This is a genomic window from Aliivibrio sifiae, assembly GCF_002954705.1.
Classification (GTDB): Bacteria; Pseudomonadota; Gammaproteobacteria; order Enterobacterales; family Vibrionaceae; genus Aliivibrio; species Aliivibrio sifiae_A.
In genome coordinates this window covers 888,693-936,656 of the sequence record NZ_MSCO01000001.1, presented here as the reverse complement: position 1 = coordinate 936,656, position 47,964 = coordinate 888,693, and the positions used below count along the sequence as shown (strand labels likewise).

General features: G+C 38.7%; 49 protein-coding genes, 1 tRNA gene, 1 pseudogene and 1 riboswitch. Of the genes and pseudogenes, 22 read left to right on the top strand and 29 right to left on the bottom strand.

Annotated features, from left to right (window positions below; translation table 11 throughout):
* Positions 1-393 precede the first annotated feature (393 nt).
* The 4 genes from BTO22_RS04260 to BTO22_RS04245 are packed head-to-tail and all read right to left on the bottom strand — an operon-like array spanning position 394 to position 4,283.
* Positions 394-1,056, bottom strand: a complete 663-nt coding sequence (locus BTO22_RS04260) for a potassium channel family protein (RefSeq protein WP_105054418.1) — start codon at positions 1,054-1,056, stop codon at positions 394-396.
* Positions 1,057-1,058: 2 nt separating this feature from the next.
* Entirely contained in the window at positions 1,059-2,120 is a 1,062-nt protein-coding gene (locus BTO22_RS04255; protein ID WP_105054417.1) for an AI-2E family transporter, read from the bottom strand.
* A gap of 26 nt (positions 2,121-2,146) precedes the next feature.
* Positions 2,147-3,166, bottom strand: coding sequence for a DUF2955 domain-containing protein (locus BTO22_RS04250; protein WP_105054416.1), 1,020 nt, complete (start codon positions 3,164-3,166; stop codon positions 2,147-2,149).
* A complete protein-coding gene (locus BTO22_RS04245) occupies positions 3,156-4,283 on the bottom strand; it encodes an HlyD family secretion protein (protein WP_105054415.1) in 1,128 nt (375 codons plus the stop codon). The genes BTO22_RS04250 and BTO22_RS04245 overlap by 11 nt, the downstream gene beginning before the upstream one ends.
* Positions 4,284-4,555: 272 nt before the next feature.
* Between BTO22_RS04245 and BTO22_RS04240 the strand changes: the two genes are divergently transcribed.
* Together BTO22_RS04240 and BTO22_RS04235 are read left to right on the top strand one after the other, a co-directional pair.
* Positions 4,556-5,563, top strand: a complete 1,008-nt coding sequence (locus tag BTO22_RS04240; RefSeq protein WP_105054414.1) for a helix-turn-helix domain-containing protein — start codon at positions 4,556-4,558, stop codon at positions 5,561-5,563.
* A 112-nt stretch (positions 5,564-5,675) separates the two neighbouring features.
* A complete protein-coding gene (locus BTO22_RS04235) occupies positions 5,676-6,131 on the top strand; it encodes a hypothetical protein (RefSeq protein ID WP_061001958.1) in 456 nt (151 codons plus the stop codon).
* A 256-nt stretch (positions 6,132-6,387) separates the two neighbouring features.
* On the opposite strand, the gene nadA is transcribed toward BTO22_RS04235, so the two are convergent.
* The 16 genes from nadA to aspS form a co-directional block, all read right to left on the bottom strand.
* On the bottom strand, positions 6,388-7,437 hold the full coding sequence (gene nadA / locus BTO22_RS04230; RefSeq protein WP_060990585.1) for a quinolinate synthase NadA: 1,050 nt from the start codon (positions 7,435-7,437) through the stop codon (positions 6,388-6,390).
* 111 nt (positions 7,438-7,548) lie between these two features.
* Complete coding sequence (gene ybgF, locus BTO22_RS04225) at positions 7,549-8,316, bottom strand: tol-pal system protein YbgF (RefSeq protein ID WP_105054413.1); 768 nt, start codon at positions 8,314-8,316, stop codon at positions 7,549-7,551.
* A 25-nt stretch (positions 8,317-8,341) separates the two neighbouring features.
* The gene (pal, locus tag BTO22_RS04220; RefSeq protein ID WP_105054412.1) at positions 8,342-8,905 is read right to left on the bottom strand and encodes a peptidoglycan-associated lipoprotein Pal; all 564 of its coding nucleotides are present in this window, start codon (positions 8,903-8,905) and stop codon (positions 8,342-8,344) included.
* Between the two features lie 32 nt (positions 8,906-8,937).
* Positions 8,938-10,290 (bottom strand): Tol-Pal system beta propeller repeat protein TolB, encoded by a 1,353-nt coding sequence (gene tolB, locus BTO22_RS04215; protein WP_105054411.1) that lies wholly within the window; start codon positions 10,288-10,290, stop codon positions 8,938-8,940.
* Between the two features lie 10 nt (positions 10,291-10,300).
* Positions 10,301-11,311 (bottom strand): cell envelope integrity protein TolA, encoded by a 1,011-nt coding sequence (tolA, locus tag BTO22_RS04210; RefSeq protein WP_105054410.1) that lies wholly within the window; start codon positions 11,309-11,311, stop codon positions 10,301-10,303.
* A 15-nt stretch (positions 11,312-11,326) separates the two neighbouring features.
* Entirely contained in the window at positions 11,327-11,773 is a 447-nt protein-coding gene (tolR, locus tag BTO22_RS04205) for a protein TolR (RefSeq protein ID WP_060990580.1), read from the bottom strand.
* Positions 11,773-12,459, bottom strand: a complete 687-nt coding sequence (tolQ, locus tag BTO22_RS04200; protein WP_105054409.1) for a protein TolQ — start codon at positions 12,457-12,459, stop codon at positions 11,773-11,775. The genes tolR and tolQ overlap by 1 nt, the downstream gene beginning before the upstream one ends.
* The gene (gene ybgC / locus BTO22_RS04195) at positions 12,449-12,859 is read right to left on the bottom strand and encodes a tol-pal system-associated acyl-CoA thioesterase (RefSeq protein ID WP_105054408.1); all 411 of its coding nucleotides are present in this window, start codon (positions 12,857-12,859) and stop codon (positions 12,449-12,451) included. Before ybgC ends, tolQ begins: the two co-directional genes overlap by 11 nt.
* 180 nt (positions 12,860-13,039) lie before the next feature.
* The gene (locus BTO22_RS04190) at positions 13,040-13,342 is read right to left on the bottom strand and encodes a cyd operon YbgE family protein (protein ID WP_105054407.1); all 303 of its coding nucleotides are present in this window, start codon (positions 13,340-13,342) and stop codon (positions 13,040-13,042) included.
* Positions 13,335-13,442, bottom strand: coding sequence for a cytochrome bd-I oxidase subunit CydX (gene cydX, locus BTO22_RS04185; protein ID WP_012550467.1), 108 nt, complete (start codon positions 13,440-13,442; stop codon positions 13,335-13,337). The genes BTO22_RS04190 and cydX overlap by 8 nt, the downstream gene beginning before the upstream one ends.
* A 12-nt stretch (positions 13,443-13,454) precedes the next feature.
* Positions 13,455-14,591 (bottom strand): cytochrome d ubiquinol oxidase subunit II, encoded by a 1,137-nt coding sequence (cydB, locus tag BTO22_RS04180; RefSeq protein WP_105054406.1) that lies wholly within the window; start codon positions 14,589-14,591, stop codon positions 13,455-13,457.
* Between the two features lie 17 nt (positions 14,592-14,608).
* Positions 14,609-16,195: a cytochrome ubiquinol oxidase subunit I gene (gene cydA / locus BTO22_RS04175; RefSeq protein ID WP_181044610.1), complete on the bottom strand. Its 1,587-nt coding sequence runs from the start codon at positions 16,193-16,195 to the stop codon at positions 14,609-14,611.
* A 376-nt stretch (positions 16,196-16,571) separates the two neighbouring features.
* Entirely contained in the window at positions 16,572-17,585 is a 1,014-nt protein-coding gene (ruvB, locus tag BTO22_RS04170) for a Holliday junction branch migration DNA helicase RuvB (RefSeq protein WP_105054404.1), read from the bottom strand.
* Between the two features lie 73 nt (positions 17,586-17,658).
* The gene (ruvA, locus tag BTO22_RS04165) at positions 17,659-18,282 is read right to left on the bottom strand and encodes a Holliday junction branch migration protein RuvA (RefSeq protein ID WP_105054403.1); all 624 of its coding nucleotides are present in this window, start codon (positions 18,280-18,282) and stop codon (positions 17,659-17,661) included.
* Positions 18,283-18,381: 99 nt separating this feature from the next.
* Positions 18,382-18,903 carry a crossover junction endodeoxyribonuclease RuvC gene (gene ruvC, locus BTO22_RS04160; RefSeq protein ID WP_105054402.1) on the bottom strand — a complete coding sequence of 174 codons (522 nt, stop codon included), beginning with the start codon at positions 18,901-18,903 and terminating at the stop codon, positions 18,382-18,384.
* A gap of 151 nt (positions 18,904-19,054) precedes the next feature.
* Positions 19,055-20,830, bottom strand: coding sequence for an aspartate--tRNA ligase (gene aspS, locus BTO22_RS04155; protein ID WP_105054401.1), 1,776 nt, complete (start codon positions 20,828-20,830; stop codon positions 19,055-19,057).
* A 370-nt stretch (positions 20,831-21,200) separates the two neighbouring features.
* Here aspS and cmoA point away from each other — a divergent pair, with 370 nt between their 5' ends.
* The 5 genes from cmoA (at position 21,201) to BTO22_RS04130 (ending at position 26,384) form a co-directional block, all read left to right on the top strand.
* Positions 21,201-21,929 (top strand): carboxy-S-adenosyl-L-methionine synthase CmoA, encoded by a 729-nt coding sequence (gene cmoA, locus BTO22_RS04150; RefSeq protein ID WP_105054400.1) that lies wholly within the window; start codon positions 21,201-21,203, stop codon positions 21,927-21,929.
* Positions 21,930-21,979: 50 nt separating this feature from the next.
* On the top strand, positions 21,980-22,954 hold the full coding sequence (gene cmoB / locus BTO22_RS04145) for a tRNA 5-methoxyuridine(34)/uridine 5-oxyacetic acid(34) synthase CmoB (RefSeq protein ID WP_105054399.1): 975 nt from the start codon (positions 21,980-21,982) through the stop codon (positions 22,952-22,954).
* A 79-nt stretch (positions 22,955-23,033) separates the two neighbouring features.
* Complete coding sequence (locus tag BTO22_RS04140; protein WP_105054398.1) at positions 23,034-23,804, top strand: putative ATP-dependent zinc protease; 771 nt, start codon at positions 23,034-23,036, stop codon at positions 23,802-23,804.
* Positions 23,805-23,906: 102 nt separating this feature from the next.
* Positions 23,907-25,415 (top strand): inactive transglutaminase family protein, encoded by a 1,509-nt coding sequence (locus BTO22_RS04135; protein WP_105054397.1) that lies wholly within the window; start codon positions 23,907-23,909, stop codon positions 25,413-25,415.
* A gap of 3 nt (positions 25,416-25,418) precedes the next feature.
* Complete coding sequence (locus tag BTO22_RS04130) at positions 25,419-26,384, top strand: alpha-L-glutamate ligase-like protein (protein ID WP_105054396.1); 966 nt, start codon at positions 25,419-25,421, stop codon at positions 26,382-26,384.
* A 127-nt stretch (positions 26,385-26,511) separates the two neighbouring features.
* On the opposite strand, the gene moaE is transcribed toward BTO22_RS04130, so the two are convergent.
* The 4 genes from moaE to moaA form a co-directional block, all read right to left on the bottom strand.
* On the bottom strand, positions 26,512-26,958 hold the full coding sequence (moaE, locus tag BTO22_RS04125) for a molybdopterin synthase catalytic subunit MoaE (RefSeq protein ID WP_105054395.1): 447 nt from the start codon (positions 26,956-26,958) through the stop codon (positions 26,512-26,514).
* Between the two features lies 1 nt (position 26,959).
* Entirely contained in the window at positions 26,960-27,205 is a 246-nt protein-coding gene (gene moaD / locus BTO22_RS04120; protein WP_105054394.1) for a molybdopterin synthase sulfur carrier subunit, read from the bottom strand.
* Positions 27,202-27,681 (bottom strand): cyclic pyranopterin monophosphate synthase MoaC, encoded by a 480-nt coding sequence (gene moaC, locus BTO22_RS04115; protein WP_045101688.1) that lies wholly within the window; start codon positions 27,679-27,681, stop codon positions 27,202-27,204. The genes moaD and moaC overlap by 4 nt, the downstream gene beginning before the upstream one ends.
* 12 nt (positions 27,682-27,693) lie before the next feature.
* On the bottom strand, positions 27,694-28,683 hold the full coding sequence (moaA, locus tag BTO22_RS04110) for a GTP 3',8-cyclase MoaA (RefSeq protein WP_105054393.1): 990 nt from the start codon (positions 28,681-28,683) through the stop codon (positions 27,694-27,696).
* Positions 28,672-28,819, bottom strand: a riboswitch (molybdenum cofactor riboswitch). (Overlaps the previous gene by 12 nt.)
* Positions 28,820-29,059: 240 nt before the next feature.
* Here moaA and yvcK point away from each other — a divergent pair.
* The gene (yvcK, locus tag BTO22_RS04105; RefSeq protein ID WP_105054392.1) at positions 29,060-29,938 is read left to right on the top strand and encodes a uridine diphosphate-N-acetylglucosamine-binding protein YvcK; all 879 of its coding nucleotides are present in this window, start codon (positions 29,060-29,062) and stop codon (positions 29,936-29,938) included.
* Here the strand turns inward: yvcK and BTO22_RS04100 are convergent.
* The 3 genes from BTO22_RS04100 to uvrB all read right to left on the bottom strand — a co-directional run bounded on the left by BTO22_RS04100 (position 29,927) and on the right by uvrB (position 34,030).
* The gene (locus BTO22_RS04100) at positions 29,927-30,262 is read right to left on the bottom strand and encodes an Hpt domain-containing protein (protein WP_105054391.1); all 336 of its coding nucleotides are present in this window, start codon (positions 30,260-30,262) and stop codon (positions 29,927-29,929) included. The two genes, yvcK and BTO22_RS04100, sit on opposite strands and share 12 nt — an antisense overlap.
* A gap of 14 nt (positions 30,263-30,276) precedes the next feature.
* Positions 30,277-31,695 (bottom strand): quorum-sensing sigma-54 dependent transcriptional regulator LuxO, encoded by a 1,419-nt coding sequence (gene luxO, locus BTO22_RS04095; RefSeq protein WP_258132437.1) that lies wholly within the window; start codon positions 31,693-31,695, stop codon positions 30,277-30,279.
* A 304-nt stretch (positions 31,696-31,999) separates the two neighbouring features.
* A complete protein-coding gene (uvrB, locus tag BTO22_RS04090) occupies positions 32,000-34,030 on the bottom strand; it encodes an excinuclease ABC subunit UvrB (RefSeq protein WP_105054389.1) in 2,031 nt (676 codons plus the stop codon).
* Between the two features lie 477 nt (positions 34,031-34,507).
* On the opposite strand from uvrB, the gene BTO22_RS04085 reads away from it, so the two are divergent.
* From BTO22_RS04085 to BTO22_RS04040, 10 genes and pseudogenes are all read left to right on the top strand, one after another.
* Positions 34,508-34,583 (top strand) — tRNA-Asn (locus tag BTO22_RS04085).
* Between the two features lie 132 nt (positions 34,584-34,715).
* Positions 34,716-35,297: an electron transport complex subunit RsxA gene (gene rsxA, locus BTO22_RS04080; RefSeq protein WP_065591551.1), complete on the top strand. Its 582-nt coding sequence runs from the start codon at positions 34,716-34,718 to the stop codon at positions 35,295-35,297.
* A 2-nt stretch (positions 35,298-35,299) separates the two neighbouring features.
* Positions 35,300-35,881, top strand: coding sequence for an electron transport complex subunit RsxB (gene rsxB, locus BTO22_RS04075; RefSeq protein ID WP_105054388.1), 582 nt, complete (start codon positions 35,300-35,302; stop codon positions 35,879-35,881).
* Positions 35,882-35,884: 3 nt separating this feature from the next.
* Positions 35,885-37,870, top strand: a pseudogene (rsxC, locus tag BTO22_RS04070) (electron transport complex subunit RsxC); the annotation flags it as partial.
* Between the two features lie 11 nt (positions 37,871-37,881).
* A complete protein-coding gene (gene rsxD, locus BTO22_RS04065) occupies positions 37,882-38,937 on the top strand; it encodes an electron transport complex subunit RsxD (protein WP_105054386.1) in 1,056 nt (351 codons plus the stop codon).
* Positions 38,938-38,941: 4 nt separating this feature from the next.
* Complete coding sequence (rsxG, locus tag BTO22_RS04060; protein WP_105054385.1) at positions 38,942-39,574, top strand: electron transport complex subunit RsxG; 633 nt, start codon at positions 38,942-38,944, stop codon at positions 39,572-39,574.
* The gene (locus BTO22_RS04055) at positions 39,574-40,260 is read left to right on the top strand and encodes an electron transport complex subunit E (protein ID WP_105054384.1); all 687 of its coding nucleotides are present in this window, start codon (positions 39,574-39,576) and stop codon (positions 40,258-40,260) included. The genes rsxG and BTO22_RS04055 overlap by 1 nt, the downstream gene beginning before the upstream one ends.
* 19 nt (positions 40,261-40,279) lie before the next feature.
* Complete coding sequence (nth, locus tag BTO22_RS04050) at positions 40,280-40,915, top strand: endonuclease III (protein ID WP_105054383.1); 636 nt, start codon at positions 40,280-40,282, stop codon at positions 40,913-40,915.
* Between the two features lie 40 nt (positions 40,916-40,955).
* Positions 40,956-41,372 (top strand): lactoylglutathione lyase, encoded by a 417-nt coding sequence (gloA, locus tag BTO22_RS04045; protein ID WP_105054382.1) that lies wholly within the window; start codon positions 40,956-40,958, stop codon positions 41,370-41,372.
* A 140-nt stretch (positions 41,373-41,512) separates the two neighbouring features.
* Complete coding sequence (locus BTO22_RS04040; RefSeq protein WP_105055553.1) at positions 41,513-41,947, top strand: DUF2753 domain-containing protein; 435 nt, start codon at positions 41,513-41,515, stop codon at positions 41,945-41,947.
* A gap of 35 nt (positions 41,948-41,982) precedes the next feature.
* Here BTO22_RS04040 and motY read toward each other — a convergent pair whose 3' ends face one another.
* Positions 41,983-42,861, bottom strand: coding sequence for a flagellar protein MotY (gene motY, locus BTO22_RS04035; RefSeq protein ID WP_105054381.1), 879 nt, complete (start codon positions 42,859-42,861; stop codon positions 41,983-41,985).
* A gap of 200 nt (positions 42,862-43,061) precedes the next feature.
* Between motY and rnt the strand changes: the two genes are divergently transcribed.
* The 3 genes from rnt to BTO22_RS04020 all read left to right on the top strand — a co-directional run bounded on the left by rnt (position 43,062) and on the right by BTO22_RS04020 (position 46,617).
* Positions 43,062-43,730 carry a ribonuclease T gene (gene rnt, locus BTO22_RS04030; protein ID WP_060990548.1) on the top strand — a complete coding sequence of 223 codons (669 nt, stop codon included), beginning with the start codon at positions 43,062-43,064 and terminating at the stop codon, positions 43,728-43,730.
* 47 nt (positions 43,731-43,777) lie between these two features.
* Positions 43,778-45,106: a Na+/H+ antiporter family protein gene (locus BTO22_RS04025; protein ID WP_105054379.1), complete on the top strand. Its 1,329-nt coding sequence runs from the start codon at positions 43,778-43,780 to the stop codon at positions 45,104-45,106.
* Between the two features lie 197 nt (positions 45,107-45,303).
* A complete protein-coding gene (locus BTO22_RS04020; RefSeq protein ID WP_105054378.1) occupies positions 45,304-46,617 on the top strand; it encodes a response regulator in 1,314 nt (437 codons plus the stop codon).
* A 122-nt stretch (positions 46,618-46,739) separates the two neighbouring features.
* On the opposite strand, the gene grxD is transcribed toward BTO22_RS04020, so the two are convergent.
* A complete protein-coding gene (gene grxD, locus BTO22_RS04015) occupies positions 46,740-47,075 on the bottom strand; it encodes a Grx4 family monothiol glutaredoxin (RefSeq protein WP_060990545.1) in 336 nt (111 codons plus the stop codon).
* Between the two features lie 237 nt (positions 47,076-47,312).
* Between grxD and sodB the strand changes: the two genes are divergently transcribed.
* On the top strand, positions 47,313-47,897 hold the full coding sequence (sodB, locus tag BTO22_RS04010) for a superoxide dismutase [Fe] (RefSeq protein WP_060990544.1): 585 nt from the start codon (positions 47,313-47,315) through the stop codon (positions 47,895-47,897).
* The last annotated feature ends 67 nt before the right edge of the window (positions 47,898-47,964 follow it).

Genomic DNA, 47,964 nt, shown 5'->3' with positions numbered 1-47,964 from the left:
AGGCCTATTTGGTCGCCATTTTTATTACATGTCTTTTCATATTAACTAACTAGAACTTTCGTCATTGGCGCTAAATGGTAATTATTATTTCCATTATCAACATATTATCCTCTCCATCAAATGACTTCTACCTTGGTTCGGATGCCACTTACGTTGGATACTAAAATGACAATTAATGATTTCAAACACTCTGATTTCTATCACATATTAAAAGTGGCTAAAGAGCTAAGTATTTCTATCTCACAGTTCGTAATAAGATCATGCCTAAATATCTTTAAAGGAGTAGTTTGGGCAAGTAAGAAAACGTATAGCTATGTGATGAGTGAATAACGCGAATAATCTCGATATAAATAAAAAACCTCGTAATCTTATAAAGTAACGAGGTTTTTATTATTAGCGCTGATGATCTGATTGATTTAAACGACTACTTACTAAACTTGCTACCATTATGGCCAAATAAAAACTTCCAATAAGCGACTCTAAAAAAACAAAGAACTTAGGGATCGGTAGCACTGGTGAAATATCACCATAACCTACGGTTGTTAGTGTTATAAAACTAAAATAAATAACTTCAAACAGGTTATCTATCCAAGCTTTATCTTCAATACCGTTAAATGACTGTGGAAAAATCTCTATTTGGATAAGATAAATAATTGCCCAAGACATTCCAAGTAATAGATAAACACAAACAGAGCCAACAATCTGGTTTCGACTAACGTAGTCAGTTAGCATTACTTGTTTTAGTGCCGTATAAGTATGAGATAGTAGAAAAAACAGTAATGCAGCTAATGTCACCAATGACAAATCATAATCTTCAAAAAATGAAAAAGAACCAGAAATGGCAGCAAGAGTAAGTAAAAAACCATACCAACTACGATAAAAGGTTTGTTTATGATTTACGCCGACAATAGACAATGCTAAACAAACAATAATGAGAGCCAAAATCATCTTTTGCCCTCCTTCAAATAATTGCTGCATCATTGCACTAGTGAACAATAAGCCTAATAAAGCAAAAAATAAGAAGTAAAAATTGTCATCCCTTGACACTTTTTTCATCTTTAATCCTCTTTTGCTTCACTGCCTAACCAAACCATAAAGAGCTGATACGTTAAACTCAGAACAACCGCACCAACAAATAAGCCAACAATGCCTGACATTGCCATTCCTCCTAATGCTCCTAATAAAATAACTAGCATAGGAATATCTGAACCTCTACTTAATAGCATTGGCTTAAGTACTGCATCGCTACCACTGACGATAATGCACCAAATAAGGAAAATAACAGCTGTCGTTGTTGTATCAACACTGAAGACATAAAAAATCACTGGTAGTAAAGCTAAGATAGGAGGAAGTTGAATTATCGCAACAAGCATAACAAGTAACATCCACAAACCAAGAGCAGGCACTCCAACGAAGGCCATCCCTATACCAGCCATAACTGATTGTATAACAGCAACACCAATAACCCCCTGCACGACACTTCTTACTGTAGTCTTCGACAATGTTGTTAATGCTTCGCCATGCTCACCCGTTAACCGCTCGGCAATTAAAATAAATGCACGTTCGCATTTATCAGCATTTGCCATAAAAGCCCCAGCTATAATTGTCGATATAATGAATTGGATAAATCCACCACCAAGGGACCCCACTAATGACGCCAACTTGCCGACAATTGCTTTAACTTCCTCTCCATACTTTACAAGCACACTTTCTAAATTAGATGATGCTTGAACCCCAAATGCATATGCTTTCTCGCCAATAACAGGCCAATCAGCCATACTTGCATCAGGTTTGGGAATAGAAATGGTTCCATCTTGATAACCCGTAATAAGTTCTGAACCGCTGGTATATAGTCCAGTAGAAATTGCAATCAATGGTATGAGCAAAAGCAATACACCAACAAAAGCCAGCCCTCCACTCATTTTACCTTTACTAAGTCCAAACTTATTATGCCCCCATGCAACTACGGGATATAAAGCGGTAGCAATAATCCCACCCCACACAACAAGTAAGATAAAAGGCCGCAATATTGAAAAACACCAATACACTAAAATAGCGATAGCTGCAATTTTAATAAATGCATCGATTGCCTGTTTCGAAAAGTTAACTTCAAGTTTCATAAACATTCCTTGTTATTTAAATGCACTTAAGTCTGCATATTTAAAAACTTCCAATAACGTGTTTCTAAGAAAAAAGAAACAACAATCATATAAATTCCAATTAGAAATAATTGAAATATCCGTATGAACATATTGTTATCAATATCACCAGAACTCATTAGAGTGCTGCCTAGTAAAACAAGTACCGTGCTAAACGCTGTTGCATATATAGGCGCTTTCTCTGGTTTAGTATAAATTTGAGTCGCCATTATTATGGCCACAAATGAAATAAATAAAGTGTAAAACACGATATTTGGCGCAAGACTTAAAATAGAGAAAACACCTATCGCGAGTAAGCCGCCAATGCTATTACTAATAATTAAAAAGGCACTTAACTTAACTGACTTTTCCCCCGTAATCATTAATGACAATAACGCGATAAACATCATAGTTAACAACGCTTCAGATATTTGAAAAATAAAGAAAAAACAGACAACTGGGAAAGAGATAATCATCGCTCTAAAAGCCGCATACCATCGTTGTTGTTTTGATAATGGAGAAGGTTGATAACCTGAGAACGTTGATTCTGGCTCTGGAAAATAAATATGAACAAAAGCAAAAATAAGTACTGCAACAACTCCTGAACTGCTTAACCCTGTAGCTAAAAAAACAGAGACCCCAGGATTTGATATAGCCATAAAAGGCAGCATTAATACGGCAATAATCAATATTGTGGCAAACAAATTCCATTTTGGATCAGTAAATAAATAATAGCCCCATAGCATCATTAATCCGATAAGAATTAACATAGGGACTGGATATTGAGTAATACCATTTGCTAAGAACAATCCAAGCACTATTGTCATTACCATCGCGATCATTAATTCATAAATAGTTTCTTTATTTAGATCAGGTTTATCTACTAAAAACTTAGCAACAAACACAGGGGCTACAAATGCCAGCGGCCAATCTATCCATGCCGCTAAAAACACAGCTAAACCAACACCTACGGTGTACCTAATTATCTTCGTTTGAATTCGAGTATTCTCGATAAGGCTATCGGACATAAGACATCAAACTCACAAAACGGATCCACAACTTACCAATCGTATTGAAAACAATGTTATTCCCACTGTAAACAATCACATCAGCTTGCCCACCAATACGTAATAACCCTGTTGTTTGTGAATGATCAAATTCAATCGCTATTGGGAGCATTTGAGTTTGACGCAACCAACCTGTCTGATTATTCGCTTGTGCTAATTTACCCGCTTGATTGTTTTGTCCCCAGTCTACTCCCCAATCAACGCTAGAAACGGTTCCTTTAATTACCTTTCCTGGTGCAAAATCGAGTGCGATATCAACCTCATCACCGACCTTAATATTACCTAAACTATTTTCACGAAAATAAGCTTCAATCCATATACTTTCAGTTGATACAAAAGTCATTATAGGTTGACCAGCAGAGGCATAGAAACCTTCAGATAGACTAAAATTAGAGACTCCTCCTGCTGTAGGTGCCTTTATCTCTGTTCTTGCTAAGTTAATTTGAGCTTGCTCTAAAGCTAATAATGCAGCTTTTATTTGACTATTATCTTCACCATCTGCGCCTAACTGACTTTTCGATTTTTCAAGATCAGCCTGAGCATTCGTCACACTAGCTCTTGCTGTTGCTATTGTTGCGCGAGCCTGATCGGCATCTGATTGAGACACGACACCTCGTTCAGCCATTTCGAGAATTCGAGCTGATTGTAGTTTTACATTTTCTAACTCAACGTTTGCACTCGTTAACCTTGCTTGTGAAGACGCAATCGCTGCTGTTTGAGCGCCAACATTCTGCCCTGCAATCTCTAAACTTTGTTCCGCCTGTTTTACCGCAATTTGATAATCAGCTGGGTTTAATTTAACTAGTACATCCCCCTGCTTAACCAACTGATTCGGCTGTACTAAGATATCAAAGACCTGACCAGATACTTCAGGTTTAATTGGAACTACATAACCTTTTACTCTCGCATTATCCGTTAATGGAATCACCCGATCTGAAATAATGCTAAACAATAATAAAACAGAGACTGTAATTAATAGATAATTCGTAATTTTCCGAACTTTATTTATCTTTTTAGGCGCTTCGCTAACATATTCTGCTTCATTTTCTTTTTTCGTTGCTTCTGTTTTTTCCGTCATAATTTATGCCTACTACTAATTGATTCCATTCATACATATGTATAGTTGTTTTCTGAGATAAATCGAGTGATGCTTGTCAAAATTCACTTATTATTTAATAGTTTATTTATATAAAAAATAATAGGGGGAATACTCTTATACATTGAATTTGAGGCCTCAGTCGCAAAGAGAATAAAAAATAAAATATATCAGACTATATAAGATTAAAACTTACCATTTTACGCCAATAATTAATCTTACAAATAAATGTGCAATAAAAAGGATCGCTATCTATGCAGAAAATAGCCTCAAAACCATTACCAATGATCCGCACTGGATATACAAAGATTCTTTTAGACGTGTTTTCAAAGCATGGTATCAACGTACAAGAACTATTAAATGATTCAGGCTTACCACCAGACTTATTTGAAACAGATAAAGATTATTTACCAGTAGAACCGGTTAAACGCCTTGTATATCTACTGTCTTCACAGGTTGGTGTAAATAGTTTTAGTGAATTATTACGCACTGCATTTCGTCAAAGAATAATACCTCAGATACTTAAACAATTTGATAGCACCGTAACCGTAAAGGAAGCACTTGAAAAAGTGAACATCATATTCAACCATGATTCACCAGGCAGCGAGATTACTTTTGAAAATGAATATGAGAAATACTGGCTCTGCCGTTCTGCCTCTTATGAAGATACGATTTATTTTATTTGGGGCGAAGTTTTTGCAGTCTTATATATTATTGAACTCATTCAAGCATTAACAAAATCAGATTGGTTTCCCGAACAAGTAAAGATACAACACGTTGATGATGAAGTAATTCGTTCAGCACTAAATCAAAAAACACAATTTTTTATATCACAAAGTAAAAGCGCATTATTGATTGATGAAAAAACACTTAACTCTACCGTTAAATTTATTCCATCAGATACAAAGCATAAAGAAGCATTGGTTGAGTGGCATTCTAGCTTCAGTGATAGTGTTTTTACCTCATTGCTCCCTTATGTTCGAGAGCACTCTTTAAACATCAAGCAAGCCGCTAAGTTATTGCAAATGACACCAAGGACTTTCCAACGTCGACTAAAAGAAGAACGAACGTCATTTAGGCAGCTAAAAGAAAGTCTTATCTTATCAATATCATGTGAATTAATGGAAGAAGGTCACTCATTGACCCATATATCAAGTCAGCTTGGTTATAATAATATTTCTCACTTTTCACGAGCATTTAAACGCATTAGTGGGCTAACACCAAAAATATATAAAAAGTCGATTTTGGGACTTGCCGAATAAATTTACCATTATACGCCAATCAATTTTCTTTCACTTTTAATACGAATAATGCTTAGGCAATATAATAAACATAAAAACATTACATCAATTTAATTAACGGTCAGGAATTATTATGAGCTCAGTAGAAAAAGAATATGGTTTTAACACTCCACAACGTTTGTTTGTAGGTTACACACTGGCAGTACTAGTCGATCTAACGGTTCTAAATTTTTTTGATGAATATTGGGATTTTGTTAATATCGAATCATTCACAATTTCCTTTGCTGCTGCAATCCTACTGCAACTATTGTTAAAACTCTCAATTAATGCAGAACATAGAATTGCTGATTACTTTAAAAACAAACCAGGAACAGCCCCGAAGATATACCGAGGATTAAGCAGCTATGTGATTTTAGTTGGTAGTAAGTTTGTTATGTTAGAAGCGATCAACATTCTATTTGGTGATAAGGTATCGTTTAATGGACCATTAAATGGTGTTGTCGCTTTCTTTGCTGTGGTATTTACCATCCTAATTGCAGAGATAACAGTATCTAAAATTTACTTTGCTTTAAGTGATAAAGAAAAGTAATACCAATGTAACTAATTAGATGATCTATTTATTACGCAGGAAAATCACTTAAGAGTAAGGCAACAATTCTTATAAGTAGTTATTCTACAATAATAATTCTTAACGTAGCTATTGAGTTATTTAACCAGTAATAATGATCAGATAATTAATGGAATTGGTATAATTGCCACTGTACATAAATTAATTTATAAAAAATGGCGACCAATACGGTCGCCATTTTTATTGAAAGTAATTAGAGAATAATTAACTTTATAGATCATTTACGTGCGTTTAATTGCTCAGCAAAATCTAACATACGATTTAATGGAATAAGTGATTTCACACGGATCTCTTCATCAACGAAAATCTCATGCTCTGCGCCACCTTCGTTTAAGGCTTTCTCAATCGCAACAAGACCATTCATCGCCATCCAAGGGCAATGCGCACAGCTACGGCAAGTTGCACCAGCTCCAGCAGTTGGAGCTTCTAATAATTCTTTTTCTGGAACCATTTGTTGCATCTTGAAGAAGATACCTTTGTCAGTTGCCACTATCATTTTTTGTTGCGGTAATTCTTTGGCAGCTTTAATTAATTGACTAGTAGAACCAACCGCATCTGCCAACTCAACCACACTGGCCGGTGACTCTGGGTGAACAAGAACAGCTGCATCAGGATTAAGTGCTTTTGCATCTTTTAATGCTTTTGCTGAGAACTCATCATGAACAATACATTCGCCCTGCCATAACAGCATATCAGCGCCTGTTTTGTTCGCAATATATGAACCTAAATGACGGTCTGGCCCCCAGATGATTTTTTTGTCTTCATCATCCAAGTGTTCAACTATCTCTAATGCAATACTTGATGTTACAACCCAATCAGCACGAGCTTTAACCGCTGCTGATGTATTCGCATATACAACAACAGTATGATCAGGATGGGCATCACAAAAATCTGTAAATTTGTCTGCAGGACAGCCTAAATCCAAAGAGCATTCAGCTTCTAATGTTGGCATTAAGATGGTTTTTTCAGGCGTTAAAATCTTCGCAGATTCACCCATAAATCGAACACCAGCAATGACTAATGTTTGTGCCTCATGACGATTACCAAACTTAGCCATTTCTAATGAATCACCAACAAAACCACCCGTTTCTTCAGCCAATGCTTGAATTTCAGGATCGGTATAGTAGTGAGCAATTAGTACCGCATTTTTATCGTTCAGTAACTGCTTAATTTTAGCTATGTATTGTGCTTTTTCATCAGCACTTAGCTTCGTAGGTTTTGGTGGAAAAGGATATACTGTGTCGACGTGATCTAAAATATGGCCCATTGCTCAGCTCATTAATTTTTAAAAATAATCTGAGCATTATACCCCTTATGGCATAGGCAGCAAGGCAGTGATAATAAAAAAGGAACTCATGAGCTCCTTTTTACTTTGGTATTATAACGACTTCAACTGCTTATCCGCTGTTTTAGCGGTAGTACTATCAGGGTACTCTTTAAGTACTTTTTGATAGTATTTTGTCGCAGCTGTTTTGTTATTGTTACGCTTAGCAAGCTCGCCTAATTTCAGTAACGCATCTGCGCGTTTATTAGAATCAGAATAACTTACTACTTTTGTAAAACTCTTAGCGGCTTCAATATCATTTTTTTGCGCAAAATACAGCTGACCTAGCCAATAATGTGCATTTGAGTTGTAAACCGAATCAGGATAGGCAGCAACAAAGTCTTGGAATGCTTTCGTTGCACCAGCATAATCTTTTTTCTTTAAGATTAAATCGACCGCTGTTTGATACGCTTCATTTTCGTTAGTATCAGTAGCATAAGCACCTGAAGATGAAGCATCTATTGAGTCAGCCGGTGTAGCTACAGGGGCTGGCTTTGCTGTTCTCAGTGTATCGATCTCAATGTATAGCTGACGTTGACGCTCTAGCATTTGTTCAAGTTCATAGCTATTACGCTCAACCGTGCCACGCATCTCTGATAACTCTTCAGATAAACCATCAAGTTGCTGCTGCAGTTGAAGCTGAATTTGATTACGGCTTTGAATTAAGCGCTCTAAACGCTCAATACTTGAGGAAGATGCTGGCGCAGAAGAATTTGACGTCGCATTTAAATCAGTGACTGGAGCAGGAGCGGCGACCACAAGGGTCGCCGCACTCGCCAGCAACGTAAGCGGAATAATTCGCTTAAGGTTACTGTATTTCATATAAGTCAGCCTTATAAACTGTCGATTAGTATACTAATACTGCACGACGGTTTTTAGCGTAATCTTCAGCAGATTGACCTAGTACTAGGGGCTTCTCTTCACCGTAGCTTACGATAGAGATTTGATCAGCTGAAACACCTAGAGCTTGTAGGTATTTAGAAACAGCTTGAGCACGACGCTCGCCTAGTGCGATATTGTACTCAGGAGTACCACGCTCATCGGCATGACCTTCAACAGTAACTTTAACATCAGCATTTGTGCTTAAGAAAGCTGCGTGAGCTGCAAGCATATCTTCATATTCAGAAGAAATTGTTGAGTTATCAAATGCGAAGTAAACAGTTTGCACTTTACGAAGCTCTTGCTCTGCTTGAGCACGAACTTCTTCTTCTGTCATTTGAGCATCAGCATCGATAGCTGAAACAACTGTTGTATCAGTTTGGCCTTCAGCGCCAGTTGTTTGAGTTTCTGCAGCATTTGTTGATTCTTGGCCAGCAGTACTGTCAGTTGCGCTGTCGCTAGAACTACAAGCAGAAAGAGCAACCACAGGCAGCGCGATTAAAAGACTCTTAAGAAGTTTATTTAGTTGCATTATATTTTCCTTATTTCCTAAATATTTAGTAGCTATAAAAATGGCGACCACGCTGGTGCCCTTACACGTCCGTTTGTCGCTGGTAAGCGAGCTTTAAAACGGCCATCTATAGAAACCATAGAAAGTACATTCTGTTTTCTATACATGGAACTGTAAATCACCATGCCGCCATTTGGCGCAATACTAGGTGACTCATCCAGTAGTGTCTTGGTTAAGACCTGGACGGCACCAGTTTCTAAATCTTGTTTCGCTAGATTGAATCCAGTCTCTGAGCGATTAACCATAACGATAAATTTACCGTCTGGAGTAATCTGCCCACCAAGATTTTGACTGCCTTGCCAGGTTAAACGTTTTGTTGAACCGTCTTGTAAATTTACTCTATAAATCTGAGGTTTACCACCCCGATCTGAAGTAAATATTAAAGACTTGTTATCAGGAGCCCAAAAAGGTTCCGTATTATTTGATCTTCCGCGCGTAATTTGACGCATTTTTTTCGTTTGCAAGTTTACAACGTACACTTGCAAGCTTCCTGTTTTTGACAACACAATAGCTAATTCTTTGCCATCATGTGAAAAACGAGGAGCCCCATTATGACGGGGGTAAGAAGCAATTAATTCTCTCTTACCGGTGTAAATATTCATAATAAAAACTTGTGATTTTCTATTTTCGAAACTTACATAAGCTAATTTCTTACCATCAGGTGACCATGCTGGTGACATGATTGGTTGTTTCGATTTTAAGACTAAACGTTCATTATAGCCATCATAGTCAGCGATACGTAGTTGATACTGATATTGCGCTTTATCATTCACGACAACATAAGCGACTCGAGTAAGAAAAGCCCCTCTTTCACCTGTCAGTTTTTCATAAACCACATCTGAAATACGGTGTGCATACTTACGAAGTTGCTTTGTCGATAAAGTCGCAACTTTGTTAACCAATATATGATCTTTTGTTGAAACTAATTCACCACTGGAATTAAGCGCTTTTGAATTGCCTTTTGTTAATTGACCACGAACGACATCAATTAATTTATAAGTAACTTCATATTTACCTTGAGCATTAAGCTTTACTTCACCAGTAACAATCGCATCAACCCCCATCTTAGTCCAAGCTTCGTAATTGATATCCGAATCTTTATATGGAGTTTGTGGCATTTTATTAGTCGCGACTGGACTGAATTTACCACTACGCTGCAAATCAGATGAAATGATAGCAGAAATATCTTGTGGTAACTTGCCTTCTCCGTGCCATTTAAAAGGCACAATGCCTATTGGTCTTGCTGAGTCGACCCCTTCTGTAATAACCAGCTCTAATTCTGCTCTTGCAATCTGACTAAAACTTAAACAGACAACAAAAAGAGTTAATATCCATCGTTTAAACACTTGCTCTTCCTTATTCTGGCTCTACCGTAAGGTTGATGTTTGTTAATTTAGTCACAACATCACCGTCAGTTGGCATTGGGAATACATTTACTTTTGTTACTGCCGTTTTCGCTGCACGACATACCTGTGCATCACCATTTAATGTGGTCACAGATAAAAGTAACCCTGATGACGCTAATTTAATTTTTACACGACAGCTTTTACCGACATAAGCCTCATCAACCAATAAATTCTGCTGGATCATCTGAGTATAAATAGCACCATATCGATTCACTTCGTCATCAATATGTTGTTGTTTCGCTGAACTATTTTGAACGGTTTCATCCTCTAAACCAGCAAAAATATCATTCAATGCCGCTTCTTTCTGTTTACGCTCAGCTTCTGCTTTCGCAGCTCGTGCTTTCTCTGCCGCTGCTTTTGCAACTCGCTCGGCTTCCGCTTTTGCTTTCTTATCTGCTTCTGCTTTCACGGCTTTTTCTTTCGCTAATTTTTCTTTAGCCAAACGTTCTTTTTCTGCCTTAGCTGCTCGTTCTTTGTCTATTCTGGCTTTCTCTGCTGACGCTTTCGCCGCTTTTTCTTTATCTGCTTTTACCTTGGCAACTCTGGCCGCTTCAGCCTTTGCTGCCGTCTCAGCTTTACGTTTTCGTTCATTCTCAGCGGCGACCGCTTTTTTTCGATCGTCTTCTGCTTTACGAGCGGCTTTTTTCTCTTTGACTTGCTGCTCTTTAAGCTTACGAATTCGATCTTCTTCTACTTTACGGTTTTTTTCCAATTGAGCAGCTTGCTGTTTTAATCGTTTTAAACGTTCTTTTTCTGCTCGTTCAGCTCTTTCTCTTTCTTGACGAATTTGAGATGCTTGCTTTGCAATAGTATTAGGATCAATAACAACCGCTTGGATCGTATTAGGCTTCGCCTTTTCATCCAAAGAAAAATCACTTCCAAAAAGCAGTGCTGCAACGAGTAGCAAATGCAACACGACAGAAACAATGATGGCGAAGGTGTAATTATTATCCGATTTCATCAATGATTATTCACTCTATTCCTTGAGATCGGTAAGTAATCCAACTTTACTTACCCCTGCACGGCTTAATTCATCAAGAACTAAAACTATCTCTGAATATGGCGTGCTAGCATCACCACCAACCGCAACGGGTGAATTAGGTTTAATACTCAGCTCAGCTTTAACGTTAGTGATCATCTCTTGCATTGACATTGGTCGACGAACCTCTTGGTTATCAACACTTAAACCAAGATTACCGTCTTTATCAACTTCAACAATAATAAACGTAGCATTTGGGTCTTCCCCTGCCATCGCTTGCGCTGATTTAGTATTCGTCATCTCTGGAAGTTCAACATCAACACCCTGAGTAACAAACGGAGCGGTTACCATAAAGATAATTAATAGTACTAGCATGACATCAATGTAGGGAACAACATTAATCTCAGCTGTTAATTTTCTCTTCTTAGGTTGATAGCCAGACATTACTTCTCCTGACTTGTCATTGCTTGGCGGTGCAAGATACTTGAGAACTCATCCATAAATGCAGCGTAGTTATGCTCTAGCTTACCTACTTTTACACTTAAACGGTTATATGCGATTACTGCTGGAATTGCCGCAAATAAACCCATAGCTGTAGCCACAAGTGCTTCTGCAATACCAGGAGCTACCATCGCTAACGTTGCTTGCTTTACCGCCCCTAATGCGATAAATGCATGCATAATGCCCCATACCGTACCGAACAAACCAATATATGGAGTAATAGAGCCAACCGTTGCTAAAAACGGTAAATTAGTTTCAAGGCTATCAACTTCACGCGATACTGTTACGCGCATAGCTCGAATTGTGCCATCCATAACCGCATCTGATGACGAACCATTAACACGAGATAAACGTGCGAATTCATTAAAACCAGAATAAAAGATTTTTTCTGTTCCGCTAATTCTTTCTTTACGAACTTTTACTTCATTAAATAATTGCGCAAGATCCATGCCTGACCAAAATTTATCTTCAAAACGTTCGGCATCGGTACGCGCAACAGCTAACACTTTTGAGCGTTTAAAAATCATCGCCCATGACATTACAGATAAGCTCAATAAAATAAGCATCACGATCTTAACTAATAAACTAGCTTGTAAAAATAGATCGAGAATTGATAATTCACCTGTCACAAGATATCTCCGATAATATAAATAGTGGTATCGCTGTTGGTTTCATTTTAGCGTTATCAATACAGGCTACCTTAACTGTAGCTTTGCACAATACTTTCCCTTCAAAATTAACCAATAACTGACAAAAGGTCAGTGATACCCTTTTAATTTCTGTTATGAATGTTTCAACAATAAGCTGCTCATCTAATCGAGCACCTTGAATAAAGTCCATCGTTACGTTTTTAACGACAAATCCGACTGATTTTTCTAAAAGCACTTGTTGGGAGACACCGTGTTGGCGTAATAATTCCGTTCGTGCCCGTTCAAAAAACTTAAGATAATTTGAATGGTAAACAACCCCACCAGCATCGGTATCTTCATAATAAATGGTTATAGGCCATTTAAATGCATTTTTATCCACGACACATTTCTCTTTTTATTGAAAAATCAGATGCTAACTATAACTGATAATTGACTATTTTCACTATATCAAATCTGGATTTTGGAGTTAAATCGTCAAAAAAAAGCGGTTCATTACCTTAAAAAGTAACAAACCGCTTAGTATGATGTTCCAATATACAAATTTTATTGGATGCTAAAACTACATGAAATAAAGGTAGCTAAAGTATCCCAAAATTAATATTGAAAAATACGGACTAAATAATAATTTCCAAATCCATTTCTGTGGAACAAATCCAACAGCAAAAATGAATGCCGTACATACCGAATAAATTAAGCTAGGAGCTAATAACCCATCAAAGCCACCAATTTGTTCTGAATATACCGTTGGCTCCCACATAAGCATTGCCATGTGAAAAATAGCCACCCCAACTAATAATAATCTTACGATAATATTATTAATTGGACGTTGAACATTATCTATTTTGTCAGCGAGATTACTCACTGTCTTTGTCCATCATTTCTGAATGCTCTAACCAAAGTGCATTAATGATTGCAAATGAACATGCTAGCAGCACGCCTAGAATCCATGCGAAATACCACATAATAAATATTCCTTAGTATAGAGACGTCTTGTTCTCTTCGATGAATTTAGCATCAAGACGACCAAACATTTTGTAGTACGTCCAAATAGTATAAGTAAGAATAATTGGAACCATTACAACAGCAACGCCTGTCATAATTTTCAATGTCAGCTCACTTGAAGTTGCATCCCACATAGTTAGACCATGATCTGGATTAAAGCTTGATGGCATTACGAATGGGAATAAAGCAAAACCAGACGTTAAGATAACACCAGCGTTCGTTAAGCTTGAACTTAAGAAAGCTAAACCACCAATATTTGCACGAGAAGCAATGATTGTAATGATTGGCATTACTACTGCTAGGATTGGAGCAATCCAAAGTAATGGGTATTCATTATAATTATTAAATAATGCGCCTACTTCACGAACAACTTCTTTATTCAATGGATCTGACGGTGCGTTATGATCAAGTACACTTGTAATAACATAACCTTCGATGCTTTGAGCCCAGAAGCCAGCAATAACAAATAGTACGATTACTGCTAAGCTACAGATCATCGCTACATTACGAGAGCGAGAATGAAGTTCATCCGTCGTTTTCATCTGTAGCCATGTTGCACCTTGCGTGATGAACATTGCAGAGCTAACTAAACCACACAATAATGCGAATGGGTTAAGCAATTCAAAGAAACCACCATGATAACTAAGCATCATTAGGTTGTTAAGCTCAAATGGTACACCTTGAAGTAGGTTACCAAATGCCACACCAAAAATGACAGGAGGAACAAAGCTACCGATAAAGATTGCTGTATCCCACGCTGAACGCCAGCGTTTGTCTTCAATTTTAGAACGGTAATCAAAGCCTACAGGGCGGAACCACAATGACGCTAATGTTACGATCATCGCTAGGTAAAAACCTGAGAATGATGCAGCGTAAACGAGTGGCCATGCAGCAAATAGAGCACCACCAGCAGTGATTAACCATACTTGGTTACCATCCCAATGAGGCGCGATTGAGTTAATCATAACTCGACGTTCTGAATCAGTTTTACCGATAACGGGTACTAGTGCACCAACACCCATATCGAAACCATCTGTTACAGCGAAGCCAATCAGTAATACACCGATCAATGCCCACCAAACAAATCGCAATACTTCGTAATCAAACATTGCTCAAATCTCCGTTTTTATGCTTCTACTTGACGAGTTAATTTCGCTTCTGAATCTTGACCATCTTGCTCAAAGTGGTAGCGGCCCGTTTTCAGGCTACTTGGACCTTTGCGCGCGAACTTCACCATTAGGTAAACTTCAGCAATCAAGAATATCGTGTATAAACCAATGATTGCAGCCATTGAGATTAGAATCTCTGTTGCTGTCAATGCTGATGCTGCAACGTTAACTGGTAGAATTTCACCAACAGCCCATGGTTGACGGCCATACTCTGCAACAAACCAACCTGCTTCAATCGCGATCCATGGTAGCGGCATACCAAATAAGGCAGCTTTAAGTAACCACGATTTTTGACCAATTTTCTGACGGCATGTCTGAACAAAAGCAAAACCAAAGATAAGTAGCATTGCTACACCACAAGCAACCATAATACGGAACGAGAAGAACAGAGGCCATACTGTAGGGATTGAGTCATCCGCAGCCGCTTTAATTTGCTCTTCTGTTGCATCAACAACTTTATCGGTATAACGCTTAAGTAATAAGCCATACCCTAAGTCATGCTTAACATCATCAAACGCAGCGATGTTTTCCGGTGTTTTATCACCATTACGTAATTTTTCTAGCAATTCGTAAGCAATCATACCGTTACGGATACGCACTTCGTGCTGTTCTTTTAAATCACGTAAACCTGTTACTTGTTTATCAAATGAACGGGTTGCAATAATACCCATTACATATGGGATCTTAATTGCATAATCAGTTTCCATCGATTCTTGGTTTGGTAAACCAAAAACAGTAAAGGCTGCAGGTGCTTCTTCTGTATGCCACTCAGCTTCAATTGCTGCTAGCTTAACTTGTTGAACTTCACCTAGCTCATAACCAGATTCATCACCAAGTACCATTACAGATAAGATTGATGCCATACCAAAAGAAGCAGCGATAGCAAATGAACGACGTGCAAACGCAACATCACGGCCTTTAAGTAGGTAGTAAGAACTTACACCAAGAACAAACATTGCACCACAAGTGTAACCAGAAGCAACGGTATGAACGAATTTAACTTGAGCAACTGGGTTTAACACCACTTCTGCAAAGCTAACCATTTCCATACGCATTGTTTCAAAGTTAAATTCAGCACCCACAGGGTTCTGCATCCAACCATTAGCAACTAGAATCCAAAGTGCTGAGAAGTTAGAACCTAAAGCAACCAACCACGTTACTGTAAGGTGCTGACGTTTTGATAAACGATCCCAACCAAAGAAGAATAAACCTACAAAAGTAGATTCTAGGAAGAAAGCCATTAGTGCTTCGATGGCAAGAGGTGCCCCGAAGATATCACCAACATAGTGAGAATAATAAGCCCAGTTAGTACCAAACTGGAACTCCATCGTTAGGCCCGTAGCAACACCTAATGCGAAGTTAATACCAAACAATTTACCCCAGAACTTTGTCATGTCCTTGTAGATTTGTTTGTCTGTCATTACATATAAAGACTCCATGATAGCCAATAAAAAGGCCATACCTAAAGTCAGAGGAACGAATAGGAAGTGATACATCGCTGTCATTGCAAACTGCAATCGCGATAACTCCACTACATCAGTGATCATGAGAACTCCTTTGTGTCAGGCTGAATGACACAGTGCTTTCACTCTATTTGGGTGAATGTGACACTATTTTATGGCTCTAATAGTTATAACCGTATTGGTAACCATAAAGTGTTACATGATTGTGTAAAAAACGTTAGCTTAATGTTAAGCATAACCTAATATAGAACTCGCTAATATTAATAGGAAACACGATATCTTTCAAAAGATTTGTCCCTTTTTTGAAAGTTAATTACAGTTTTTTTTACATAAACACATGTTTTTCACACTTTACACATTTCTCATACGAAAAAACGGATGATTTTGATCACCCGCTTTCACTAAACTTATTATTTTATTAATGTACTATGACAAATTATGAATAGGTAACTTTTGACTATTTCTCTGGTCTATCAATGCCAAAATGCAAATAAGCTCGATCAGAAACTATTCGCCCTCTTGGTGTTCGCTGTAAGTAACCTTGTTGAATTAAGTAAGGTTCGATGACATCTTCAATCGTATCTCTTTCTTCACCAATCGCTGCAGCAATATTATCAAGACCAACCGGACCACCATCAAATTTTTCCATAATGGCCAATAAAAGTTTTCTATCCATGTAATCAAAACCACGGACATCAACATCAAGCATGTTCAACGCTTTGTCTGCAATCTCAGAAGATATATGACTATCGCTCATTACATCTGCATAATCTCGTACTCGACGTAATAATCGGTTGGCAATACGTGGTGTACCACGAGCGCGACGGGCAACTTCCAATGCACCTTCAGATTCCATCGATAAATTCAGGCAATCAGCACTACGCTGAACAATATATTGAAGATCATCGACTTTGTAATACTCTAATCGCTGCACAATACCAAAACGATCACGCAATGGGGACGTTAGTGAACCAGCCCTTGTCGTTGCACCGATAAGAGTAAAAGGTGGTAAGTCAATTTTAATAGAACGAGCTGCAGGGCCCTCACCAATCATAATATCTAACTGATAATCTTCCATTGCAGGGTACAGTATTTCTTCAACAACAGGGCTTAATCGATGGATCTCATCAATAAATAAAATGTCGTTTTCTTCTAAGTTAGTCAGAAGCGCCGCCAAATCTCCTGCTTTTTCAAGAACAGGACCAGAAGTCGTACGAATATTTACTTCCATCTCGTTGGCAACGATATTCGCTAATGTCGTTTTACCCAAGCCTGGAGGACCAAAAATCAATAGATGATCGAGGGGTTCATTACGCATTTGCGCTGCTTTAATGAAAATTTCCATCTGGCTGCGAACATGGTCTTGACCTCGATAGTCTTCTAATTTCTTCGGACGTATCGCTCGATCGATGACTTCTTCTTCACGAAAAACAGGGGTATCAGCAGCAATAAGGCGATCAGCTTCAATCATAAAATGGCACTCAGCGATTCAATAAATAAATAGTAGTAAGTAAAAAACAATTAATAGAAAACATTAAATGATATTAGATCATCGATTTTAATGATTCACGGATTAGCGCTTCACTTGTCATATCAGGTTTTGCTACTTGAGAAACAATTTTAGACGCTTGTACTGGCTTATAACCAAGGGATATCAGTGCACTTACAGCTTCATCTTGTGCACTTTGAGGAGAGGAAATTAAATCAGAACTATCATCCATCGGCGCAGCATCAGCTGCCGGTGTAAATAAATCACCAGCTCCCCAGCCTTTAAGACGATCTTTCATTTCAACCACTAAACGCTCTGCTGTCTTCTTTCCAACACCAGGCAATTTTACTAATGTCGAAATATCTTCACGCTCTACGCTTTGTACAAATTGAGATGCTGTCATGCCAGATAAAATAGCAAGACCAAGTTTAGGACCCACACCATTTGCTTTAATTACTTCTCTAAATAATGCACGCTCTTTTTTGGTATTAAAACCATACAATAATTGTGCATCTTCACGAACAACATAATGAATATATACAATAGCTTCAGTGCCAATCTCTGGTAATTCATAAAAACAACTCATTGGCATTTGGACTTCATAGCCAATACCACTGACTTCAATTAATAGTTCTGGTGGTTGTTTTTCTAATAAATTTCCACGAAGGCGTCCGATCACAATAGATACTCTTTAAAAATAATTAACTGATTTGAATAGTAATAAAGAACTGGATAGATATCCAGTAAAAGAAATGAGAATTTACAATATGCTAGACATCTAACGGTAGCGCCCACGCCTTGCACCTGTTGCTTTCCCAGCGAGTGCGATTAAGGTTTTATTGGTATTAGCATGACAAATCGCAACCCCTAACCCATCGGCAGCATCGGCTTGTGGTTTTGCCGGAAGTTTCAACATTGTCATAACCATGTGCTGGACTTGTGCTTTATCTGCCCCACCCGTTCCTGTTACTGCTTGTTTAATTAAACGAGCTGCATATTCGTATACTGGCAAATCTGCATTTACTGCAGCAACAATTGCGCTTCCTCTTGCTTGTCCTAACTTTAAGGCTGAATCCGCATTTTTAGACATGAAAACTTGTTCAATGGCGAATACATCCGGTTGGAATTGAGTAATGATTTCAGAAACACCTGCGTATATTTGTTTTAAACGACCAGGAAGTTCTTTCTCTGACATACGAATACAGCCACTACCCAAATATTGAAGGTGACGGCCATTTTGACGGATAACGCCATACCCTGTGATCCGAGAGCCTGGATCAATTCCTAAAATGATAGACATAGTAAAACCACTGATTATTTATACATGTATATTAGCTAGATACCACTATAAACTCAAGGCATTCGTAATGTACGACTTTCTCATTTTAAATATAACAGATACAAAAATGCCCGCATTACACGGGCATTTTTAAGAATAAAGATAACTTAAATTAAGCGTCTTTTTTCTCAGCAATTTTTACTGCAATCGCTAATTCCTCAAGAGACTCAGGATTAGCAAGACTTGGCGCATTCGTTAGTAGACACGCTGCTGCTGTTGTTTTCGGGAAGGCGATAACATCACGGATGTTTTCAGTGCCACAAAGAAGCATTGCTAAACGGTCAAGACCGAATGCAAGACCTGCATGTGGCGGCGTACCGTACTTAAGCGCTTCAAGTAAGAAACCAAATTTCTCATGTTGCTCTTTCTCTTCGATACCTAGGATACCAAATACCGCTGTTTGCATTTCTGCATTGTGAATACGAACAGAACCACCACCCACTTCATAGCCATTAATAACCATGTCGTACGCATCAGAGTTTGCTGCTGCTGGGTTTGCTTTAAGCTCTTCAGCGGTAACACCTAAAGGAGATGTGAATGGGTGATGCATCGCGTGCAAGTTACCTTCGCCATCTTCTTCAAACATTGGGAAATCAATAACCCAAAGTGGAGCCCAAGCTTTCTTATCTGTAAGCTCAAGATCATCACCTAATTTAATACGTAAAGCGCCCATTGCTTCTGCAACGATGCCTGCTTTATCTGCACCAAATAAAATGATATCGCCAGTTTCAGCTTCAGTACGCTCTAAAATGCTGTTTACGATATCTTCGCTTAGGAACTTAGCAACAGGAGATTGAACACCTTCGAATCCTGCAGCACGATCGTTCACTTTCATCCAAGCTAGACCTTTCGCGCCGTAGATACCTACGAACTTACCGTATTCATCAATTTGCTTACGAGACAGTGATGCGCCACCAGGAACACGAATAACCGCTACACGGCCTTTTTCATCGTTAGCAGGACCAGCGAATACTTGGAATTCAACTTCTTTAAGAAGATCAGCAACGTCAACTAACTCTAATGGGTTACGTAGATCTGGCTTATCAGAACCAAAACGACGGATCGCTTCTGAGAATGGCATGATTGGGAATTGACCAAGTTCAACATCTAATAGCTCTTTCCACATATCATGAACTAGACGCTCTGTGATTTCACGAACTTGAGTCGATGATAAGAAAGACGTTTCGATATCGATTTGGGTAAATTCAGGTTGACGGTCAGCACGTAAATCTTCATCACGGAAACATTTAACGATTTGATAATAACGGTCAAAACCAGACATCATCAAAAGTTGCTTAAACAACTGTGGTGATTGTGGAAGTGCGTAGAAACTGCCTTTATGAACACGGCTCGGTACTAGGTAATCACGAGCGCCTTCTGGCGTTGCTTTTGTTAGTACTGGAGTTTCAATATCTAAGAATAGATTTTCATCTAAGAAACGACGAACAAAGCTAGATGCGCGAGCACGTAACTTGATGCGATCACTCATTTCTGGACGACGTAAATCAATGTAACGGTACTTGAGGCGTTGCTCTTCTGAATTTGTTTGATTGAAATCCAACGGAAGCGCTTCTGAACGGTTGATGATCTCAAGACCTGTCGCGTAAAGTTCAACTTCACCCGTAGCCATGTCTTTATTTACTTGGCTGTCAGGACGAACACGTACTTCACCAGTAAATTTGATACAGAACTCATTACGCAGTTGGTTAGCGATTGAGAAGATATCTTTCATATCTGGATCAACAACTACCTGAACGATACCTTCACGATCTCGCATATCAATAAAGATAAGACCGCCTAAGTCACGGCGGCGGTTTACCCAGCCGCAAAGTTCTACAGTTTGCCCTGCAAGGGACTTGTTCAGGTTACCACAGTAATGGGTGCGCATGATGATTTTCCCAATCTAATATACATATCAATAGTAAATGCAATAAAAAGCCTACTGCACTTCTCATAAACCGATTTACGTTTGCTAAAATGACTAATAAAACAGCTACTTTGCTGTATTAATATACAAAACGTAAAAATATAGCGCCATTATAAAGGAAAAACATTCTAACGACATAGCAAGGAGTAAAAAAAGTTCACTTTCAATTCTCATTGGCCTAAAGACTTTAAGATAAGAATTAACTACAATAGTGTCATCATGTGCAGGAGAGCACTGATGTATGCAATTCTAGGTAAGTAGAACACACCAATATTTACCTAGAATGGATATAAATAAGTACGGATAAACAACGTGCCTTTGTGAGAATACCATGGCTAACCCTGATACTATTTTTTCAACACCTATTGATAAAATCGGCGACTTTACTTTTGATGAACGAGTCGCAGAAGTCTTCCCTGATATGATACAGCGCTCTATTCCGGGTTACAGTAATATAATCTCAGCAATCGGAATGCTAGCAGAACGTTACGCTAAGCCCCATTCAACAGTCTATGATTTAGGCTGTTCTTTAGGTGCAGCAACATTATCTATGCGTCGTCATATCAATCAAGAAGGGTGTCAAATCATTGGTGTCGATAATTCATCAGCAATGGTTGAGCGTTGTCGTCTACTGATTAATGCTTACCGTTCAGATACACCAGTATCAATTATAGAAGCAGATATTCGTGATGTAGATATACAAGATGCCTCGGTGGTGGTGTTAAATTTCACATTACAATTTCTAGCTCCTGTCGATCGACGAGCATTATTAGAAAAAATCTATGCTGGTTTACGCCCTGGCGGTATTCTCATTTTATCTGAAAAATACATTTTTGAAGATGACACGGCAAATGAATTGCTTATTGATTTACACCATGATTTCAAACGTGCTAATGGCTACAGTGAGCTAGAAATAAGCCAAAAGCGCAGCGCAATCGAACATGTAATGCTGCCAGATCCAATTGATACCCATAAAGAACGTTTTAAAGACATTGGTTTTAAAAGTGCAGAAGTATGGTTCCAATGCTTCAATTTCGGATCTATGTTTGCCATTAAATAATCGCAATATTGCCATTTATTTTTTCTAATTTATTAATTTAAGATACCTCAATGATTAATTTTGCTAATTTTTATACGCTCGTTTCTCAAGATACCATTCTCCAGCCTTGGTTAAACACTTTACCTCAGCAATTAACTGATTGGCAAAATGCAGAACATGGTGACATCGAACGTTGGACAAAAGCGTTAAAGAAAATCCCTGAAGGCTGTGCTGATAATATCGATTTAAAATCATCAGTGACTCTGTCAAACAATGCCCCTTTAATTAATGGAGAGCGTAAAAAGTTAGAAAACTTATTACAAACCTTTCATCCTTGGCGTAAAGGGCCTTTTACGGTTCATGATATTCATATTGATACAGAGTGGCGCTCAGATTGGAAATGGGATCGATTACTGCCTCACATTACCCCACTTAAAAACCGCTCAGTTTTAGATGTGGGTTGTGGTAATGGTTACCACATGTGGCGTATGCTAGGCGAAGAAGCTCGCTTATGTGTTGGTATTGACCCATCACATTTATTTTTAATTCAATTCGAAGCCATTCGTAAATTAATGGGCAATGACCAACGCGCGCATTTATTACCATTAGGTATTGAACAGCTTCCTGAACTAAATGCATTTGATACAGTATTTAGTATGGGCGTGCTTTATCACCGTCGCTCTCCACTTGACCATTTGATTCAATTAAAAAATCAATTAGTCGCAGGTGGTGAACTAGTATTAGAAACACTCGTCATTGATGGCGATGAAAACGCGGTATTAATGCCTGTTGACCGTTATGCTCAAATGCGTAATGTTTTCTTCTTCCCATCTGCGCGAGCATTAAAAGTATGGTTAGAAAGCGTTGGTTTTGTAGATGTTAAAATTGTGGATGAATGCGTTACTACAACAGGAGAACAACGCTCAACGGAATGGATGAAACACAATTCTCTACCAGAATACTTAGACCCAAATGATCCAACAAAAACAATTGAAGGCCACCCTGCTCCTAAGCGTGCGATCTTAATTGCTAAAAAACCTGACTAAACGCTAACATTGTGGGGCTATCCGCTCCTATTTATTATCGTTACTATGCACATGTTAATTTAACTCAACGGAACATAAAATGATCCAACGAATTCTACCACTGGTTGCTATTTTAAGCCTTTCAGGATGCGCACTGACTCAACAAGCAACACCAGTCGCTTCAGATAATACAGAAACAGTTGCAGCCATTAAGTCTATGGAAACCAATCTAAATACTCGTTTAGATGGTATGGAAGCAAAAATTGAGACTCAAAATGACTATATTTCCACATTAGAAAAAGAGTTATCGAATGTATCAGAAGAGCTATCGATGGTTCGAACTGAACAAACCAAAATTCAAACAAGTATAAAGCAAGCGACTTCTAAAAAGGCTCGCTTAGCACCAGTTCCAGTTTCTATGCAAACGCAATCACTAAAAGACACGCTTATTTTAGGTGCCATTGAAAACGTAGAAATTGCTGATATACAACAAAAATTCAGTGCTCGTATAGACACAGGAGCAACGACTTCTTCTCTTAATGCTGTCGATCTTCAAGAGTTTGAACGCAATGGTACTCAGTGGGTTCGATTCCACTTAGTTAATCAAAACGCAAAAACAGAAGATGGCAAATTAGAATGGATCACAGCTCCTGTAATCCGTAATGTTAAAATTCGTCAATCAACAACTGAAGAAGCTCAACGTCGCCCTGTTGTTGAATTATGGATCAAACTTGGAGCAATCAATGAAAAAGTGCAGTTTACTCTTGCAGATCGCTCTCACATGACCCATTCTGTTTTATTAGGTAGAGAGTTTATACAAGATATTGCTGTTATCGATGTCAGTAAAGAGTTTGTTCAAAGCAAAAAATAGCTCCTACCTCAAATAAGCGGTAATTTATTCAATATGTTAGTAGCATAAATTACCGCTTGAATTATAATTATCTTCCACTTATGCCATCACAATGAGGACGTTATGCCATCAAGAGTGCCTTTTTATTTTCTTATCTCACTATTAATCGTCGCAGGACTTACATTGAGCTGGTTACGCCATGACTCATACGGAGTACCTTGGACACCAGGAGAAAGAAGTCAAGTTTGGGACGTAGAGGCCCGAATTCAATTTGATGCAGTAAATAAGCCTGTAAAGGTATCTATGGCTGCACCGCAAACTCAAGCCGGTTTTACTATTGTTGATGAAAGTGCATCTTCACCTGGTTACGGTATTGCCTATTTAACGACAGAGCATGGACGTCGCGCTGAATGGACAATCCGTCAAGCTGATGGTCCACAGACTTTATATTACAAAACTCAGATCTTAGTTGACCCACAAGCGCATGCCACAATTGAACCGCCAAAAACTGATAAACCAGAAGCGGTAACATTTGAAGGACCACATGAGGCTGCTGCAATTTCATTACTAGAACAAGCAAGAGCACGTTCTTCTGATGACATCACCTTAACTCGTGAATTAATTAAACAATTCAACGATCCTGATAATCAAAATGCGTCTTTACTTCTAAATGACTTAACTAAAGTTCAAGCCGTTTCTAAATTACTAAGCTATGAAGCGATTCATAACAAAGTTGTTGGCACGCTTTGGCTAGAAGATGGTCGTCGTCGTCAATCAGTTCAACACATGATTGAAGTATGGAGTGGAGAAAAATGGCAACTATTCAACCCAGAAAGTGGCGAACAAGGCCAACCAGCTAATTTGCTACTTTGGGATGAAACCAATGTCTCTTTACTCGATGTCGTTGGTGGTAAAAATAGCCAAATTAACTTCTCGATGATTGCTCAGGAGATTTCTCCAACAGCCGCAACCGAGAAGAAAGTAGAAGCAGATAATCTATTAAACTTCTCTATTCACAGCCTACCGCTTGAAGAGCAGTCGATGTTTAAAACCATCATGCTTATTCCTATCGGTGCGCTAATGGTTGTTTTCTTACGAGTCATTGTCGGTTTAAAAACGTCTGGTACTTTCATGCCTGTACTTATTGCCGTTGCCTTTGTTCAGACTCAGCTAGTCACAGGGATTGTCGGCTTCTTACTGATTGTAGGTACTGGTTTAGTTATTCGTAGTTATTTATCCAAACTCAACCTACTTCTGGTCGCCAGGATCTCCGCGGTGATCATCACCGTCATCATGATCATTTCAATCTTTACGATTGTTGCCTTTAAGATTGGTTTAACCGCTGGATTAAGTATTACTTTCTTCCCAATGATTATCCTTTCTTGGACCGTAGAACGTATGTCTATCCTATGGGAAGAAGAAGGTTGGAAAGAAGTTGCGACTCAAGGTGGTGGTTCACTGCTAACCGCTGTCCTTATCTACATCGCAATGACAAATCCATTTGTACAACACTTAACCTTTAACTTTATTGGCATTCAGTTAATTATCTTAGCGGTAATTCTAATGCTTGGTAATTATACTGGTTACCGTTTAAGTGAGCTTCGTCGCTTTAAGCCTTTAGCGGAGGACTAACCTATGTTTAGTAGATTTACATCTCCTGCAAAACTAAAAGCTAAAGGGATCATGGGAATGAATCAACGTAACGGTGGCTATATTGGCCGTTACAATGACCGAAGTAAGTACCCATTGGTTGATGATAAATTAAAAACAAAGATCATTGCTGAAAAAGCGGGAGCAACTGTTCCTAAGCTTATTGGGGTGATTGATAGCCAAGCTGAAGTAAAAAACATTCATGATATCGTTAAAGATTGGCCTGGTTTTGTAATCAAACCAGCTCAAGGTAGTGGTGGTAAAGGCATTTTAGTTGTCACATCTCATAAAGATGGGGTTTACTACAAACCATCTGGTGCAGAAGCAAACAAACAAGATGTTGAACGCCATATTACTAATACATTAGCCGGTCTTTTCTCCCTTGGTGGGAAAAATGACGTTGCTATGATTGAAAACTTAATCGAGTTTGATGATGTGTTTGACGGTTTCAGTTACGAAGGCGTGCCTGATGTTCGTATTATTGTATTTAAGGGCTACCCTGTAATGGCAATGATGCGTTTATCAACCACAGATTCAGATGGTAAGGCTAACTTACACCAAGGTGCTGTTGGGGTTGGTATTGATATCGGTACAGGCAGAGCAGTACGCGCAGTACAATTTGACTTACCTGTTGAAAAACACCCAGATACAGGAAAACTATTAAGTACCTTAGAAGTACCACATTGGCATAAACTGTTAACGCTTGCATCAAGTGCTTGGGAAATGACAGGTCTAGGCTACATGGGCACTGATATGGTTCTAGATAAAAAATATGGCCCTATGGTTCTAGAGCTTAATGCTCGCCCTGGTTTAGCGATTCAAATTGCTAATGGAACAGGCTTGTTACCTCGATTAAAGCATATCGAAAGCTTAGAGGAGACGGTTCCATACCCAACTCCTGAAGCTCGTGTTGCTTATGCGATGGAACAGTTTGGTATTTATAATAAATAACAGACCACCACAAGCACAATCCAAATAAAAAAAAGGGAAGAAAGCCTATGCTCTCTTCCCTTTTTATCTATCTTCTATTGCTACTTTCCAAATCGAATACCGATTCTAATAGCCACTATTTAGATAATTACTTTTCCCAGCGTTGCGCCGCTGATTTATCCGTATCTCTTGATTCAACCCAGCGCACTTCTTTGGCTGTTCGTTCTTTTTTCCAAAACGGTGCATTGGTTTTTAAGTAATCCATAATGAATTCGCATGAATCAAATGCAGCACCACGATGCGCACTTGATACACCAACAAACACAATTTGATCACCAAGTTCTAAGTCTCCCACTCGGTGGATTACTTTCACTTTAAGCAGTGGCCAACGCGCTTTTGCTTGTGCAACGATATCATTCAGAGACTTTTCAGTCATCCCTGGGTAATGCTCTAGAGAAAGCCCTGTGACATCATCACCAAGGTTCATGTCTCGAACTTTACCAATAAAAGTTACAACCGCTCCTGCGGAAGTACCTTCTGCTAATAATTGATATTCATCACCGACATTAAAATCATGCTCTTGAACAGAAATCATATTAACCACCCGTTACAGGTGGGAAAAATGCCACTTCGTCACCATCAGAAACCGCTGAATCTAAGCTTGAGATCGTTTGATTAATCGCAACCAGTAATTTGCCCTTCTCTAGCGCTAAATCCCACTTGCCTTCTTTTTGACTTAACTCTTCACGAATCGCTTCAGCTGTTGCGTAATCACCAGTAAGTTCCAGTTTGTCAGTGCCTACTAACTCTTTTGTTTGAGCGAAAAATAATACTGTGATCATGCGTCTGCCTTAAAGTGTCCAGATTTACCGCCCGTCTTTTCTAGTAAACGAACTTGCCCAATAACCATGTCTTTTTGAACCGCTTTACACATGTCATAGATGGTTAATGCTGCAACCGATGCCGCTGTTAATGCTTCCATTTCAACGCCAGTTTTGCCCGCTAATTTACATACAGATTCAATACGAACCATGTTTTCAGCTTCAATGGCTTCAAGTTGAACTTCAACTTTGGTTAGCAGTAATGGATGACATAATGGAATAAGATCCCATGTTTTTTTCGCTGCTTGAATGCCCGCAATACGAGCTGTCGCAAACACATCACCTTTGTGGTGAGAACCAGAAACAATCAGATTCAGCGTTTCTGGCGCCATATGAACAAACGCTTCTGCACGCGCTTCACGCACTGTTTCTTGTTTAGCTGATACATCAACCATGTTCGCCTCACCAGAGGCATTAATATGAGTAAAATTTGACATAATTCTTCTTTATTATCCGCCAATTGAGGCTAAATGAGGGGTCATTCCAGCATGGCCATCATGTAAAAAATGACCTTCTGCTTTATTATCTAACTGAGTTTGAATGCATTGAATCAACTCATCTTGCTGCGAATCTTCTTGTAACAACTCTCGTAAATCAACACCGTAATCACCAAATAAACACATATGTAATTTGCCTTTTGCTGATACTCTAAGTCGGTTGCAACTCTGACAAAAGTCTTTTTCATAAGGCATAATTAACCCTATTTCACCTATGTAATCTGGGTGGGTAAAGACTTGAGCTGGACCATCGCTTTCACCGCGTTGTTTCAATATCCAATTGTTAGCAATTAAATGATTACGGATCGACACACCAGACTGATGATGATTTTTAAACAAATCGTTCATTTCACCCGTTTGCATCAATTCAATAAAACGAAGTTGAATAGGACGAGTTTGAATCCATTTTAAAAATAAAGGTAATTCGGTACTATTAAGATCTTTAAGTAAAACGGTATTTACTTTTACCTGTTTAAATCCAATTTCAAGTGCTTTATCAATACCAGCCATAACTTCGGCAAATTTATTTTCACCGGTGATCTGATAAAACATATTGGGATTTAAGCTATCAACACTCACATTGATATCAGTAAGGCCAGCTTCTCGCCATTCAGCGACATGCTTCTCCATACGATAACCATTAGTCGTAGTGGCTACTTTAGTGATGCCAGGTTGAGAGGCTACGGTACGAATGATCTCAGTAAAATCTTTGCGCAGGCTTGGTTCTCCACCTGTAATACGTACTTTTGACGTACCACAACGGGCAAACGCACTCACCGTACGTTTGATTTCATCAAGCTCAAGGAAGGACTCTCGCTTGCCATTTTCTGGTCGATAACCATCAGGTAAGCAATAAGTACATTTAAAATTACAGACGTCTGTAATCGACAACCGTAAGTAATAAAACTTACGATTAAAATTATCTTTGAATTGTTTCGCCACGGAACACCTTTCCAAACACGGGAGGCTTGTTCATTTCCAAACAAACCCTTGTGACCGAATTGTCACTGGCTTACGCTACATATTGAGTGCTTCTTAAAAACAACTTAGTAGCTTAAGCTCGGAGTTATGGCAACCACACTAGACCATTATTAGTTTAGTTGGCGCTCTTATTAAAATACTCAATATTTCTAAGGTTTTCCAATTTTTTTGCCATTTCAGCCGAATTTCTCCATTTTGTTTGATAGATGTTATTTTTATGCTGTTATTCAGTCTATAAACTGTGATTAATTCAACATTTCACTAATCACTGCTTGTCGTCACTTTCGAGATAAACCACACTGCTACTAATTATGTGTGATAAGTAAGTATAAATATTATGAATAAACATCAAATTGTCGCTATTGGTGGTGGACACGGCTTAGGGCGCGTTCTTGCAGCATTAAGTGATTTTGGTAGTAATGCAACAGGAATTGTCGCTACCACTGATAATGGAGGCTCTACAGGCCGAATTAGAGAATGCCAAGGCGGTATTGCTTGGGGAGACACTCGTAACTGTATAAATCAGCTAATTACAGACCCATCGATCAGCTCAATGATGTTTGAGTATCGATTTAAAGGCCAAGGTGAACTTCATGGACATAATCTTGGGAACTTAATGCTTACCGCGTTAGATAATCTTAGCGTTCGCCCATTAGACGCCATCAATTTAATTCGTAATATGTTAAAAGTTGAAACTCAGATAATTCCAATGTCTGAGCATCCTTCTGACTTAGGGGCATTAACCAAAGACTTACGCAAAATTTCAGGTGAAACCAATGTCGATGATATGGATGAATTGCCTTTACGTTTATTTTTAGACCCGGAAGTACCTGCAACTCTAGAGGCAATTCAAGCTGTTAGGAATGCGGATTTAATTTTACTCGGCCCAGGAAGCTTTTTAACAAGTATTATGCCTCCTTTACTCCTCCCTGGTTTGGGTAAAGCTATTGGAGCCAATAAAAAAGCCAAAGTAGTTTTTATCGATAACTTATCAAAAGAGTTTGGCCCAGCAGGAAAAATGGACCATAAAATGATGCTGGAATGGTGTGAGCGAGCCTGCTCAGGGAGAAAAGTGGACGTAATTTTAACAGATAAAGAGCTGGTGGAATTAAAATCAGAGTATAATTGTAAAACCACAGATCTTGCTTCATTGAATCACGATTGGCGCCATGATAGAGATAAATTGAAGCAAGCAATAATTAATTTACTTGATTAAAAGCTTACGATAAGCAATTTCAGTTCCACGCGCAATATTTACAAACTCGGAGATATTGCGCTCAACCCACTCATCTTGGTGCTGCTTTGCTTTTTCTTCAATATCAACCGCCATACTGGCCAGTTTATCAGCGCCAAAACTACCGGCACTGCTTTTAAGGCAATGACTTATTTCTCTAACCTTTTCAATCTCAGGTTGAGTACTCAGCGTACCAATAAAGTCATCTAGCTCATCACAAAAAATACCAAAAAGAAAAGGAACATTCTCGTCTCCAACTTCTTGAACTAACTGATTCACCGCTTTCTGGTTTATATACTGACTCACAGTAATACCCTCTGCTATTTATCGTCCCACGATTGTAATTTTCTATATAGTGTAGATGGACTTACCTCTAATCGCTTAGCGGCTTGTGGAATATTCCCATCACATAGAGCAATTGCAGTTTCAATAACCTTCTTTTCTGATTCCCAGAGTGGAATAATCGTCTCTTTTGAGAGGTTAACGATATTATTCACTATATTATTTTTCGATATATGAGAACTACTTACTTCATCTTCTGATGCAATATATGAACCAGAATTTAATTCTAGTGATAATGGTGGAGGTAGCATAGACAGAGTGACTTCTTTACCTCTATTTAATACCACCACATTTCTGATTACATTTTGTAATTGTCGGACATTACCCGGCCAATCATAATCCGCGAATCTTTCAGTCACTTCAGAACTAAATGTTATAAACTCACGTCCTTCTTCATGAGAAAAGTGCCCTAAGATTGAATGCGCAATTTCAATAACATCGTTACCACGATCACGTAATGGCGGAAGGACAAGCGGAATAACATGCAATCGATAATACAAATCTTCACGGAAACGACTCGCTTGAACTTCAAGCCATGGATCACGGTTTGTTGCACATACAAATCTAACATCTACACGACTCATTTTTGAAGAACCGACTTTTTGAAAGGTTCCTGTTTGAATAAATCGTAATAGCTTAGTTTGTAAATCCAAATCCATTTCACATAATTCATCGAGAAATAAAGTTCCACCATCGGCTTGTTCTGCCGCCCCTTTCCTATCAACAGAAGCGCCAGTAAAAGCCCCTTTCACATGACCAAACAATTCACTTTCTATTAAGTCTTTAGGTATCGCAGCACAGTTAATAGCAATGAACGGCGCGTCACCACGCTTGCTCGCGGCATGAATCGCTTCAGCACATACTTCTTTACCTGTGCCCGACTCCCCTGTAATAAATACGGTTGCTTTACTTGGTGCGGCGGAATCAATAGTGCGATAAACCTGATTCATTTGAGAGCTACTGCCAATGAAACCTTGATACTGTTTATTCGATTTATCTGGGTTTTCTTTTATTTCATCTTGATCTTTTTGAGCTCGGCGAAGCGCATTGTTAACCGTAACTCTTAGCCTATCGGCTTCACAGGGTTTGATTAAGAAATCTTGAGCTCCAAGTTGCATAGCTTCTACCGCTGCATCAATTGAGCCATGCGCGGTCATCAAAACAACAGGAACATCTTTATTCTGTTTTCTAATTTCAGCTAATACATCAAATCCCGTCATATCTGGCAGACGTAAATCAAGCAATACTAAATCTGGTACCCGTAAAGCAACGGCCTCTATTGCTTCACTTCCCTTCGCAACCACGTTAATCTCAACGCCAAGTGGATTAAGATAAGAACGATACAATGCAGCAACCGACGCTGTATCTTCAACCATTAATAAGTATTTCTTCTGCATAATGAAAACGAACTACCTGTAATAAACATAAGAATTCGCATTATGCAACTGCAAAACGCAAAGAGCAATTGCAAATTGCAAACAAACTGTGACTCTACGCGTTTTTTAGACTGAATTATCTGAAAATCTTCAATGAAAAAGTTGGCATACTACCTGCTATATGTATATTGACCCTTTAAGCCAAAGGGTCACCTAGCCAACTGACGTTGTTAGTGAAATTTACTTTCACATGAACAATAAAGCCAACCGGGATATTGCGGTTGGCTTCTTTTTTTCCTAAATTCCATATTTTATAAAATCATCATTAACTATTCGTAATAAATTGACGTCTTAAGTTATCGATTTCATCCCTTACCTGAGCAGCCAATTCAAATTCCAGATCCTTAGCATGTTGATACATTTTAGTTTCTAGTTTATGAACTTCTTTATCTAATTGCTGTGGCGTCATAGATTGATAGCTTGCACCTTCTTCTGCCACTTCTGATAACTTGATCTTTGGGGCCATGACTTTACGTTTATTTTTCGTCATATCACCCAATTCAAGAATATCAGCAACATCTTTTTTCAATGCTGTAGGTACAATACCTAATGCTTTATTATTCAAAATCTGCTTTTCACGGCGTCTTTCTGTTTCGCCTATCGCTTTTTCCATTGATCCTGTAATTCTATCTGCATATAAAATAGCCTTACCTTCTAAATTACGAGCTGCGCGACCTATTGTTTGAATTAATGAGCGTTCGGAACGTAAAAAGCCTTCTTTATCTGCATCTAAGATCGCAACCAAAGACACCTCAGGCATATCCAAGCCTTCACGCAATAAGTTGATACCGACTAAGACGTCAAACTTACCTAGACGCAAATCACGAATAATCTCGACACGTTCAACCGTATCAATATCCGAATGTAAGTATCGAACCTTAACCCCGTGTTCATCAAGGTATTCAGTTAAATCCTCAGCCATTCGCTTAGTTAACGTGGTTACTAATACACGCTCACCCACTTTGGTTCTTATGCGAATTTCTGATAATAGGTCATCAACTTGAGTTCCAACCGGGCGTACCTCAATAAGAGGGTCAAGCAACCCCGTAGGTCGCACAACTTGCTCTGCTATATCCCCACCCGATTTTTCAATTTCATATTTTCCTGGAGTCGCAGAAACATAAATTGTTTGTGGTGCTAACGCTTCAAACTCATCAAAACGCATTGGTCTATTATCTAACGCTGACGGAAGTCTAAAGCCATACTCAACCAGATTCTCTTTACGAGAACGATCACCTTTATACATTGCACCAATCTGAGAGACCGTTATATGTGATTCATCGATAATCAATAAGCCATCTTTTGGCAAATAATCAAATAAGGTTGGCGGCGCATCACCTTCTGGGCGACCACTCAAATAGCGAGAGTAGTTTTCAATACCTGAACAAAACCCCAACTCATTCATCATTTCTATATCAAACTGAGTACGTTGTGTGATCCGTTGCTCTTCAACTAATTTGTTATTGGCTAATAATTCTTTTTGTCTTAGCGCCAAGTCTATTTTGATTTGCTCAATTGCCTCAAGCACTTTTTCTCTTGGTGTGACGTAATGTGTTTTAGGGTAGATAGTACAACGCGGCATATCTTTCGTAATGATAGAACCAGTAAGAGGATCAAACTTACTGATACGCTCCACCTCTTCATCAAACAGTTCAATTCTAATTGCTTCATGTTCTGACTCAGCGGGGAAAACATCGAGAACTTCCCCACGGACACGAAAAGTACCGCGTTCAAATGCCATGTCATTACGTTTATATTGAAGCTCTGCTAAACGGCGTAAAATATCTCTTTGATTAACAATATCTCCACGGCGTAGATGAAGCATCATACTTAAATAAGCTTGTGGATCACCAAGACCATAAATGGCTGATACTGAAGCAATAATAATGGCATCTTTACGCTCTAATAATGCTTTTGTTGCCGATAAACGCATTTGTTCAATGTGTTCATTCACAGAGGAATCTTTTTCTATGAAGGTATCTGTTGTTGGTACATACGCTTCTGGCTGGTAATAATCAAAATAAGAAACAAAATACTCCACAGCATTGTTGGGGAAAAATGCTTTCATTTCACCATACAATTGAGCAGCTAATGTTTTGTTATGAGCCATGATCACGGTTGGTCGCCCTGAATGTGCAATTACATTTGCTAATGTAAATGTTTTCCCCGATCCAGTAACTCCAAGAAGCGTTTGATGAGCAAGACCATTCTCCAAACCTTCATTCAACATTTTAATTGCTTGAGGTTGATCACCTGCTGGCAGATAGTTCGAAATTAATTCATACGCATTGGCCATTTATAACACTCCACATGGACTCATATTATTTAGGATATATACACTAACAAATCCACTCTTCTTTTTATAGAAACTCTTAATTATAAAAGTTTTCCCCAACAATGGTTAAAATACACTCTAATTTAGTATTTACTCTAAAGTTTGAATAAAAAATATACATACCGCGCATTCAAACAGCAGTGATGCTATAACACTTTGATTTTATGTATACAAAACACTCAGAGCAATAGTAGCCATACTCTATAGGCCACGTCACAGCTAGCTTTAAGAGAGTTAATATAGTTTCATTAACACACTTATCCACAGTTTTAGTGGATAACTACCCACAAGCATTGATAAATATAGCCTAGCGATGATGTCAATGATTTTTTGCAGAAAATAGCTCCAATTAATGACTAAATAATCAGGTCACTTTTCTTTATTTTTACGCTTGACAGTTTATTTTAGACTCGTTAATATCGTCGGCCTAAAATCGATTCCCTTTTAGTTCAGTTGGTAGAACGCCGGACTGTTAATCCGTATGTCGCTGGTTCAAGTCCAGCAAAGGGAGCCACATTTTAAAGCCTTGTCTAACGACGAGGCTTTTTTTTGCCTAAAATATAAAAACCTATTCTTTCTAAGGTTGTTATCAGGCTCTTAAAGTCCGATAATAACCAGATCATCTATTATCATAAAAATCATTGGCATGACTGAGTATCTATTACTACTTGTTGGTACTGTTTTAGTGAACAACTTTGTACTGGTTAAGTTTTTAGGTCTTTGCCCATTCATGGGCGTATCTAAAAAACTAGAAAGTGCAATCGGAATGGGCCTTGCGACAACATTTGTCCTAACGCTAGCTTCGGTATGTTCATATCTTGTTGAAACCTATATTTTAGCCCCTCTTGGCATTGAGTATTTACGAACCATGAGTTTCATTCTTGTGATCGCGGTTGTTGTTCAATTCACAGAGATGGTCGTACATAAAACAAGTCCTACTTTGTATCGTGTACTTGGTATCTTTTTACCTTTAATCACGACAAACTGTGCTGTTCTCGGAGTTGCATTACTTAATGTTACTGAGAATCATAATTTCATCGAATCCATTATCTATGGCTTTGGTGCTGCCGTTGGTTTTTCATTAGTTCTCATTCTCTTCTCTGCTATGCGTGAACGTATTGCTGCTGCTGATGTTCCTTTACCATTTAAAGGTGCATCTATTGCAATGATTACTGCAGGTTTAATGTCTTTAGCCTTCATGGGCTTTACTGGTTTAGTGAAATTATAAACATGAGTTCAATTCTAATCGCTGTTATTGCTATTGCTGCACTCGCCTTAATCTTTGGATTAATTCTCGGCTTCGCATCAATTAAATTTAAAGTTGAATCAGATCCTATCGTTGAACAGATAGATGCTATCTTGCCGCAGACACAATGCGGCCAATGTGGCTATCCCGGTTGTAAACCTTATGCAGAAGCTATTGCCAATGGCGATGTAATAAACAAGTGTCCTCCTGGTGGCCAAGCAACGATTGAAAAATTAGCCGACCTTATGGGGGTTGATGTACCAAGTGCTGATGATGAAGTGATAAACGTAAAGAAAATCGCGTTTATACATGAAGATATGTGTATTGGTTGTACTAAATGTATTCAAGCATGCCCTGTTGATGCCATCGTTGGTGGCACAAAAGCCTTACACACGGTAATTGAGGCCGAATGTACTGGTTGTGATTTATGTGTTGCTCCTTGCCCTACTGATTGTATTGAAATGATCCCTGTAAGCACGACACCTGATAACTGGAAGTGGGATTTAAATACGATCCCTGTTATTAATATTCCGGCAGATAAGCCCTCTCAAACATCGGAGCTGTAACCCATGTTGTCCATTATCGAACAAATTAAACAAGGTCAACTGTGGGATTTTCACGGCGGTATTCACCCTGCTGAAAATAAGACAATTTCAACTCAAAATACGATTCAATCAGCCGGTGTTCCAAATGAACTTATTTTGCCACTAAAACAACATATTGGTGGTAAAGGAGACATTCTAGTTGCTGTCGGTGAGGATGTACAAAAAGGTCAACCACTCACACAAGGTAATATTGCCATGTGTGTACCTATTCACGCGCCGACTTCAGGAAAAATAACAGCAATAGAGCCAAGAACCGTTGCTCATCCTTCAGGATTAACCGACCTTTGTATTGTGATTGAGTCTGATCATAAAGATCTCTGGGTTGACGATCGAGAGCCTATAGCTGATTTTATAAGCCAAGATCCAATAGATCTGATTGAACGTATTCGTCAATCTGGTATTTCTGGTATGGGTGGAGCTGGTTTTCCAACAAGTAGAAAACTGCAAAGTGGTATAGGCAAAGCTGACATATTGATTATCAATGCTGCAGAGTGTGAACCTTATATCACTGCCGATGATCGTTTAATGCGTGATTATGCAGAAGAAATTGTTACTGGTATTAAGATCCTTCAACATATTCTAACGCCTAAATTGGCAATTATCGGCATTGAAGATAATAAGCCGGAAGCAATAAAGGCATTAAACACTGTTATCTCTGAGCACGATAATATCGTAATCCGAGTGATCCCGACAAAATACCCATCAGGCGGCTCTCGCCAGTTAGTTAAAATTTTAACCGGTAAAGAAGTTCCTGCTAGCGGCCGCTCTACAGATATAGGGGTTATCGTACAAAACGTAGGGACTATTTTTGCGGTTAAGCGTGCAATTTGTAACGCTGAACCATTAATTGAACGAGTAGTGACATTAACCGGAAACAGCCTTGATATTCCGGGTAATTTTTGGGTTCGTTTGGGAACAACTGTTGAACACTTAATGACATTGGCTGGTTATCAAGCCGATAAAAAGCACCCTAGAATTATTATGGGTGGTTCGCTAATGGGATTTACTCTCCCACATAAACAGATCCCTATAACGAAAATTACTAACTGTATTATTACACCAGATAGAAAAGAGCTGCCTCTTTATAATCATGAAATGGCTTGTATTCGTTGTAGTAGCTGTGCTGACGCCTGCCCTGCAGCTTTATTACCTCAACAATTATATTGGTACGCAAAATCAGAAGAGTTCGATAAATGTGAAGAATACCATTTATCTGATTGTATTGAGTGTGGTGCTTGTGCTTATGTTTGCCCAAGTGAGATCCCTCTGGTTCAATATTACCGCCAAGCAAAATCAGAAATTTACGCTCGCAAACAAGATGCGCAAGCTGCTGATCGTGCCAAAGTTCGCTTTGAAGAAAAAAATGCTCGAATGGAGCGTGACAAAGCAGAACGTGAAAACAAATTCAAACTGGCTGCAGAAAATCGACGTAAAGAAATGAAAACAGAAGAGGCTTCTGGTTCAGGTAATGACGCAATTGCAGCTGCAATTGCGAGAGTCAAAGCCCAAAAAGCAGCTGAAGAATCTGGTGTTGCCAGTCCTAAACCTGCTGTCGCCGCTGCAATTGCTCGTGCTAAAGCAAAGCAAGCAGAAGCGGCCAAAGCAAACACTGCTGAACCTGATAATTCTGAAATGGCAAAATTACGTGAAGAGCGTAAACAACAAGCTCGCGAACGAAAAGCAAATCTTGCAGAAGCAAATAGTACAGAGTCTGAAAAAAGTACTGATAGCGCTAACAAGAAAGACGCTGTAGCTGCTGCCATCGCTCGTGCAAAAGCACGCAAAGCTGCTCAAGTCGAAAAAGAAACTGAATCAGATCAACCTGTCACTAAAACGACCGTTGAAAATGATGATACCTCTGAAACTGCAGATCCTAAAAAAGCAGCGGTAGCCGCAGCAATAGCGCGAGCAAAAGCACGCAAAGCTGCTCAACAAATTAAAAAGAATAAGGAAGAGTAACAGTGGCCTTTTTTATCACTAGCTCACCACATGCTCACAGTAAAAAGAGCACACGAACCATAATGAAACTGGTTGCTTTGGCAACAATTCCCGGTTTACTCGCTCAAACTTACTTCTTTGGTTGGGGGACATTTCTACAAGTTCTAATTGCGATAGTGACGGCAATATCAGCAGAAGCACTTGTATTAAAGTGTCGAAAAAGACCACTTAAACCTTATCTCAGTGACAATAGTGCCTTACTAACAGGGGTATTACTTGCTCTTGCCATTCCACCACTGTCTCCTTGGTGGATAACGGTGATTGGTGTGATATTTGCCATCGTTATTGCTAAACATTTGTATGGAGGATTAGGACAAAACCTCTTTAATCCAGCAATGGCTGCTTATGTAGTACTATTAATCTCTTTCCCTGTGCAAATGACAACTTGGTTGCCAGTAAAAGAACTGCTAACTGAAAGTATCAGCTTTTCTGATTCGATCTGGTTAATACTTAATGGATTAAGCCAAGACGGTTTTTCTGTCCATCAACTCACTATGAATGTTGATGGCATGACAATGGCAACGCCATTAGACACAGTAAAGACAGGCCTTAAAGCAGGACTAACAACAAATGAAATTTTAACCGCGCCTATTTTTAATAGTGTTGCTGGTTTAGGATGGTTATGGGTAAATATTGGTTTCTTACTAGGTGGTCTTTTCTTACTGCAACAGCGCCTTATTCATTGGCATATTCCGGTTAGTTTTTTAGCCAGTCTATTTACAATAAGTAGCTTATTTGCTCTTTTCTCACCAGATACAGCGACATCACCGCTGTTTAATCTATTCTCTGGTGCCACTATGCTCGGTGCTTTCTTTATTGCAACCGATCCGGTTTCTGCGGCAACAACACCCAAAGGCCGCTTATACTATGGCGCTCTTATTGGTGCTCTCGTTTATATTATTCGTACTTGGGGAGGCTTCCCAGACGGGGTTGCTTTTGCGGTTCTCTTAACCAATATGTGTGTACCCTTAATTGACTACTACACAAAACCAAGAACCTACGGCCATAAAAAAGGGTAATCCTATGCTACAGACAATGAAAAAAAGCAGCCTTGTTTTGGTCTTATTTGCTATTGCTTCAACCGCATTAGTTACCATTACTTATGCATTAACTAAAGATCAAATTACGTATCAGCAACAACAACAATTATTGTCAGTCTTAAATCAAGTAGTACCAACGAAACAACATGACAATGAATTATTTAAAGCTTGCACCCTAATATCAAATGTAGACGCATTAGGCACAGAAGAAGCTATGCCTGTCTATTTAGCTTCATTAAACGGCAAGCATTCTGGTGCTGCAATTGAAGCTATCGCTCCTGATGGATATAGCGGTGCGATTAAAGTTATTGTCGGCGTTGATGCCAATTCAATAGTAACAGGCGTTCGTGTATTGTCACATCAAGAAACACCAGGATTAGGTGATAAAATAGATACTCGAATTACTCGCTGGGTTGATGGATTTCTAGGAAAAAGCGTAGACTCTGCTGATGATAGTAGCTGGGCGGTTCAAAAAGACGGTGGGCAATTTGATCAGTTCACTGGCGCAACAATTACACCTAGAGCCGTAGTTAAAGCCGTAAAAAAAGCAGTTTGGTTTTATAAAACGCACCAAGATGAACTGCAAACTCTTCCACTTAATTGTAAGGCCAACTAATGACAATGCATAAAGAATTAATAAAAAATGGCTTATGGGATAACAACCCAGCTCTCGTACAATTATTAGGGTTATGTCCTCTGCTTGCTGTTTCGGCAACAGTAACCAATGCATTGGGCCTAGGAATCGCAACCACTTTGGTTCTTATTGGGTCTAACTTAATCGTATCTCTGGTACGCCAATGGATCCCACAAGAAGTTCGAATTCCGGTATTTGTGATGATCATTGCCTCACTAGTGACCTGCGTTCAATTATTAATGAATGCTTATGCGTATGGTTTATATCTGTCTCTTGGTATTTTTATCCCATTGATCGTTACGAACTGTATCATCATTGGTCGAGCAGAAGCTTTTGCATCAAAAAATGATCCTATCCCTGCACTATTAGATGGACTATGGATGGGTTTAGGTATGACTGCTGTTTTAATTTTGCTTGGTGCTATGCGCGAAACTTTAGGCAATGGCACTCTATTTGATGGTGCAGACTTACTACTTGGGGATTGGGCAACCGTATTACGAATTGAATTATTCCAAGTAGATAGCCACTTTCTACTAGCAATGCTTCCTCCAGGTGCTTTTTTAGGCGTTGGTTTTCTCATTGCATTAAAGAACATCATTGATAAGAAAATAAGTGATCGTCAACCTAAACAACAAAAAGCAGAAATTGAGCGTGCACGAGTTTCATAGATAAGGACATAAAAGCAGTATGAATAACATAAAACGACGAGAAATATTAGAACGCTTACAAGCTGATAATCCGCATCCACAAACGGAGCTTGAGTGGTCAACGCCATTTGAGCTATTAATTGCTGTTTTATTATCTGCACAAGCCACTGATGTCAGTGTTAACAAAGCGACGCGTAAACTCTACCCTGTCGCAAACACACCTCAATCTATTTTAGATCTAGGTGTTGATGGATTGAAAACATACATAAAAACCATTGGTTTATTTAATACTAAAGCTGAAAATGTCATTAAAACCTGCCGCATGCTGATTGAGCTTCATGACAGCCAGATCCCAGAAGATCAAGATGCATTAGAGGCCCTTCCGGGAGTTGGACATAAAACCGCAAACGTAGTGCTTAATACTGCCTTTGGTTGGCCAACTATTGCTGTCGATACTCATATATATCGTGTTTCTAATCGAACTAAACTGGCAATAGGTAAGACGGTTAATGACGTTGAAAAAAAGCTAGTTAAAGTGGTACCAAAAGAATTCAAATTAGATGTTCACCACTGGCTTATTCTTCATGGTCGTTATACTTGCATCGCTCGTAAACCACGCTGCGGTAGCTGTATGATTGAAGACCTATGCGAATTTAAAGAAAAAACAGAAGTTTAATACCGATCTGAATAATTAAATTAAAAACTGGAGCAAAATAATGGCTAATGGACGCATTTTACACGCGATGATCCGTGTAGGTAACTTAGATAAATCAATTGAATTTTACACAAAAGTAATGGGTATGGATCTTCTTCGACAAAATACAAATGAAGAATACAAATACACCTTAGCTTTTCTTGGTTACGGTGATGAATCTCAAGGTGCGGTGATCGAGTTAACTTATAACTGGGGCACTGAAGAATATGATATGGGCAATGCTTTTGGTCATATTGCGATTGGTGTCGATGATGTTTACCAAACTTGCGATGCAATCAAAGCTGTTGGCGGTAACGTCACTCGTGAAGCTGGTCCAGTAAAAGGCGGATCTACACACATTGCTTTTGTTAAAGATCCTGATGGCTACATGATTGAACTCATTCAAAATAGTAGTGCTTCTGCAGGCTTAGAAGGTTAATCGCAGAAATCCTAAATTAAAAAACGATATCTATTTCATAAAACCTGCGATCTGTGCAGGTTTTTTTATATTAAATACTTTTAATGATAATGATTCTCAATTAATCTTTAGGCTCACTAATCCTTAATAGAGGAAATATGATGATAGAACTTTGGGAAAAACACACAATATTGGCAGGGCGATCCTTTAAGAATGATGATTCTTGGCGCACAATCTTACACTACCAACAGGCGTTTGCGATAGCTGAGGAAATAACTAAAAAAAATGAAATCAGTCTCATTGATCAAACAACAATATCTGTTATTTCATGCCACAACTTAGCCCAATTTTGGCGAAGTCAAAATGACAGCCGCTTTGAGTTAAAATACCTGCAGTTAGCTTCTGAAAAGATTCTAACCCTTGTACCTCAATGCCCACGTAGTGATTGTGAATCTTTTATCTCTAATTTAGGTTGCTGCAAAAGTGCGTTATTGGATTTTATGAAGCGTCACCCGAATCCAGAGATCGCACGACACATCCAACATATTGACACAACCGTTCAATGTGAGCTTATCGCAAGTTTTAAGCTTCAATAAAAAAGCACCCTAATTAGAGTGCTTGATATAAATAATTAAATAATAGTTCGACCTAAGGATATGACCACTCGTCTGTTTTTATTCTTACCTAGTGGCGTCGCATTATCTGCAATTGGACGGCGTTCACCATAAGACTGAACTCGAATACGATCGGCAGATAACCCAATTGATTCAAAATAATTTTGTAATTTAACGGCTCGTCTTTCTGATACTTGTTGGTTAACATTTTTAGCACCACTAGAATCGGTATAGGTTGCAACCAGCACTAAATCAACGTCTTTAGTGTATCGAATAAAATCAGCAATTTGAGATAAACGTTTTTTAGATGCCTTATTTAACTCATCACTGTTTGTATCAAAATGTAAGATCGTAAATGAAATATCTTCAAAGCTGTAAGGTAATAAATTAGCAACACACATACTGAACACATTATATTGCTCTTGGAACACCACTGGAGATAAAGCAACTTCAATTAGCTGTTTAGGACTTTGCCAATCAGCATAGGTAAAAGTTGGGAAACGGCCACTTTCTAACTCAGCGAGCATTGACCATGCCGTAGAGCCACCAACATAACCATCAAATTGTTTGAAGAACTTTAAATTCATCATTGAATCTGCACTGTCACCCGGCATCCAACGAGCTGGCATTGATACTAAATTTACCGAGCGAGTTTCTCCCATTGGACGGTTCATCTTCAATTCAAAATCTAAATTCATCTTTTTATTCGCATACGAAGAAAACTCCCCGGTGCCATAATTTGGAATATTATGAGATAAACGACACTCCAACGGTGAGTTTTGTAACATCACCCATTTCGATTGTTCAGGCTTAGCAACGTAGTTTTTATTTGCTAATGCAGGAGCTGCAATCAATGAACTTACTAGCAAAGCTGAAGTAAAAAATGTTTTTTTCATAATACCTAAATCTATTGGTCATGCCGTTGACGATTGTTTAATTAAAGCAAAATTTAGACCAACAATATTAATTTCTTCGTTCTATTTCATTTATGCTTTGTGGAACTCTCATAAATATATCCCCATCACACCTTATTTACAGTTTTTATGCTAACGATAATCTGTAATAATAGCGGCAACATTTTCTTACGTACCGAATGATGACTGAAGTAGAGCAACATAATTTATTAAAAAACCGTTTTCGTGGTTATTTCCCTGTCGTTATTGATGTTGAAACCGCTGGTTTTAATTCAAAAACTGATGCTTTACTTGAAATTTGTGCAGTCACTTTGGCAATGGATGAAGAAGGCTATTTAAAGCCTGCAACAACTATCCACTATCATGTTGCTCCTTTTGAGGGCGCTAACCTTGAAAAAGAAGCGTTAGAGTTCAATGGTATTCGTGACCCGTTCAGTCCTTTACGTGGTGCAGTAACTGAAGATATCGCATTAAAAGAGATCTACAAACAGATCCGTAAAGAACAAAAGCAGCACGATTGCCGACGTGCCATCATGGTCGCTCATAATGCAAACTTCGATCATAGTTTTGTTATGGAAGCGTCTGAACGAGCAAAATTAAAGCGCATCCCTTTTCATCCTTTCTGTACCTTTGATACCGCAGCAATTAGTGGTTTAGCACTAGGGCAAACGGTATTAGCAAAAGCATGTAAAACAGCCGGAATGGATTTCGATGGAAAAGAAGCCCATTCAGCACTTTATGATACGGTTAAAACAGCAGAACTTTTCTGCCATATCGTAAATAAATGGAAAGATCTTGGTGGCTGGCCTCTACTCCCAGAACCAGAAGAAGATAATACTAATAATACTTAATTGGCTACTTTGCCAAACACACAATATTTACAGGGAAACTAAACAAAATGAATCCAATCATTCTTTCTGTTTCGGTAATGCTTATCCTCGCTTTGCTTAGAGTTAACGTTGTTGTTGCTTTGACATTCAGTGCACTAATCGGCGGATTAGTCGGTGGTTTATCATTATCTGATACTATCTCAGCCTTTGAAGGTGGCTTAGGGGGCGGTGCGACTATTGCATTAAGCTACGCTATGCTTGGTGCTTTTGCCGTTGCCATCTCCAAATCAGGTGTTACTGACTTACTCGCTCATAGTGTAATTAAACGCATTAACGGTAAAGACAACCTACATGCTGCTACAGGGGTTAAATACCTGCTACTTTGCTTAATTTTGTTAATCACAATTTCATCTCAAAACGTCGTTCCTGTGCATATCGCGTTTATCCCAATTTTGATCCCACCACTAATCCAAGTGTTTAATAAATTAAAGTTAGACCGTCGCTTAGTTGCCTGTCTGCTTACTTTTGGTTTAGTGACTCCATATATGATTCTTCCTGTTGGTTTTGGTGGTATTTTTCTAAACAATATTTTGTTGAAAAACCTTCATGATAACAACTTAGATGTTGTTGCAAGCCAAGTACCTCTAGCAATGGCTTTACCTGCTCTTGGCATGGTTACAGGCCTACTGATTGCTATTTTCATCTCTTATCGTAAGCCTAGAACTTACGCTGATATTGATAATGCGGAGATGCAAGCAACAAACGCAACACCTACATTTAATAAGCGACACATTCAAATATCTATTGTGGCGATTATTGCTGCTCTCTCTGTTCAATTAGCAACAGGTTCAATGATTGTTGGTGCATTAGCTGGCTTTATGGTCTTCACTTTTGGTGGTGTAATCGCGTGGAAAGAGACTCAAGATGTCTTTACCCGTGGTGTCCATATGATGGCGATGATTGGCTTCATTATGATTTCTGCAGCGGGTTTCGCAGCAGTAATGAAAGCCACAGGTGGCGTTGAAACCCTAGTTCAAGCATTATCAACTTCTATTGGTGATAATAAGCCTCTTGCCGCTCTATTAATGCTTATTGTCGGTTTATTAGTAACAATGGGTATAGGTTCATCTTTCTCAACAATCCCAATTATCGCGACTATTTATGTCCCTCTTGCTGTTGCCTTTGGTTTCTCTCCAATGGCTACAATTGCCTTAGTCGGGACTGCTGCTGCATTGGGTGACGCAGGTTCACCTGCTTCTGATTCAACATTAGGCCCAACCTCTGGTCTTAATGCCGATGGCCAGCATGAGCACGTATGGGAAACCGTTGTTCCTACATTCCTACATTACAATTTACCATTAATTGCTTTTGGTTGGATTGCAGCGATGGTTCTATAGATCCCCTGCAACCTAGATAATTAATGATATTAATCATATTAATCATTTAGATAACACTTATAAAAGCGACGGGGGTTCCAGTCGCTTTTTTGTACTAAGATCAAATATATTTCACCTTCAATTGTGAGTTTTATCTATATTTAATAGAGACACTTGTTATACTCGGGCACTTGTTTCGTTACCTCCCTACTATTCACATGAAATTAATTAAGCTTTCCTCTTTTCTCATCATTGATGACAGTACTGTTATTCAAAATGCTATTAGAGCGTTGCTCAGCCGTATTGGGGTTCCTACAAACAACATAGCTTGCTGCCCAACGGCAGGAGCAGCAGTAGGTAATTGCAAACAACAAAAATTTGATGTGCTTTTTGTTGACCATAATTTAGGTCATGGAAGTACAGGTCTTCAAATGCTAGAGCAATTACGTTTACTTAAGCTTGTTAATGACAATACGCTTATCTATATCATTACAGGTAATGAAGACCCTCAAATCGAATTGGCGTACAGTGATTACAACCCTGCTAAATACATACAAAAACCAATCCGTCCAGAAGAAATTATTACTATTATTAATCATGATTTAATTAAACGTAAATTCTCTATGGGAATGATTGCTGCCTACACTAAAAATGGGCTAGCGGGTGTAAAACCTCTTATTTTTAAATCTCCAAATAAAACAATTCTTAAAGATTCAATGCTCAAACTTGCAGCTCGCTTAATAAGAGTGAATCGCTTAGCAGAAGCCTTGAGTGTCAATAAAGCATTGCTATCTATCATAAAAGAATCTATTGAAGCTGAATTGCAGCAAATTGAAATCTATATCGCCCAAGAAGATTTTGATACTGCAAATCAACTTACTGATTTATTATTGCCAAAACATGAAACCAGTAACCTTCATCTTCTCGATCTAAAAGCTGATATTGCTTTTCGTCGAAATAATTTACCTATTGCCACTCGTTATTGGAAAAAAGGCTTTGAACTTGCCCCTTACTCCTACTTACGATTTAGTTACTATACTTGGTCATTGATAGCCAAAGGCGATCGTTATGATGCATTTGATTTATTGACAAAATATGCGTATTTGCTACCAAATTCAGCGTTTGATTCTGCTGGAAAACGAGCAATGGCAGCTTGGGGAGACCTCTTTCTTGCGCCAGAAGAAGTGCTGCAAGAATGGTCACCAGAAAGTGCATGGCAACGAGTCAGTGCGAAATTAAAAGGACGACTGCGCGGTATTCCATGTATCTCTGCTCAACGAGCATTATCAGCTTTATTTCAACTAAGAATGAACCGTTATGGTGAAGCAAATCGATTAATATCTGATATTCAACATGCCGATATTACTGATTATGAAACCGCTTATATTATTTACTTAGTATATTGCGAAATGAAGCTTGATGATGAGAAAGAGTATATTGAAACAAAATGGCTCGCGAGATTACAGCAAGGAAAATCGACCTTAGCAAAACTGCAAACGCTTGCTTTTGAAAAAGCGAAAGCATCCGGATAGATAACCTATTTTATTATTGGGTAATGATTAAATCTATAACGATTAAAAAAGCCACGTATTATCAATAATACGTGGCTTTTTAATTAAACAAATCATAAATAAATTATGACGGTTTTAAACTATTACTCAGCTTCAGGAGCATTGCGTTGTGCGGCTTCTTGAACTAAAGGCTTTAATTCACCCTTTTGGAACATTTCAAGAATAATATCACAACCGCCAATTAACTCACCTTCAACCCAAAGTTGTGGGAAGGTAGGCCATTGTGCGTATGCTGGAAGTTCAGCACGGATATCTGGATTCTGTAGGATATCTACATAAGCAAATTTCTCGCCGCAGTTCATTAGTGCTTGAGAAGCTTGAGATGAAAAACCACAGCTTGGAAGCTTAGGTGAGCCTTTCATGTATAGAATGATGTGGTTTTCAGCAATTTGTTGTTTGATCTTATCGATAGTTTCCATTGTATCCTCTAATGAGTCGACACTAAGTTGTATTCATTCTACTTCTTATGCACTCAGAAAAAAATACCTAATATTTGTAGTGGTATTATTTATTGAAAATTCTCCACTTTTTCTTTTAATAAAATCAAAACTTGCTAGAATCAGAGCGAAGTCAGAATAAATTCTACACTCAGTTGAGTGTATATTTTTTGGAATATTAGTGAGGCGTAGACCTCTTACAACATGGAGACATGAGCAATGTCATTTGAATTACCAGCTCTACCGTTCGCAAAAGACGCATTAGAACCACATATCTCTGCTGAGACTTTAGATTACCACCACGGTAAGCACCACAACACTTATGTTGTTAAGCTTAATGGCCTTATCCCAGGTACTGAATTTGAAGGCAAAACACTAGAAGAGATCGTTAAGACATCTACTGGTGGCGTTTTCAATAACGCAGCACAAATTTGGAACCATACGTTCTACTGGAACTGTCTAGCGCCAAACGCTGGCGGTCAACCAACTGGCGCAGTAGCTGCTGCTATCGATGCTGCATTTGGTTCTTTCGAAGAATTCAAAGCTAAATTTACAGATTCAGCAATCAACAACTTCGGTTCTTCTTGGACTTGGCTTGTTAAAAACGCTGACGGTTCTCTAGCTATCGTTAATACCTCTAACGCTGCTACTCCTCTAACAGATGAAGGGGTTACTCCGCTTCTAACTGTTGACCTATGGGAACACGCTTACTACATCGATTTCCGTAACGTTCGTCCTGATTACATGGGCGCGTTCTGGGCATTAGTAAACTGGTCTTTCGTAGAAGAAAACCTAGCAAAATAATCCCATACTTTGACTAACTGTTCTTATAACAGTCATGCTCAAAGTAAGAAGGCCAGTATTTATACTT

Coding starts and splice junctions, on each gene's coding strand:
- rsxA (WP_065591551.1), top strand. CDS start 34,716: ATGACTGAGTATCTATTACTACTTGTTGGTACTGTTTTAGTGAACAAC.
- BTO22_RS04245 (WP_105054415.1), bottom strand. CDS start 4,283: ATGACGGAAAAAACAGAAGCAACGAAAAAAGAAAATGAAGCAGAATAT.
- ybgF (WP_105054413.1), bottom strand. CDS start 8,316: ATGAAATACAGTAACCTTAAGCGAATTATTCCGCTTACGTTGCTGGCG.
- nadA (WP_060990585.1), bottom strand. CDS start 7,437: ATGGGCCATATTTTAGATCACGTCGACACAGTATATCCTTTTCCACCA.
- BTO22_RS04235 (WP_061001958.1), top strand. CDS start 5,676: ATGAGCTCAGTAGAAAAAGAATATGGTTTTAACACTCCACAACGTTTG.
- rsxB (WP_105054388.1), top strand. CDS start 35,300: ATGAGTTCAATTCTAATCGCTGTTATTGCTATTGCTGCACTCGCCTTA.
- tolA (WP_105054410.1), bottom strand. CDS start 11,311: ATGAAATCGGATAATAATTACACCTTCGCCATCATTGTTTCTGTCGTG.
- yvcK (WP_105054392.1), top strand. CDS start 29,060: ATGAATAAACATCAAATTGTCGCTATTGGTGGTGGACACGGCTTAGGG.
- BTO22_RS04140 (WP_105054398.1), top strand. CDS start 23,034: ATGATCCAACGAATTCTACCACTGGTTGCTATTTTAAGCCTTTCAGGA.
- cmoB (WP_105054399.1), top strand. CDS start 21,980: ATGATTAATTTTGCTAATTTTTATACGCTCGTTTCTCAAGATACCATT.
- pal (WP_105054412.1), bottom strand. CDS start 8,905: ATGCAACTAAATAAACTTCTTAAGAGTCTTTTAATCGCGCTGCCTGTG.
- BTO22_RS04130 (WP_105054396.1), top strand. CDS start 25,419: ATGTTTAGTAGATTTACATCTCCTGCAAAACTAAAAGCTAAAGGGATC.
- rnt (WP_060990548.1), top strand. CDS start 43,062: ATGACTGAAGTAGAGCAACATAATTTATTAAAAAACCGTTTTCGTGGT.
- BTO22_RS04055 (WP_105054384.1), top strand. CDS start 39,574: ATGACAATGCATAAAGAATTAATAAAAAATGGCTTATGGGATAACAAC.
- BTO22_RS04255 (WP_105054417.1), bottom strand. CDS start 2,120: ATGAAACTTGAAGTTAACTTTTCGAAACAGGCAATCGATGCATTTATT.
- BTO22_RS04250 (WP_105054416.1), bottom strand. CDS start 3,166: ATGTCCGATAGCCTTATCGAGAATACTCGAATTCAAACGAAGATAATT.
- BTO22_RS04025 (WP_105054379.1), top strand. CDS start 43,778: ATGAATCCAATCATTCTTTCTGTTTCGGTAATGCTTATCCTCGCTTTG.
- moaD (WP_105054394.1), bottom strand. CDS start 27,205: ATGATCACAGTATTATTTTTCGCTCAAACAAAAGAGTTAGTAGGCACT.
- cmoA (WP_105054400.1), top strand. CDS start 21,201: ATGGCTAACCCTGATACTATTTTTTCAACACCTATTGATAAAATCGGC.
- luxO (WP_258132437.1), bottom strand. CDS start 31,695: ATGCAGAAGAAATACTTATTAATGGTTGAAGATACAGCGTCGGTTGCT.
- grxD (WP_060990545.1), bottom strand. CDS start 47,075: ATGGAAACTATCGATAAGATCAAACAACAAATTGCTGAAAACCACATC.
- cydX (WP_012550467.1), bottom strand. CDS start 13,442: ATGTGGTATTTCGCATGGATTCTAGGCGTGCTGCTAGCATGTTCATTT.
- rsxG (WP_105054385.1), top strand. CDS start 38,942: ATGCTACAGACAATGAAAAAAAGCAGCCTTGTTTTGGTCTTATTTGCT.
- BTO22_RS04040 (WP_105055553.1), top strand. CDS start 41,513: ATGATAGAACTTTGGGAAAAACACACAATATTGGCAGGGCGATCCTTT.
- ruvB (WP_105054404.1), bottom strand. CDS start 17,585: ATGATTGAAGCTGATCGCCTTATTGCTGCTGATACCCCTGTTTTTCGT.
- cydB (WP_105054406.1), bottom strand. CDS start 14,591: ATGTTTGATTACGAAGTATTGCGATTTGTTTGGTGGGCATTGATCGGT.
- BTO22_RS04020 (WP_105054378.1), top strand. CDS start 45,304: ATGAAATTAATTAAGCTTTCCTCTTTTCTCATCATTGATGACAGTACT.
- uvrB (WP_105054389.1), bottom strand. CDS start 34,030: ATGGCCAATGCGTATGAATTAATTTCGAACTATCTGCCAGCAGGTGAT.
- sodB (WP_060990544.1), top strand. CDS start 47,313: ATGTCATTTGAATTACCAGCTCTACCGTTCGCAAAAGACGCATTAGAA.
- moaC (WP_045101688.1), bottom strand. CDS start 27,681: ATGTCAAATTTTACTCATATTAATGCCTCTGGTGAGGCGAACATGGTT.
- gloA (WP_105054382.1), top strand. CDS start 40,956: ATGGCTAATGGACGCATTTTACACGCGATGATCCGTGTAGGTAACTTA.
- aspS (WP_105054401.1), bottom strand. CDS start 20,830: ATGCGCACCCATTACTGTGGTAACCTGAACAAGTCCCTTGCAGGGCAA.
- nth (WP_105054383.1), top strand. CDS start 40,280: ATGAATAACATAAAACGACGAGAAATATTAGAACGCTTACAAGCTGAT.
- ruvC (WP_105054402.1), bottom strand. CDS start 18,903: ATGTCTATCATTTTAGGAATTGATCCAGGCTCTCGGATCACAGGGTAT.
- BTO22_RS04135 (WP_105054397.1), top strand. CDS start 23,907: ATGCCATCAAGAGTGCCTTTTTATTTTCTTATCTCACTATTAATCGTC.
- motY (WP_105054381.1), bottom strand. CDS start 42,861: ATGAAAAAAACATTTTTTACTTCAGCTTTGCTAGTAAGTTCATTGATT.
- moaE (WP_105054395.1), bottom strand. CDS start 26,958: ATGATTTCTGTTCAAGAGCATGATTTTAATGTCGGTGATGAATATCAA.
- tolR (WP_060990580.1), bottom strand. CDS start 11,773: ATGTCTGGCTATCAACCTAAGAAGAGAAAATTAACAGCTGAGATTAAT.
- BTO22_RS04260 (WP_105054418.1), bottom strand. CDS start 1,056: ATGAAAAAAGTGTCAAGGGATGACAATTTTTACTTCTTATTTTTTGCT.
- BTO22_RS04240 (WP_105054414.1), top strand. CDS start 4,556: ATGCAGAAAATAGCCTCAAAACCATTACCAATGATCCGCACTGGATAT.